The organism is Ancylobacter polymorphus, from assembly GCF_030813495.1.
Classification (GTDB): Bacteria; Pseudomonadota; Alphaproteobacteria; order Rhizobiales; family Xanthobacteraceae; genus Ancylobacter; species Ancylobacter polymorphus.
Genome location: NZ_JAUSUI010000002.1, coordinates 111,306 through 168,000, shown reverse-complemented (window position 1 = coordinate 168,000; position 56,695 = coordinate 111,306). Strand labels below are relative to the sequence as shown.

The following is a 56,695-nucleotide window of genomic DNA, read 5'->3' as shown; positions in this document are numbered from 1 at the left end:
GCCGGTCGCCTTCGGGGCGTTCGCGGCGGGCGGGGCGCTCCTGCCCTTCCGGACGCGGCCGGAAGGAGCGCGCGGGACGCTCACCCTCCGGGCGCGGGGCGCGCTCGCGGAAGGGACGGTCGCCTTCGGGACGCTCGCGGCGGGGCGGGCGTTCGTCACCCTCGGTGCGCGGGCGGAAGCTGCGCGTCTGCTCGGATTTGACCCGGCCGCTATAGGGCCGGTCGCTGCCGGCGCCGCGGAAGGGACGCTCCCCCCGCTCCGAACCTTCGCTGCGCTGCGGACGCTCGCCGCGCTCGCGGAAAGGGCGCGCGGGGCGCTCGCCGCGCGGGGCGCGGTCGCCGCCCTCGTCGCGGCTGCGGAAAGGACGCTCGGAACGTTCGCCCGCCTCGCCCTCGCGCTCGACACGCGGACGGGCGGGACGCGGGCCGCCGACCTTGCGGTCGCGGCTCTTGGCGCCGGCGCGGGCGGGACGCTCGCGGAAGGGACGCTCCTCGCGCTCGACGGCGCCGTCCGCCTCCCCGGCCCGCTCCGGGCGCTTGCGGAAGGTGCGCTCGCCGCCACGCTCGCCGACAGCGGCGCCGGGACGCGTTCCGGTGCGCACGCTGGCGCGCTCCTCGTCGCGGCGGGCGCGGGCCGGGGCGGGCTCGGGCACCGGTTCGGTGGAGCGCACGCGCTGCACGAGCACCTTGCGGCCCTTGCGGTCGGCAACGACACCGGCGGTCACGCTCTTGCCCTCGCCCGGCTCGGTGTCGATGGGCAGGCGGCGGTGGCGGTCCTCCGCCCCTTCCGGCTTGGCGTAGCGCGCCTTGCCGGGCTTCGCCGGGCGCTTGGGCGCCTCGTCCTCGGCATGGTTGAACAGCGGCCCCTCGAAATCCGCGCCCGCCTGCTTGGCCAGCGCCTCGCCGAGCTGGTCGGCCAGCACGCGGGTGCGCACCTCCTCCGCCTCGCCCTGCGCCAGCTCGCCGAGCTGGAACGGGCCATAGGAGAGGCGGATCAGACGGTTCACGTCGAGCCCGAGCGAGCCCAGCACATTGCGCACTTCGCGGTTCTTGCCCTCGCGCAGCGCCAGGGTCAGCCACACATTGGCGCCCTGCACGCGGTCGAGCACCGCCTCGATCGGCCCATACTGCACCCCGTCGACGGTGACGCCGGCGATCAGCGCGTCGAGCTTGTCCTGGGTGATGTCGCCCTTGGCGCGCACGCGGTAGCGGCGCAGCCAGCCGGTTTCCGGCAGCTCCAGCACACGCGAGAGCCCGCCATCATTGGTGAGCAGGATCAGCCCCTCGGTGTTGAGGTCGAGCCGGCCGACGGAGACGAGGCGCGGCAGGCCGGGGGGCAGAATCTCGAACAGGGTCGGGCGCCCTTCCGGGTCGTAATTGGTCGTCACCACGCCCTTCGGCTTGTGGTAGAGAAAAAGCCGCGTGCGCTCGCGGTCGGGCAGCTTCACCCCGTCGACGGTGATCTCGTCCTCGGCGGTAACGGTGCGGGCGGGGCTTTCCAGCACCTCGCCATTCACCGCGACGCGCCCGGCGAGGATCCATTCCTCGATCTCGCGGCGCGAGCCGAGCCCGGCGCGGGCGACCACCTTGGCGACGCGCTCGGCCTCGCGCGGGCCGGCCTCCTCCGGCGCCGCCGGGCGGGCGGGGCGGGGGACGCGGTTGTGTTCCTTGCGGGGCGGCGTGTTTTTGGGCATGGGGATGATCCGGTCTCCGGGCGGCGGGTGCTAGCATGTCCTGCGGGGGGATGCGAGCTTTTGGCGAGATTTCAGGCGAGCAGGGCCTTGACGAGCGAGGATTCCGACGCGGCGGGCGCCGCCGGCGGCCGGGCACGCCGCGACTTCATGCAGCTTGCCCTCATTGAGGCGGCGCGTGCCGCCGCGCGCGGCGAGGTGCCGGTGGGCGCGGTGCTGGTGCGCGCCGGCGAGGTGCTGGCCGCCGACGGCAACCGCACGCGCGAGCTGGCCGACCCCACCGCCCACGCGGAAATACTGGTGCTGCGCGCCGGCGCCGCGCGCCTCGGCAATGACCGGCTCGGCGACTGCGATCTCTACGTCACGCTGGAGCCCTGCACCATGTGCGCGGCGGCGATTTCCTTCGCCCGGCTGCGGCGGGTCTATTATGGCGCCGCCGATCCCAAGGGCGGGGCGGTGGAAAGCGGCGTGCGCTTCTTCGCCCAGCCCACCTGCCACCACCGGCCGGAGGTCTATGGCGGCTTCCGCGAGCGCGAATCGGCACAGCTGCTGCGGGACTTCTTCGCCGGGCGACGGGGATAGACCTAGCCCAGCACCGCCTCCAGCCGGCGCTTCACCTCGTCCTTGACCGGCTCGGCGGCCTTTAGGATGGCGGCGGCGCGGAAGAAGTCGAGCACGCGGAAATCATGCACGTTGGGGCGGATGAGAATGTCCGGCGCGCCCGCCTTCAGCTTCTCGCCGACGATGGACGAGGCCATGATCTGCAGCGTGGCGAACATCGCCTCGAAGGGCGCGGGCACGCCGCGCGTCTCGGTGCCGTGGCCGCCGGTGATGTCGACCGCGATCACCACATCGGCGCGGCTGCGCAAAAGGTCGAAGGGCAGCGGGTTCACCGCCCCGCCATCCACCAGCGTGTGGCCATCATGCTGCACCGGGCGGATGAGGCCGGGAATGGCGAGCGAGGCCGCCAGCGCCGGACGGATCGGTCCCTCGGTAAAGGTGCGCTCGCAGCGCTCCCAGTAATCCGTGGCCACCACCCGCAGCGGGATGGACAGTTCCTCGAACGTGTCGGGCACCATCTTGGGCAGGAAGCCGCCGATGAAGCGCTCGGCGTCGATCAGCACCGGATTGCCCAGCCCGGCGCCGAACAGGTCGGCGATGCGCCCGACACGGGCGGCGAGCAGGCGCTTCATCACCTCGCCGCGATTCTTCAGCGTATGGGTGACGAGATGGCGGATGTCGCGCGCCGGCATGCCGGCGGCATAGACGCTGGCGAACAGCGCCCCGATGGAGGCCCCCGCCATGGCGGTCGGCCGCAGGCCGAGATCGTCCAGCGCTTCCAGAACCAGAATATGCGAGAGGCCGCGCGCCCCGCCCGAACCCAGCGCCACGCCCAGCGTCGGCCCGCCCGGCTTCGGCGCGCCCGGCACCGGGGCGGCGGAAAGGGGACTGCCGGGCGAGGACATCACCGCGCCGCCCGCCTCATCCTTCCCCGCCTTGCGGGCGGAGGGAGGCGGCGCCGCCGCCTCCGGGGCGGGATCGGCGGCCGGCATCCGCCGGCGCCGGCTGTGAGGGAAATCGTCCATCGTTCTGCCCATCTGCCGCGCACCGGGGAGGCGGTTCCTCCGCAAGACGCGCCCGTTCTGCCACGCAGGCGCGGCAATTCTTTGAACATGGGCACGCCGATGCGGGGCCGCCAGAGCGCGCGGCGGGCAAAATGCCCGGCGCGGGCCGCGCTCAGCCGGCCAGCGCCCGCCAGGCGATATCGTGGCGGCAGAAGCCTTCCGGCCAGTCGATGCGGGCGACGGCGTCATAGGCCCGCTCGCGCGCCTCGGCGACATTGGCGCCGACGGCGGTGACGTTCAGCACCCGGCCGCCATTGGCGACGATATCCTCGCCCGAACGACGCGTGCCGGCATGGAACACCTTCACGCCGGGAATGGCCTCGGCCGCCTCCAGCCCGCCAATGCGCGAGCCCTTGCCATAGGCGCCGGGATAGCCCTTCGTCGCCATGACCACGGAAATCGCCGCGTCTGGCTTCAGCGGCACCGGCTGGTCCTCCAGCCGTCCCGTCGCCACGGCGGCGAGCAGCGGCAGCAGGTCGCCCTCCATCCGCATCATCAGCACCTGGCATTCCGGGTCGCCGAAGCGGACATTGTATTCGATCAGCTTCGGCCCCTCGCTCGTGATCATCAGCCCCGCGAACAGCACGCCGCGATAGGGGCTCGCCGCATCCGCCAGCGCGCGGGCGGTGGGCTTGACGATCTCATGCAGCGTGCGTCGCTCCATCTCGGCGGTGAAGACCGGCGCGGGCGAATAGGCACCCATGCCGCCGGTGTTCGGCCCCTCATCGCCGTCGAAGGCGCGCTTGTGGTCCTGCGCCGAGCCGAAGGGCAGCACGGTCTCGCCGTCGACAAGGCAGAAGAACGAGACCTCTTCGCCGTCGAGGAATTCCTCGATGAGGATTTCCGTGCGGAAGCTGCCTTCTTGGCCGCCCATGGCGAACACCTCGTCAATGCCGGCGAGCGCCTCCTCCAGCGTCATCGCCACGATCACGCCCTTGCCGGCCATCAGCCCGTCGGCCTTGAGCACGATCGGCGCGCCATGGTGCTGGACGAAGGCGCGGGCGCCTTCCACATCGGTGAACCGGCCGAAGGCGGCGGTGGGGATGGCGTGCGCCTTGCATAATTCCTTGGTGAACAGCTTGGAGCCTTCCAGCTGCGCCGCCACGCGGCGCGGGCCGAACACGGCGATGCCCTCACTGATCAGCCGGTCGGCGATGCCGTCCACCAGCGGCGCCTCCGGCCCGACGACGACGAGGTCGATCTTCTCGGAAAGGCACAGGGTGACGATGGCGTCGTGGTCGTCCAGCGGCACGCCTTCAAAGCAGGTGGCGAATTCGGCGATGCCGGGATTGCCGGGCAGCGCGAAGAAAGCCCCCATGAGCGGGCTCTGCGCCAGCTTCCAGGCGAGGGCATGCTCGCGGCCCCCCGAGCCGAGCAGAAGAACGTTCATGCGGCAAACCTCCAGCGCCCCGACATGGCGTTTCGCCTAAACGTTCGAGCGGCGAGGGGCAAGGGGGAGGGCAAAAGGTGGCCCGGACCGACGCCGCCCCCATCCTTCGAGGCGCGGGCGTGCCCGCGCACCTCAGGATGACGTTCCACCAGGGCGGTTCGCCACGCCCGTCATGCTGAGATGCGAGCGAAGCGAGCCTCGAAGCACGCAGCCGGCGCGCAAAACCACTCGGCCTCACTCATAGGCCAGCGCCACCACCGGATCGAGCCCGGCGGCCTTGCGCGCCGGGAGATAGCCGAAGACGAGGCCGGTGAGGAAGGCGCAGCCGAAGGCCAGCAGCGGCGGCATGAGCGACAGCACGATGGTGGCACCCATCCACTCCACCCCCAGCGCGGCGGCGAGGCCGAGCCCGACGCCCACCGCCCCGCCGACCGAACACACCACCAGCGCCTCGGTGTTGAACTGCAGCATGATGTTGCTCATGCGCGCGCCGGTGGCCATGCGGATGCCGATCTCGCGGGTGCGCTCGGTCACGCTCACCAGCATGATGTTCATCACCCCGATGCCGGCCACCAGCAGCGAGATGGCGGCGACGCAGCCGAGCACGAGGGTGAGCGTGTTCTGCGTCTCCATCGCCGTTTCCAGGAACTGCGCAGTGTTGCGCACCTGGAAATCCTCCGCCTGATGGCGCTCGGTCAGAATGCGGGTGATCGCCGCCTCGACACGGGGAATGTCGTCGGCATTGCCCACCTTCACCGTGACCGAGTTGAGGAACTGCCGGCCGAACACCCGGACGAAGCCGGTGGAGAGCGGCACCAGCGCCACATCGTCCTGGTCCTGGCCGAAGGCATTGGCGCCGCGCGGGGCGAGCACGCCGATCACCTCATAGGGCACGTTCTTCACCAATATGTAGCGCCCGAGCGGATCGTCGGCGCCGAAGAGGTTCTGTGCCACGGTCTGGCCCAGCACCACGACCGGCGCATAGGCGCGCACATCGGCTTGGGTGAACATCACCCCGCGGCTGAGCGTCCAGTCGCGCGCGGCGAGATAGTCGGGCGAGGTCCCGGTCACCGTGGTGAAATAGTCGAGCGAGCCGTAGCGCAGCGTGTAGCGGCCGGAACGGTCGGGGGCGATGGCGTCGATGCCGGAGATGCTCCTCAGCGCCTCGGCATCGTCCGGCAGCAGCGTGGCGTTGTCGCCGGCGGTGCGGATGCCCGGCGCGCCGGGGCGGACGATGAGCAGATTGGTGCCGATCTGCGAGATGCGCTCCAGCACGCTCTGCTTGCCGCCATCGCCCACCGCCAGCATGGTGATGACCGAGGCGACGCCGATGACGATGCCGAGCAGCGTCAGCGCGGTGCGGAACAGGTTCGCCGTCATCGAGGCAATCGCCATGCGCACCGCTTCCGCCAGATCCGGCACGAAGCGCGCCAGCCCGCCGCGCCGGGCCGGGCCCGTGCCGGGCAGCGGGGTGCGGGGAGGTTCGCCCTCCCGCCGCTCGTCGGAAACGATCCGCCCATCCTGGAAGCGCACCACGCGGCGGGCATGGGCGGCGACATCGGGATCATGGGTGATGAGAATGACCGTATGGCCCTCGGCGTTCAATTCGCCGAGCAGCGCCAGCACCTCCTCGCCCGAGCGCGAATCGAGCGCGCCGGTCGGCTCGTCGGCGAGAATCACCGGCGCGGCGTTCATCAGCGCGCGGGCGATGGAAACCCGCTGCTGCTGGCCGCCGGAAAGCTGGTTCGGCCGGTGCTCGCTGCGCGTGCCGAGGCCAAGCCGGGCGAGCAGCGCATGCGCCCTCTCCTCGCGCGCCTCGCGCCCCATCCCGGCATAGATGGCGGGAATGGCGACATTCTCCGCCGCCGTCAGGCTGGGCAGGAGATTGTAGCGCTGGAACACGAAGCCGAAGGTGGAACAGCGCAGCTCCGCCAGTTCGTCCGGCCCGAGATCCTCCACATCGACGCCATTGACCCGGTAGAGGCCGGCGGAGGGGCGGTCGAGGCAGCCGACAATGTTCATCAGCGTCGATTTGCCGGAGCCCGACTGGCCCATGATGGCGACGAACTCGCCGGGCTGGATCGCCAGCGACACCTTGTCGAGCGCCCGCACCACGCTCTCGCCATTGGGGTAGATGCGGCTGACATCGACCAGTTCGATGATCGGCGTCTCCGGCGGCGCCGGCCGCGCGGGGACGGCGCCGGGCGCGCTGCGGGTGGCGCTCGTGCTCATCGCCTCAGCCCAGGCGCGGCGGCATGGGAGGCCGCCCGCCGCCGGGCCGCGCGGCCGCCGGCGGCGCGTTGGTGCCGGTTATCACCGTCTCGCCGGGCTGGAGCCCTTCGGTGATCTCGGTCTGGCTGCGGTTGGACAGGCCGGTCTTCACCGCCCGCTCCTGCGGCCCCTCAGGGGTGAGCACGCGCACGCTCTGGCTGCCGTCGCGGGCGGTGCGGATCGCCGGCGTCGGCACCAGGGGCACGCCCTTGGCTTCGCCGAGGCGGAAGAACACCTGCGCCGTCATGTCGGTCATCAGCATCAGGTCTTCGTTGGGCACGTCGATCAGCACATTGTAGAGCACCACGTCGTTGACGATGGTGGGCGTCGGCTCGATCTGCCGCACCGTGCCGCGCCAGCGCCGGTCCGGCAGGCCGAGCGTGGAGAAGGAGGCCGGCGTGCCGACGCTGATGCGGGGAATGTCGCCCTCCGCCACCTGCGCCGTCACCGTCATGGTCTGCAGGTCGGCGATGCGCAGCACGATGGGCGCGGACTGGTTGGCGTTCAGCGTGCCGCCCTCGCGGGCGGTGATGGAGACGACGGTGCCGTCCATCGGCGCGTAGATCTTGGTATAGCCGAGATTGGCGAGATCGCCGTCCAGCGTCGCCTGCATCTGGGCGATCTGCGCCTTCAACGCGTCGATCTTGGCCTCGCTGATCCGCTCGGTCGCCATGGCGGCGTCGGCGGCGTCCTTGCTGCCGGACTGGTTCTTGAGCAATTGCTGGGCGCGCTCGTTGCGCAGCCGGTCGAGGGTCAGCTGCGCCTGCGCCTGCGCCAGCTGGGCGCGCAGATTGTCGAGACTGGCGCGGTCGCCGGCGACGCGGGTCTGGTAGACGGTCGGGTCGATCTCGGCGAGCAGGTCGCCTTTACGGACGATATCGCCGACATCGGGGTGGATGGTGCGCAGCTGGCCGGAAACCTGCGTGCCGACATCGACATAGGTCTTGGGCTGCATCTTGGCGATGGCGTTGACGCTGGTTTCGATGTCGCCCAGCGCGACCACCGCCGTCTGGAAGGCGGGCGCCGCTTCCGGGGTTTCGACGCGTGTATAGGCGGCATAGCCAGCGCCGGCCAGCAGCAGGGCGGCGAGCAGCCACGGCCAGCGGCGACGGCGACGGCGGCGCGTCGTCCTCTCTCCCGTCCAGCCTGTTTCCGCCTTCTGCAGCATAGCGCCTGGCCCTCTTCGGCCCTTCAAGGGGTAAGGCCCGAAGGGGTAAGCCCTAAGTCCCGGCGATCAAAGTGAATTCGCGGTAATAATGGGGGTGGCGGGCTGGCGGGCCGGGTCAGGAATCGATCGGCCGGTACTCGCCGGTGGCGGGGTCGCGGCGCAGCGTCGCACGTGGATCGAGCGTGCCGGCCTTCTCCGCCCGGCGCTGGGCGTCGAGCTCGGCATTCACCCGGCGCGATTCACGCGCCAGCACCTTTGCGAGGGCAGCGGTGCCGAGCGCACCGAGGGCGAGAACGAACAAAGGCGGCATCGTTGTTTTCCGCGCGTCTACCGGGCGTCAGAGCCCGAAACGGGCCCATAATGCCCGTTCCTCTGCGGCGGAAATGAGGGCCTGCGCCGCCCCCGCGCCGATCTCCGCCGCCGGTCCCTGACCGGCCGCCGCCGCCGCACTGACGCCGGGGGAGCGGCGGCCGAACAGGCCCGGCTTCACCTCGATCAGCGGCGTGCGGACGCTCTCGCCATAGCGGGCGCGCAGAAAGCCCCGGAGATCGCCGAGCGCGTCGACCAGGCCCAGCTCCTGCGCCTGCGGCGCCGCCCAGAACTCGCCGGAGAACAGCGTGTCGTCGTCGCCCGAGAGCACATCGCCGCGCCGTGCCTTCACCAGTGCGACGAAGGCGGCATGGATTTCCTGCTGCAGGGCTTTCAGCCGCTCGACATCCTCGGGCTTTTCCGGCTGGAACGGGTCGAGCATCACCTTGCGGGTGCCGGCGGTGTAGACGCGGCGCTCGATGCCGAGCTTTTCCAGCGCGGCGGGAAAGCCGAAGCCGGCGCTGACCACACCGATGGAGCCGACAATGGAGAAATCGTCGGCGACAATCTCGTCCGCCGCGCAGGCCAGCATATAGCCGCCCGAGGCCGCGACATCCTCGACGAAGGCGATGACCGGCAGCTGCTTCTCCGCCGCCAGCGCACGGATGCGCTTGTAGACGAGATGCGACTGGGTCGGCGCGCCGCCGGGCGAATTGATCACCAGCGCCACCGCTTTCGCTCCCTTCACCGCGAAGGCGCGCTCCAGCGCCCGCGCCGTGTTGGCGAAGGTGATGCCGGGCCGGAACGGGCTCGCCATGCCGATCGCCCCGGTGAGCCGCACCACCGGCACCACGGGCGTCCCGCCACGCAGCCTGGCGGGCAGGAAGGGATCGAGGCGGCGGCGAAGGTCGGAAAGGAAGGATGAACTGGCCATAGGGTACAGATAGGGTGCGTTCGCGATTTGCTCAATGACCGCGCGCAGGCTTGTGACGCAGCGTCAATCGGGGCCGATCGCACGCCCCTCGCGCAGCACCTGTTCCGCCGCCGCGCTCGGCCGGCCGGCATCCTCCGCCAGCACGAAGCCCGGCAGGACGGCGGGGGGCGTGCGCCGGCCCTTCACCGCCCCGATCAGCAGCCGGTGCGCCGGCGCGCCGGGCCCGGGGTGCACCGGGCGGATCGTCACGGCTCCGAAACGGCCCTTCAGCCCCTCCAGCAGCGCCTCGATCGCCTCCGGCCGGTGGATCAGCGCCAGCCGCCCGCCGGGGGCGAGCAGCCGCTCCGCCGCGCGCAGCCAGGTCGCCACATCGGCATCGGCGATGGCATGGGCGAGCGCACGGCCCGCATGCGGCGAGAGGCGGTGGCGGGCGGGGTCGTTGAAGGGCGGGTTCATCAGCACGAGATCGGCGGCGCGGGCGGGCGGCTCCGGCGGCCCGGAGGGGCGGCCGAGCGTGGCGACATCGGCCTCGACCACCCGCACCCTCCCCGACAGGTCCGGCGACTGGCGGGCGGCGTTGCGGAGGGCGAGCCCGGCAAGTTCCGGCACGATCTCGACCAGCGTCACCTGCGCCGCCGGCACCCGCACGGCATAGGCGAGGCCGGCCGCGCCGACCCCGGCGCCGAGATCGACCACGCGCGCCGCCTCCGGCGCGCTCGCCGCCAGCAGCATGGCGTCATGCCCGGCGCGGTGCCCGCGCGGCGGTTGCAGCAGCTGAAGCCGCCCGCCGAGAAAGGCGTCGTCGGTCAGGGCGTCCTCGGCCGGCACCTCCTCCGTCCCGGCGCTCATGGCGCGACGAGCGCAGCGCCGAAGCCGGCGCCGTCCAGCAGCGCCCGCGCCTCGCCTTCGCGGTCTTTCTCCACCAGCAGCCGGCGCGGCAGCAGGCCGATCGAGCCTTCCATCACGCTCATATGCTGGTCGAGCACGAGATGACCGATGCCGGCGCTGTCGAGCAGGGCGGCGATGGCGGAGAGGAGGACGATGTCGTTGGTCCGCAGGATTTCACGCATCGCCTATATGAGGCCGCGTGCCGGCCGGCTGGCAAGCGCCGCGTCCGGCCGTCTGCCGGCCGCCTCACCGGCGCATCTCGGCGCGCACGGCGGGGTCGAAATCCTTGTCGAGGCCAAGGCGCACAATTTCGCGATACTGCATGGTCAGCTTGCGCTTCAGCACGGGGAAGCCGAGTTCCAGCACGAATTCCGGGTGCATCATCGGGAAGGAGGCGAAGAGCCGCTTGCGGCGGATTGAGCGCGCCAGCGCGTCGCGGATGCGCAGCGGCGACCATCCCTTGGCGATCAGCGGCTTGAGCTGGGCCGCGTCCTTCGGGTTGAGCTGGCACTGATAGGCGAAGATTCGGGCAAGCTTGTCAGGGTCGTCCAGCGCCATCAGCCGGTCGATCACCGTCCGCCAGTGGACGAGCGCTCCCAGCGTATAGCCCCGGCGGGCGAAATGGCGCGACAGGCCGCGCTCCAGCCGCCGCACCACCAGATGCTTGTTGTCGATCAGCGGCATGTCGCGCCAGAAGGCGAGAAACTCCGCGCTCGCCAGCAGGCGCGGCGAGAAGCGCAGGAAATAGGACTGCACATAGTCCCGGCTCACGCCGAAGCGCGGCACGCCATTGAGCAGGAAGCCGAACACGTCTTCCGGTGCCTGCCGGCAGCGCGCCAGCGCATCGCAATCCGTGCGCAACGGGAACCACAGGCTGTCATTCATCACCACCAGAAGGCGAGGGCGCACGCCGCGCTCGAACAGGGTGAGAATGCCCTCGCGGAACCCGCCGAAATCATAGCCGATATTGGGCCGTTCGATCACCAGATGCGTATCAAGCGCCAGCCGCGCCCGGTCCTCGTCGCGCAGCGGCGCGTTGGACACGACGACGCAGGCAAGCCCGTTGCGGGCGAAATGGGCGAGCGTGGCCAGGGTAGAGGCGGGGATGCCGTCACGCGGAAAGATCACCAGAATGGCGACCTCGTCGGCGATCGGCTGCCGTCCTTGCGTAACCCTCACGCGTTCATGGCGGCTCGCATCATATTCGCGCCGCCGCACGGCGCCGAGAAACAAATACGGGGTGCTGCGCAGCTTGGCGCGCCAGCGTCCAAGCTCCTTGCGGACTTTCGAAACCAAGGCCAAGCCCGAGACCCCAAGCAAAACGACGGATGGCGATTACTGGCAAATCGGCGTTATCTCCGCAACAGCGGGTTTCGATGCCGGTACGGCACGGCGCACCGCCGCGCAACCTCGGCCGCGCGGGCCGGAAAAGGTCGCTCCACGAAAACTTTCACCTTCCGGCCGGGTAAGCTATGAGAACCCGTCGGGTTGCGTGTGCACCGGCGCTCGCCGTCGCCATTGCTGAGGGAGCCCCCTTTGTCCGTCGCCTACTCCTTCGCTACCGCCGCGACCCCGACCGAAGCCTCGCTGGAGGGCATCGTCGGCCTCGTGCGCGCCGACATGGACCGCGTCAACGCGCTGATCCTGTCGCGCACCGGCTCCGAGGTGACGATGATACCGGAGGTGGCGCAGCACCTGATTTCGTCCGGCGGCAAGCGCCTGCGCCCCATGCTCACCCTCGCGACCGGGGCGCTCTCCGGCTATGAGGGCGACGGCACGGTGAAGCTCGCCGCCTCGGTCGAGTTCATGCACACGGCCACGCTGCTGCATGACGACGTGGTGGACGACAGCGAGATGCGCCGCGGCAAGCTCGCCGCCCGCATGCTGTGGGGCAATGAGGCGAGCGTGCTGGTGGGCGATTTCCTGCTCGGCCAGGCCTTCCGCATGATGATCGAGGTCGGCAATATGCGGGCGCTCGACATTCTCTCCACCGCCGCCGTCGTCATCGCCGAGGGCGAGGTCGCCCAGCTCGCCGCCGCCAAGAATATCGGCACGGATGAGGAAGCCTATCTCGCGGTGATTCGCGGCAAGACGGCGGAACTCTTCGCCGCCGCCTGCGAGGTCGGGCCGGTGCTGGCCGGGCGCACCAAAGAAGAGCAGGCCGCCTGCCGCGCCTATGGCATGAATCTCGGCATCGCCTTCCAGCTCGTCGACGACGCGCTCGACTATGGCGGCTCGCAGGCCGATCTCGGCAAGAATGTCGGCGACGATTTCCGTGAGGGCAAGATCACGCTGCCCATCGTGCTGGCGGTGCGCCAGGGCGACGAGACGGAGCGCGACTTCTGGCGCCGCTGCCTGGAGCGCGGCGAGATCGGCGAGGGCGACCTCGAACAGGCCATGGGCCTGCTCGTGCGCCACGGCGCCATCGCCCAGACGGTGGAGCGCGCCCGCGCCTATGGCGCCGCCGCCAAGCAGGCGCTCGATGTCTTCCCCGCCAGCCCGGCGCGCGAGGCGCTGCTCGACGTGGTGGATTTCTGCGTCGCCCGCGTGCGCTGAGCCCGCCCTTGCGCGCGGCCTCTAGAGCGTTTTCGAGCGAAATGGATACCGGTTCGCGTGAAGAAAACGCGAAAAAACAATGAACTAGATCATTTCACTGTTTCCGAGAAACAGTGAAATGATCTAGCCGCGCGGTGCGTAGAGCATGAGCGCCGCGCCGGTGAGGCAGATCGCCCCGCCCAACAGGTCCCAGCGGTCGGGGCGGAAGCCTTCCACCGCCCACAGCCAGACCAGCGACGCCGCGACATAGACCCCGCCATAGGCGGCGAAGGCGCGCCCGGCGGCGGCGGCGTCGACCTGGGTGAGCGCGGCGCCGAAGGCGAGGAGGCTGAGCCCGCCCGGCACCAGCCACAGCGCGCTCGCCCCGTTGCGAATCACCGCCCAGAAAGCGAAGCAGCCGGCGATTTCAAGAAAGGCCGCGAGGGCGAAGAACAGGGCGGTGTGCATGAGTTGCTCCGCGCCCTCCCGCTCAGCCCAGCACGGTGGATTTCACCCACCAGCCCGGATGCGCGCCCGTCACCTGCCGCGCGGCGGCGGCGGCGGCGCGGCAATCGTCATAGAGCGCGAACATCGTCGCCCCGGAGCCGGACATGCGCACCAGCCGCGCGCCCGCCGTCGCGACCAGCGCCCGCTCGACATCCCCCAGCACCGGGGCCAGCAGGCGGGCCGGCGGCTCAAGGTCGTTCGGCTCCACGGCGAGCCAGTCCAGCAGCGCCGCCCGCGACGGCGACGGCGGAAAGGCCGCGCCGCCCGTGGCAAACGACATGCCCGGCGCCAGCGCCAGGGCGCGGAACACCTCGGCGGTGGCGACGGCGACGCGCGGATTGACCAGCACCGCGCCGAAGCGCGGCAAGGCGAGCGGGGTAATGGCCTCGCCGCGCCCGGCCATCAGGCAGGAGCGGCCATAGAGGCAGGCCGGCACGTCGGAGCCGGTGGCGAGCGCGGCCTGAAACAGCCTTTCATCGTCCACGACGAGCCCATTGGCCCGCGCCAGCAGCCGCAGCGCCGCTGCCGCATCGGCCGAGCCGCCGCCGAGCCCCGCCGCCACCGGCAGCCTCTTGGCGAGGGTGAAGCGGCCGAGCACCAGCCCCGGCACACGCGCCGCCAGCGCCCGCGCCGCCTTCAGCACCAGATTGTCCGCCTCCCCCGCCAGCACCGGCGCGCCGGGCCCTTCCAGCGCGAGGCTCAGTTCGGCGCCCGGCCGCAGCGACAGGCGGTCGCCGGCACCGGCAAAAGCGACCACGCTCGACAAATCGTGATAGCCATCCGCGCGCCGGCCCAGCACCCGCAAGGAGAGGTTCACCTTGGCGGGCGCGCGTTCATGCAGCAGGGCGGAGGGCGGCAGAGCGGAGGGCATGGCCCCGCTTATGCGACGCGCGCCGGCCGCCGGCAAGCGAGGGCTGCTCCGGGGAAGCGACGGCGGCGCGCCACCGTCGCCGGAGGCCGCCGCAAGCGTCCGACTTGCGCAAGACCGCCTTTTGGCTGTATAAGCAGCGCATTCAACGATCTCACAAACGATCATATGGTCGGTTGAGAGTGGGTTCCGCCGGCGGAGCCCGCTCTTTTTGCATTGCGGATCGTCAGGCGATCCGACGAGGACGATGAGCGACACCGAAGCCCACGCCATAGACGCGACCACCCCGCCCGAGGGCCGGCTCGACGAGCCGCGTCTCGTCATCGAGGCCGGCCCCGCCGCCCGTGTCGCCGCCATTGTCGGCCCGGTGCTGCAAGGGCTCGGCTTCCGTCTGGTGCGCGCCAAGATTTCCGGCGGCAGCCCGCCGACCCTGCAGATCATGGCCGAGCGCCCGGACGGTTCCTTCGGCATTGACGAGTGCGAGGCGGCGAGCCGCGCCATCTCGCCCGTGCTCGATGTCGAAGACCCGATTTCCGGCGCCTACAACCTCGAAATGTCCTCGCCCGGCATCGACCGGCCGCTGGTGCGGCTGTCCGATTTCCAGCGCTGGGCCGGCCATGACGTGAAGATCGAGATGGCCGTGCCGCATGAGGGGCGCAAGCGCTTCCGCGGCATCCTCGCCGGCGCCGAAGGCACGAATGCGCTGGTGCGCCTGCCGGACGCCCCGGCCGATGCGCCCGGCACCGTCGCTTTGCCCATCACGGACATCGGCGACGCCCGGCTCGTTATGACCGAGGCGCTGATCCGCGACGCGCTGCGCCGCGACAAGGCGCTGCGCGAGGGCGCGGGCATCGAGGAAGACGACATCGACACCGCCGATATCGGCGACGTGCCGCTCGACGGCGATGACGACGAGAACGGCGACGACGACATGTTCGTCGGCGGCGAGGGCGTCGCCCCGCGCGTCATTCCGCCGAAGAAGATGCCGGTGAAGCAGAAATCCAAGCCGATGCTGAAGCCCAAGGGCGCGGCCAAGCCCGGCAAGAAATCCAACGCCAAACGCAAATCCTATGCGAAGGAGACGCACTGATGGCCGTCGTCAGCGCCAACCGGCTTGAACTCCTGCAGATCGCCGACGCGGTCGCGCGGGAAAAGACGATCGACCGGGGCATCGTGATCGCCGCGATGGAAGATGCGATCGCCAAGGCCGCGCGCTCGCGCTACGGCGCCGAGACCGACATCCATGCCGAGATCAACCCGCGCACCGGCGAGCTGCGCCTCGCCCGCCACCTGCTGGTGGTCGAGCAGGTCGACAACCCGGCGGTGGAGATCGACCTCATCGGCGCGCGCCGGCTGAACCCGGCGGCGCAGATCGGCGATTCCATCGCCGACACCCTGCCGCCCTTCGATTTCGGTCGCATCGCTGCCCAGTCGGCCAAGCAGGTGATCGTGCAGAAGGTGCGCGAGGCCGAGCGCGACCGTCAGTATGACGAGTTCAAGGACCGCATCGGCGAAATCGTCAACGGCGCGGTCAAGCGCGTCGAATACGGCAATGTCGTCGTCGATCTCGGCCGCGGCGAAGCCTCGCTGCGCCGCGACGAATTGCTGCCGCGCGAAGTGTTCAAGACCGGCGACCGCATCCGCGCCTATGTCTATGACGTGCGCCGCGAGCAGCGCGGGCCGCAGATCTTCCTCTCGCGCACCCATCCGCAGTTCATGGCCAAGCTGTTCGCGCAGGAAGTGCCGGAGATCTATGACGGCATCGTCGAGATCAAGTCGGTGGCCCGCGATCCCGGCTCGCGCGCCAAGATCGCCGTCACCTCGCGCGATTCCTCGGTCGATCCGGTCGGCGCCTGCGTCGGCATGCGCGGCTCGCGCGTGCAGGCGGTGGTGAACGAGCTGCAGGGCGAGAAGATCGACATCATTCCGTGGTCGCCGGATGTCGCGACCTTCATCGTCAACGCCCTCGCCCCGGCCGAAGTGGTCAAGGTGGTGCTGGACGAGGACCGCGAGCGTATTGAAGTTGTGGTCCCGGATGCCCAACTAAGCCTCGCCATCGGCCGCCGCGGCCAGAATGTGCGCCTCGCCTCCCAGCTCACCGGCTGGGACATCGACATCATGACCGAGGCGGAAGAGAGCGAGCGGCGGCAGAAGGACTTCGCCGAGCGCACCACCATGTTCGCCGAGGCGCTCGACCTCGACGAGATGATGGGCCAGCTGCTGGCCTCCGAAGGTTTCGCCTCGGTCGAGGAAATCGCCTATGTGCCGCTGAACGAACTGGCGAGCATCGAGGGCTTCGACGAGGACACGGCGCAGGAACTGCAGAACCGCGCCCTCGCCCATCTGGCGCAGGTGGAAGCCGCCTTCGACGCCCGCCGCCGCGAACTCGGGGTCGAGGACGCGCTGCGCGACGTGCCGGGCGTCACTTCACCCATGCTGGTGGCGTTCGGCGAGAACGACATCAAGACGGTCGAGGACCTCGCCGGCTGCGCCACCGACGACCTCACCGGCTGGACCGAGCGCAAGGACGGCGAAACCGTCCGCGTCGCCGGCGCGCTGGAAGGTTTCGAACTGTCGCGCGAGGACGCCGAGCAGCTGATCATGCAGGCCCGCGTCAAGGCCGGCTGGATCACCGCTGAGGAACTTGCCGGCCCGGCCGAGGACGAAATCGACGCCGAGGCGGACGAGGCCGGCGAGGCCGAGGCCTGAGCGGCCGGGCCGAGGGCGGCGCGACCGAAGGGAAGACGACGGTGACGGACGAGACGGCCCCGCAGGAGACGGCCCCTCACGGGGCGGCACCGGCGGACACCGGCCCCGAAGCGGGCTTCACGGACGCCGATCAGGCGGATGTGGGGCTCACCGATGCCGGCCTGCCGGATGCGGGCCGCGCCCCGACACGGCTGTGCATCGCCAGCCGGACGGTGCGGCCGGTCGAGGATCTGCTGCGCTTCGTCGTGGCGCCGGACGGCACGGTGGTGCCGGACATCCACGCCCGGCTGCCCGGGCGTGGCGCCTGGCTCACCGCACGGCGCGCCGTGCTGGCCGAGGCGCTGAAGCGGAAGGCATTTTCCCGCGCCTTCAAGGGCAAGGGACGTGCCGGCCCGGAACTGTCCGATCTCGTCGGCCAGCTCCTGGAAAAGGATGCGCTCGCCTCCCTCGGCATCGCCAAGAAGGCGGGGCAGGTGGTGACGGGCAACGCCAAGGTGATCGAGGCGCTGCAGAGCGGGAAGGTCGCGGTGCTTGTGCATGCGAGCGAAGCCGCCCCGGACGGGGTGGGAAAGCTCGACGCGCTGGCGCGGCGGATCGGCGAGGCTGACGGACGGGAAATTGCCCGCATCGGCAGCCTGCCGGGAACACAATTGGACTTGGCGCTTGGGCGGGCAAATGTGGTACATGCTGCGCTGCTCGCGCATCCGACGAGCGCGGGGTTCCTCGCGCGAATGAAACGGCTCGAAGGCTGGCGCGCGGAATAAGCAGGCTGGCCGACGATAGTGGGGCCTTCCCGCATGAGGCGGGAAGGTACAGGAACGGATACCGAATGACCGATACGAAGAACCCGGGCGAGAAGACGATGGGCGTCGGACAGGGCGGCAAGACCACCCTCACGCTCAAGCGACCTGTCGAGCAGGGCGTCGTCCGCCAGAGCTTCAGCCATGGGCGGTCCAAGTCCGTCGTGGTGGAGAAGGTGAAGCGCCGTGTGCTCGGCCCGGGCGACAAGCCCGAGGCCCCGACCCCGGCCGCGCCCGCTTCGCCGCCGGCATCCGCTCCGCCCGCCGCGCAGGCCGCCCGTCCGGCTCCGGCCGCTCCGGCCGCGCCCGCACGTCCGGCTCCCAGCGCCCCGGCGGCTGCCGCCGCTCCGGCACGCCCGGCGGTGAGCGCACCGGCACCGGCACCGGCGGCCCCCGCGCCGGCCCGTCCGGCCGCGAGCGCACCGGCACGCCCGGCCGCGAGCGCGGGCGCCCCCGCCCGCCCGGCGGCCAGCGCCCCCGCGGCGTCGAGCACGCCGGCAGGTTCGTCTTCCGGCCGGCCGCCGCTGCGCACCCAGCCTTCCCCGGGCGCCAATCTGTCGAGCCCCCGTCCGGCGCCGCAGGGCAGCCGCCCCGGCGGCGTGGTGCTTCGCACCCTGACGGAAGAGGAGGCCCGCGCCCGCGCCGCCGCCCTGCAGGATGCCCGCATCCGCGAGGTCGAGGAACGCAAGCGCGCCGAAATCGAGGCCGTCCGCCGCGCCGAGCGCGAGGCGCGCGAGAAGATCGAGCGTGAGGCCGCCGAGGCCCGCAAGCGCGAGGAAGAAGCGCGCCGCGCCTTCGACGAGGAAGCCAAGCGCAAATCCGAGCAGGAGGCGCGCAAGCGCTTCGGCGAGGACCAGCCTGCCGCTGCGGCGGCGAGCCCGGCCCCGCGCGCCGCCACGCCCGCCAGCCCGTCGCAGACCCCGGCCGCCGCTCCCGGCGCACCGCGTGTCGCAACGCCGCGCGGCCCGATGGATGCCGAGGAGGACGACCGCCGTCCGGCCCGTCGCGGCCCCGGTGGCGCCCCGGCGCGTCCCGCCGTTCCGGCCAAGCCGACCCGCACCGCCGGCCCGGAAAAGAGCCGCGGCCGCCTGACCGTCGTCAACGCCCAGTCGGCCGATGACGAGCGCCAGCGCTCCGTCGCCTCGTTCCGCCGCCGCACCCAGCGCATGAGCGGCCATCGCCATGTCGAGGCGAAGGAAAAGATCGCCCGCGAAGTGACCATCCCGGAAACCATCTCCATTCAGGAGCTGGCCAACCGCATGGCCGAGCGCGCGGTCGACGTGATCCGCCTGCTGATGAAGCAGGGCCAGATGGTGAAGATCACCGACGTGATCGACGCCGACACCGCCCAGCTCATCGCCGAGGAACTCGGCCACAGCGTGCGCCGCGTCGCCGAATCGGACGTGGAAGAAGGCCTGTTCGACACGGCGGACACCGAGGAGAACCTCGAGACCCGTCCGCCGGTCGTCACCATCATGGGCCATGTCGACCACGGCAAGACCTCGCTGCTCGACGCCATCCGCAAGGCCAATGTCGTCTCCGGCGAGGCCGGCGGCATCACCCAGCACATCGGCGCCTATCAGGTGACCTCGCCGCTCGGCGGCAAGATCACCTTCATCGACACGCCCGGCCACGCCGCCTTCACGGCGATGCGTGCGCGCGGCGCCAAGGTGACGGACATCGTGGTGCTGGTGGTGGCGGCCGATGACGGCGTCATGCCGCAGACGGTCGAGGCCATCAATCACGCGCGCGCCGCCAAGGTGCCGCTGATCGTGGCGATCAACAAGATCGACAAGCCGGACGCCAAGCCCGAGCGCGTGCGCAGCGAGCTGCTGCAGTACGAGGTTCAGGTCGAAAGCCTCGGCGGCGACACGCTGGAAGTCGAGGTCTCCGCCAAGGCCCAGACCAATCTCGACAAGCTGCTGGAGCTCATCAGCCTGCAGGCGGAAGTGCTCGACCTCAAGGCGAACCCCAACCGCGACGCGGAAGGCACCGTCATCGAGGCCAAGCTGGACCGCGGCCGCGGTCCTGTCGCCACCGTGCTGGTGCAGCGCGGCACGCTGCATGTCGGCGACATCGTCGTCGCCGGCGCCGAGATGGGCCGCGTGCGCGCGCTCATCGACGACAAGGGCAACAATGTCAGCGATGCCGGGCCGTCCTTCCCGGTGGAAGTGCTCGGCTTCAACGGCACGCCGGAGGCGGGCGACCGCCTCGCCGTGGTCGAGAACGAGGCCCGCGCCCGCGAGATCACCGACTATCGCCAGCGCCAGAAGCGCGAGAAGGCGGCGGCCCGTTCCGCCACCGTCCGCGGCTCGCTGGAGCAGATGATGAGCCAGGCCAAGACCACCGGCCGGAAGGAATTCCCGCTCATCATCAAGGGCGACGTGTCCGGCTCGGTCGAGGCGATCATCTCCTCGCTGGAAAAGCTCGGCACCGACGAGGTGCAGGCCCGCATCATCCACTCCGGTGCCGGCGGCGTGAACGAGAGCGACGTGACGCTGGCCGAGACGGCCGGCGCGGCGATCATTGCGTTCAATGTCCGCGCCAACAAGGAAGCGCGTGACGCGGCCGAGCGTGCCGGCATCGAGATCCGCTACTACAACATCATCTACGACCTCGTGGATGACGTGAAGGCGGCGATGGGTGGCCTGCTCGCCCCGGTCAACCGCGAGACCATGCTCGGCAACGCCCTCATCAAGGAGATCTTCGCGGTCTCCAAGGTGGGCAAGGTCGCCGGCTGCCTGGTCACCGACGGCATCGTCGAGCGCGGCCAGCATGTCCGCCTCATCCGCGACAACGTGGTCATCCACGAAGGCAAGCTGGCGACGCTCAACCGCTTCAAGGATGCGGTCAACACGGTGCATTCCGGCCAGGAATGCGGCATGTCCTTCGAGAACTACCAGGACATGCGCGCCGGCGACGTCATCGAGTGCTACCGCGTCGAGGTGGTGCAGCGCACCCTCTGAGCGGGCCCCCTCTGAGCCGGGCGGCCGACGCCGCCGCTCACGGCACATTCAGGCCGCTCCCGCACGCGGGCGCGGCCTTTCCACGGGAGCGCGCGGTCCAAGCCCGTTCGCTCCGGTCACGGTCGGCCCCTTGCTGCCTTATGCGGGCGGGGCCCTGAAGGTTTGATGACATGAAGAACAAAGCGAGTTCGGGCGCCGGCCCGAGCCAGCGCCAGCTGCGCGTGGGCGAGTTGGTGCGCCACGCCCTCTCCGACATTCTCGCCCGCGGCGACCTGCCCGATCCGGCTCTGGCCAAGGTGCTGATCACCGTGCCGGAAGTGCGGATGAGCCCGGACCTCAAGATCGCCACCTGCTATGTCATGCCGCTCGGCGGCAAAGACCCGAAGGCGGCGATCGAGGCGCTGGCGACCAATGCCAAGCCGCTGCGCGGCGAGATCGCCCGCCGGGTCGAGCTGAAATTCGTCCCCGAGCTGCGCTTCCGCATCGACACCTCCTTCGAGGAGGGCGCGCGCATCGACGCGCTGCTGCGCCTGCCGCAGGTGCAGCGCGACCTCGACGGCCCCGACACCGACACTCCTGACAGCCGAGAGGACGAGGCATGAGCGCCCCGCTCGATTCCGCCCACCCGACCGAGGACGCCGGGTTGCCGCCGGCCGCGCCGGTGGAGACCGGCCGCGAGGCCCCGCGCAAGCGCCGGCCCAAGCGCGATGTCGATGGCTGGGTGCTGCTCGACAAGCCGGTCGGCATGACCTCGACCCAGGCGGTCGGCGCGGTGAAATGGCTGTTCCAGGCCAAGAAGGCCGGCCATGCCGGCACGCTCGACCCGCTCGCTTCCGGCTGCCTGCCGATTGCGCTCGGCGAAGCGACCAAGACCGTTCCCTTCGTTATGGACGGGCGCAAGGTCTACCGCTTCACCGTGCGCTGGGGCATCGAGACCGACACCGACGACAGCGAGGGCCAGCCGGTCGAGACCTCCGAGGCGCGCCCGACGCGCGAGGCGATCCTCGACCTGCTGCCGAGCTTCCGTGGCGAGATCGAGCAGGTGCCGCCGGCCTATTCGGCGCTGAAGATCAATGGCGAGCGCGCCTATGATCTCGCCCGCGACGGCATCGAGGTGCAGCTCGCCGCCCGCACCGTGGTCATCCATTCGCTGGAGCTGGTCGAGCAGCCCGACGCCGACCACGCCGTGTTCGAGGCGGAATGCGGCAAGGGCACCTATGTGCGCTCGCTGGCCCGCGATTTCGGCCGGGCGCTCGGCGCGCGCGGCCACATCTCCGCCCTGCGCCGCACCCGCGTCGGCACCTTCGCGGAAGAGGATCTGGTGCCGCTGGCGAAGCTGCGCGAGGTCTCCGAATCCATGGACGACGCCCCGCCGCTGTTCGCGCTGCGCCCGGTGGAAATCGGTCTCGACAGCCTGCCGGCGCTGCGTGTGTCCTCGTCCGATGCCGCCCGCCTCGCCCATGGCCAGCCGATCATCCTGCGCGGGCGCGACGCGCCGGTGCTGGAAGGCCCGGTCGCCATCACCGCCGGCGGCCGCCTCATCGCCCTCGGCGAGGCCGAAGCCGGGGAGATCCACCCCAAGCGGATCTTCCATTCCGCGAAATAGGCGGACCGCCTCACGAGAAAGGCAGGCGCGGGTGGTTCATTCCGCCGGCCGCGCCGCCGCCCAGGCGAGCAGCGCGTCGAGGGCCGGGCACAGCGCCTGCCCCCACTCGGTGAGCGCATATTCCACCTTGGGCGGCACCTGCGGATAGACGACGCGCCGGACGATGCCGTCGCCCTCCATCTGCCGCAGCTGCTGCGCCAGCATCTTCTGCGAAATCGCCGGAATGGCCCGTTCCAGATCGGAAAAGCGCAGCACCCGTCCGCCGAACAGGTGGAACAGGATCACCAGCTTCCAGCGCCCTTCCAGCAGCTTCAGCGCCTGTTCGACGCCGGAGGCCGCCGACTCGCGCGTATAGGCGGCAGCCTTACTCTGGGGTAATGGGCTTACTTTTTCGTGCGTACTTGTCATTTGGTTAGCCTAAGCTCATCTCGGAGGCCCCGCAACCGCGCGGCGCGCGCCCGCCGCCGCCATCGGAGCCCGCCCGGATGAGTGTCGAACTTCCCCCCGCCATCGCCGCCTATTTCCGCGCCGACCGCGACGAACCCGCCGCCGTCGCCCGCTGCTTCACGCCGGAGGGCGTGGTGAAGGACGAAGGCCGGCTTCACCGCGGCCCGGAAGCCATCGCGGCCTGGAAGCGGCAGGCTTCCGCCGCCTATGAGTACACGAGTGAACCGATAAGCGTGGAGCCGGATGGCGAGCGCCTCATCGTGACGGCGCATGTCGTCGGCAATTTTCCCGGCAGCCCGGTGACTCTGCGCTATGGCTTCACGCTGGAGGGCGCGCATATCGCCCTTCTGGAGATCGCGCCCTGAGGAGCGCGGGGCGGCGCCGGCGCAGCTTCCACTAGCACCTGCGCCGTTTTCGTGTATGGTGCCGGCGCGTCGCGGACCCCCTGTCCGCGCGACCGTAGTTCTTTGACCGCGCTGGACGACATCCCGGCCCGGCCAATCTGCGGACCCGGCGCGCCCTTCCGGCCTTCCCGGCCCGGCGCCGCCTTTCACCTAAAGTCACGAAAGGACTTGCCCGATGTCGATCACTCCCGAGCGCAAGCAGGAGCTCATCAAGGAATACGCCACCAAGCCGGGCGATACCGGTTCGGCGGAAGTGCAGGTGGCGATCCTCACCGAGCGGATCACCAACCTCACCGGCCACTTCAAGGGCCACGCGAAGGACAACCACTCCCGTCGCGGCCTGCTCAAGATGGTGTCGGCGCGCCGTGGTCTTCTCGACTACCTCAAGAAGACCGAGGAAGCCCGCTACAAGGCGCTGATCCAGCGCCTGGGCATCCGCCGCTGAGGCACGACGCGAGGCTCGCGCCCCACAGGCGCGGGCCTCGTGCGCATTGACGACGGCGCGGGCGGAGGACCCGCCGCGCTGAAGACGCATGATGCGGCGGGCATGGGGCTCGCCGCGACCGACAGTGAAGCGGCGCGCCATGGCAGGATCGCCGGAGACTCGCGGGTCCGCGGCCCCGCCGCGCCGGCACCCGCCGCCCCGAGTCTCTCGCCGTCTTGCCCATGGCCCCGCTTCGGAAAGCCAGAGACAGACATGTTCGATATTCACCGCGAGGAACTCGACTGGGGCGGGCGCACGCTGACCCTCGAGACCGGCCGCATGGCGCGCCAGGCTGATGGCGCCGTGCTCGCGACCTATGGCGACACCACGGTGCTCGCCACCGCCGTTTCCGCCAAGGCGCCGAAGCCCGGCCAGGACTTCTTCCCGCTCACCGTCAACTACCAGGAAAAGACCTACGCCGCCGGCCGCATTCCCGGCGGCTATTTCAAGCGCGAAGGCCGCCCGAGCGAGAAGGAGACCCTCGTCTCCCGCCTGATCGACCGTCCGATCCGCCCGCTCTTCGCCGAAGGCTACAAGAACGACACCCAGGTCGTCGTCACCGTGCTCTCGCACGACCTCGAAAACGACCCGGACATCGTGGCCATGGTCGCCGCCTCGGCCGCCCTCACCCTCTCCGGCGTGCCGTTCATGGGCCCGATCGGCGGCGCCCGCGTCGGCTTCATCGACAATGAATATGTGCTGAACCCGACGCTCGACGAGCTGAAGGAATCGGCGCTCGACCTCGTGGTCGCCGGCACCGCCGACGCCGTGCTGATGGTCGAATCCGAAGCCAAGGAGCTCTCCGAAGAGGTGATGCTCGGCGCGGTCATGTTCGGCCACCGCCACTTCCAGCCGGTCATCGACGCCATCATCCGCCTCGCGGAGAAGGCCGCCAAGGAGCCGCGCGAGTTCAGCGCTCCCGACCATTCGGCGCTGGAAGCCGAGCTGCGCGCCCTGATCGACGCCGATCTGCGCGCCGCCTACAAGATCGTCCGCAAGCAGGACCGCTACGAGGCGGTCGCCAATGCCAAGGCGAAGGCCAAGGCGCATTACGCCGCCCTCGCCGCCGAAGGCAAGGACGTGCCGGACTCCCAGACCCTCTCCGAGGTGCTGAAGGAGCTCGAGGCCAAGATCGTGCGCTGGAACATCCTCGACGAGGGGATCCGCATCGACGGCCGCGACACCAAGACCGTCCGCCAGATCGTCGCCGAGGCGAGCGTTCTGCCGCGCGCCCACGGCTCCGCCCTGTTCACCCGCGGCGAGACGCAGGCCCTGGTGGTCGCCACGCTCGGCACCGGCGAGGACGAGCAGTTCATCGACAGCCTGGAAGGCACCTACAAGGAGCGCTTCCTGCTGCACTACAACTTCCCCCCCTTCTCGGTGGGTGAGACCGGCCGCATGGGCTCGCCCGGCCGCCGCGAAATCGGCCATGGCAAGCTCGCCTGGCGCGCCATCCGCCCGCTGCTGCCGCCCGCGCATGAATTCCCCTACACGCTGCGCGCCGTCTCGGAGATCCTGGAGTCGAACGGCTCCTCCTCCATGGCGACCGTCTGCGGCACCTCGCTCGCTCTGATGGACGCCGGCGTGCCGATGCGCCGCCCGGTGGCCGGCATCGCCATGGGCCTCATCCTTGAGGGCGAGAAGTTCGCCGTGCTCTCCGACATCCTCGGCGACGAGGACCATCTCGGCGACATGGACTTCAAGGTCGCCGGCACCGACAAGGGCGTCACCGCCCTGCAGATGGACATCAAGATCGCCGGCATCACCGAGGAGATCATGAAGGTCGCCCTCGCCCAGGCGAAGGATGGCCGTCACCACATTCTCGGCGAGATGAGCAAGGCGCTGACCGGCGCCCGCTCCGAGCTTGGCGAGCATGCCCCGCGCATCGAGGTGATCCAGATCCCGGTCGACAAGATCCGCGAAGTGATCGGTTCGGGCGGCAAGGTGATCCGCGAGATCGTCGAGAAGACCGGCGCCAAGATCAACATCGAGGACGACGGCACGGTGAAGGTCGCCTCCGCCTCGGGCGAGTCGATCAAGGCGGCGCTGAACTGGATCAAGTCCATCGCCTCCGAGCCGGAGATCGGCCACATCTATGAGGGCACGGTGGTCAAGGTCGTCGATTTCGGCGCCTTCGTGAACTTCTTCGGCGCCAAGGACGGCCTCGTGCACGTCTCGCAGCTCGCCAAGGAGCGCGTGGCCAAGCCCTCCGATGTCGTCAAGGAAGGCGACAAGGTGAAGGTGAAGCTGCTCGGCTTCGACGAGCGCGGCAAGACCCGCCTGTCGATGAAGGTCGTCGACCAGGCGACCGGCGAGGACCTCGAAGCCAAGGCCAAGGCCGAGGATGGCGAGGCCGCCACGGCGGAGTGATCCGCCGCCTTCGGGCGTTTGAGGATTGTGAGCGGGGCGCCCTTGGCGCCAGCTGCGAGAAGGAACGGGGCGCCCTGGGCGCCCCGTTTTCATTCGGGCGCCGCTGCGCGCGCACCTCAGGATGACGTGCCTCCCGGCTTCGCGGTTTTCGTGTCCCCGTTCACGGCATTCACCGTCAGGCTGAGGTGCCGGCCGCAGGCCGGCCTCGAAGCATCCTGCCGCAGGACGACGCAACCATTTCTCCGGGCGCCGCGGACAACGGAGCGCCGGCCCCCGCGTCCCGCACAAGCCTGCCCTGCCTGTCAGGCAATCGACACCGCCGGCGTATCAAGATTAGAATACTTCCAATCTTTATGGGGCCCGGCCATGAAACGCTTCTCCGACCTCAGCGAGGCGGAAATCCTCGCCCTCGCCATTTCCAATGAGGAGGAGGATGCCCGCATCTACCTCCAGTTCGCCAGCCGGCTGAAGGCGGACTATCCCGCCACGGCGGCGATGTTCGAGCGCATGGCGCAGGAGGAGCACGGCCACCGCCACGCGCTGCACCAGCTCTATGTCGCCCGTTTCGGCGAGGCCCTGCCCTACATCACCCGGCAGGATGTGAAGGGCTTTCTCAAGCGCAACCCGCTCTGGCTGATGGACACGCTGCGCATCGACGCGGTGCGCCGGCAGGCAGAGGTGATGGAATACGAGGCGCAGCAATTCTACATCAAGGCCGCCGCCCGCGCCCACGACGCCGCCACCCGCCAGCTTCTCGCCGACCTCGCCGAGGCGGAAAGCGCGCATGAGACGCTGGCGCACGAACTCGGCGGGCAGATCGAGACCAGCGGCGCCCGCGTGCATGAGGACGAAGCCGCTCACCGCGTCTTCGTGCTGCAGATCGTCCAGCCGGGCCTGGCGGGTCTGATCGACGGTTCGATCTCCACCCTGGCGCCGATCTTCGCCGCCGCCTTCGCCACCCAGGATTCCTGGGCCGCCTTCCTCGTCGGGCTCGCCGCCTCCATCGGCGCCGGCATCTCCATGGGCCTCACCGAGGGCCTGTCGGATGATGGCGCCATCACCGGGCGCGGCAGTCCGTGGCCGCGCGGCCTCGCTTGTGGGGTGATGACGATGCTGGGCGGGCTCGGCCACACCCTGCCCTATCTCATCCCGGACTTCTGGACCGCCACGGCGGTCGCCGGCGTCGTCGTCGCCGTCGAGCTCGCCGCCATCGCCTATGTGCGCACCCACTATATGGAAACGCCCTTCGGCTCGGCGCTGGTGCAGGTGGTGCTCGGCGGCCTGTTGGTGCTGGCCGCCGGCATCCTCATCGGCAGTTCGTGAAGGGGCGCTCGCGGGCGGGTCTCAGCCCGCCCGCACCATGTCGACGAAGCTGTGCACCTCGCGGCGCAGCGTCACCGCCTGCAGCGACAGGTCGCGCGCCGAGGTCAGCACGCGGTGCGCCGCGGCGGCGGAGGCCTGCGCCGTGCGCTGGACGGCGGAGATGTTGGTGGTCACTTCCTGCGTCCCGCTCGCCGCCTGCTGGATCGAGCGGGCGACTTCCGAGGTGGTGGCGTGCTGCTCGGTCATGGCGGCGGAAATCGCCGCCGCGGCGTTGCGCAACTCGGTGATGGTGTGGCTGAAGCCGGCAATGGCCCCCTGCACGCCCCCGGTCGATTCCTGAATGCCGGAAATGCGCTCGGAAATGCCGGCGGTCGCCTGCGCGGTCTGGCTGGCCAGCGCCTTCACCTCCTGCGCCACCACGGCGAAGCCGCGCCCGGCCTCGCCGGCGCGGGCGGATTCGATGGTGGCATTGAGCGCCAGAAGGTTGGTCTGGCCGGCAATGGAGTCGATCAGGCCGGTGATGGTGCCGATCTGCTCGGCCGAGGCTTTCAGCTCGTTCATCTGGCCGCTGGTGGCGGCGACCTCGCCGACCGCCCGCTCGGTCATGACGGTGGAATGCTGCAGCCGGTCGCCGATTTCCTGCGCGGCGGCGGAAAGCTCCTCCATCGCCGACGCCACGGTCTGCACATTAGAGGTGGCGAGCTGCGCGGCGGCCGCCACCGCCCCGGCCTGGTTGGTCGCCTCCTCCGCCGTGGCGTTGAGCGCCTCGGACGCCGCCTGCAGGTCGTTGGCGGCGGTCGCGACCATGTCGACCACCGCGCCCACCGCCGCCTCGAACTGGTCGGCGAGCTGGCGCATCTCGGCATGGCGGTTTTCGGCGGCGCGCTTGGCGAGAAGGCGCGCCTCCTCACGGGCCGCCTCCGCCTCGCGCAGCCCATCGCGGAACACGGTGAGCGCGCGCGCCTGCTCGCCGATCTCGTCGGTGCGCCCGGCATGGGGGATGGCGGCTTCCAGATCGCCGGCGGACACCTGCTCCATGGCCGCGCTCACTTCCCGCACCGGGCGGGCGATGCCGAGGAAGGAATAGGCGCCGGCCAGCACCGCCGCCAGGATGGCGATGGCGGAGAAGACCAGAATGCGGGTCATGCCGTCGGTAAGTGCCTGGTCGGCCAGCGCCCGCGCCTCGTCGGCCTGCGCGGCCGTCTCCGCCACCACGCGGTCGAGCACCTGGTTGGCCTCGCGCATGACAGGCTCGCTGCGGTCATTGACGAGGGCGGTACGGCTGGAGAGCTGGGCGAGATTGGCGTCGATCAGCTGCCTGTAGGCGTCGAAATCCTTCAGCGCCGTCTCTACCGTCTGCGCCACCTGAGCGTTGTCGCCCATCTGCGTGCGCACATCGGTGAGGATGGTGACGACGCGGTTCTGCATCGAGGTGAGGCGCTTGAGCTGCTTGGCGTCGCCTTCCAGCATATAGGTGGAGGCGGCGAGATTGATGTTGTCCACCAGCTGTTCCAGCGGCTGGAGATTGCTGGCCATGTCGGTCTGGCCGAGTTCGAGCATCTGTCCGGCGAGCGTGGAGAAGTGCGTGCGCGCCCGCATGGCGAGGGCCGGGCGGGCCTCGACGAGCTGCTGCTGCGTCTTCTCCGAATCATGCACCTGCGCCGTGACGGCGCCGAACGCGCCGAGCAGCTGCTTGAGCTTCACGAAATCCGCGCGATCATCGTCATGGGTTTCCAGCGCCATCAGCCGGTCGAGCCGGCCCTGCGCCGCCGCGATGTCGGCGTTCACCGCGCCGAGCAGCGCCTCATTATTGGGATTGGCGAAGGACAGCCGCATCTCCGTGGCGTTGAGCTGAATGCGGGTCAGCAGATCGGCCACTTCCTCGCTCTCGTTCAGGATCGTCGCCTGCCGCTCCGCGGCTTCGTTCGCCTCCTCGATGCTCGCCATGGCGAAATGCCGGCTCACCAGCACGCCGCAGGAGAGAAGAACGAGCAGCACGGACGCAATGCCGAGCTTCATCGCGATGCCGAGACGCATCGTGCCCACGAGATACCTCCACTTGTCCTTTTACCTCGCGGCACAAAAGGACATGTGGCTTGCGCCAGTCTTGCCGGTGGTTGTGGGCAGCGGGCTCAGCGCCGCCGGCCGGCGGGCTTACTCATAGGCGGCCAGAGCCTGCGCCAGCGCCGCCCGGTCGGCGCCGGCGGCCAGCGCCAGCGTGAGCAGCAGCCGCGCCTTCACCCCGGTGAGCAGCCCCGCGGAAAGCACGCCGCGCGCCAGCAGGTCGATCTCCGAGCCGGGATAGCCATAGGTGCGGGCGAAGACCGGCCCCGCCAGCGTCCGGCTGGCCAGCGCCACCGGCAGGCGCGCCGCCACCTCGCCGACCAGCGGCGCCAGCGCGCCCGGCACATGGCCCGCCCCCGCCCCCTCGATGACGAGGCCGGCATAGCCGAGATCGGGCACGGCGCGCAGCAGCCTGCCATCGTCGCCCATGGCGATCTTGATGAGCGCCACCGGCGGCAGCGGCGCCGTGCCGGGGTCGAAGGCCAGCGCCGGGCGCGCCAGGCGGGTCAGCAGCCGCACCCTCCCCTCCGCCACCAGACCGAGCGGGCCGGCCATGTCGGAGACGAAGGCGGAGGTGAGCGCGGTGTGCGCCTTGCGCACGAAGCGGGCAGCGTGGATCTCGTCATTCAGCACCACCAGCGTGCCGAGCCCGCGCGCCGCGTCGCTGGCGGCGACGAGGGCGGCGGCGAGAAGATTGGCCGGGCCGTCGGCGCCCGGCTGCTGCGGGCCGCGCATGGCACCGACCACCACCACCGGCCGCTCGCCCGGCACCAGCAGGTCGAGCGCGAAAGCGGTTTCCTCGATGGTGTCGGTGCCCTGAATGACCACCGCGCCATCCATGCCGGCGGCGAAGCCGGCGCGGATCTCGCCCGCCACGGCGGCGATGTTCTCCAGCGTCAGCGAGGCACTGCCGACCTTCATGGGCGAGCGCGCCTCGATGTCCGCCACCTCGGCGAGGCCGGGCACCGCCGCCACCAGCTCGGCCGCGCCCAGTGTCGGCGCGATGCCGCCATCGGGCGCCGTGGTCATGGTGATGGTGCCGCCGAGGGAGAGGACGAGAAGACGGGGACGCGGAAGGAGAGAGGACATGGAAGACCTGACGACGCAGCGGGGAAATCCCACCCTAACCGCCCGCCGCCGCGCCGTCAGCCCGTCACGCCGCCGCGCGCAGCCCCGCCAGCTCGGCCGGCATCGGCCCGCCGGTCGCCCAGTCCAACAGTTCCACCGTGTGGACGACCGGCACGCGCGTGCCGCCGCCGATCTGCGTCATGCAGCCAATATTGCCGGCGGCAATCACCTGCGGATCGGTGCGCTCGATATTCGCGACCTTGCGCGCGCGCAGCCGGCCGGCGATCTCCGGCTGGAGGATGTTGTAGGTGCCGGCCGAACCGCAGCACAAATGCCCTTCGGCCGGCTCCAGCACGGTGAAGCCGGCGCTAGCCAGCAGCGCCTTCGGCGCGGTGCGCACGCGCTGGCCGTGCTGCAGCGAGCAGGCGGAGTGATAGGCGACGCGAATGCCCGGTGCGATCACCGGCGCGGGAAGCTCCTGCGCGGCGAGAAACTCGCTCACATCCTTTGCCAGCGCCGACACCTTCGCCGCGCGCTCGGCATAGGCCGGGTCGGTACGCAGCATGTGGCCGTAATCCTTGATTGTCGTGCCGCAGCCCGAGGTGGTGACGAGAATCGCATCCAGCCCCTCGCCCTCGATCTCGCGCATCCAGGCGTCGACATTGGCGCGGGCATTGGCGAGCGCCAGCTCCTCCTTGCCCATATGGTGGGTGAGCGAGCCGCAGCAGCCCCCGCCGACGGGGCGGACGATCTCCACCCCCAAGCGGGTGAGCAGGCGGATCGCCGCCGCGTCGATCTCCGGCCGCAGTACCGGCTGGGCGCAGCCATCGAGCAGGGCGACGCGGGCGCGGCGGGTGCCTTGGGCGGCGAAGCGGCGCACGCCCTCATCCGCCGACCGCGTCGCCGGCCGGGCGGGGGCGAGGCGCAGCATGGCGGCCACCGGCGCGAGGCCGGGGATGGACGCGAACAGGCCGGCGAAGGGCTTGGCCACCATCGCGCCGCCAATGGCGAGGCGGAACAGCGTGCGGCTCGGCAGCACCCGCGCCAGCAGCGCCCGCGTCAGCCGGTCCATCAGCGGCCGGTCATAGGTCGCCTCCACATGGTCGCGCGCATGGTCGATCAGATGCATGTAATGCACGCCCGAGGGGCAGGTGGTCATGCAGGAGAGGCAGGAAAGGCAGCGGTCGATATGCTTGGCGACTTCCTGTGTCGCCGGCCGGTCGTTCTCCAGCATGCCCTTGATGAGGTAGATTCGTCCGCGCGGGGAATCCAGTTCATCCCCCAGCAGCACATAGGTCGGGCAGGTGGCGGTGCAGAAGCCGCAATGGACGCACGCGCGGAGCACCTGCTCGGAACGTGCGGTCTGCGGATCGGCCAGCTGGGCGAGGGAGAAGTTCGTCTGCATGGCTCACACTCCCGCATAGATGCGCCCGGGGCTCAGCACGCGCCCGGGGTCGAAGCCGTTCTTCATCCGGGCGATCAGCGCGCCGGTGATGGGGTCGAGCGGCTGGAACACCTCTTCCGCCGCCCGCGCCGCCGCCGAGGCGCGGATCAGCGTCGCATGCCCGCCGCCGGCCGCCGCCACCGCCGCGCGCACCGCCGCGGTCTGCGGCTCGGCGCCGGGCATCTCCGCCCAGACCAGGCCGCCGGCCCAGTCATAAAGGCAGCGCGCGCCGATCTCGCGCAGCGCCGCGCCGACGGACGGCCCCGCCATCGGCGCCACCGAGATGCGCCAGAGGGCGGGGTGATTTTCCAAATGTGCTCCCTCATCCCCGGGCTTGACCCGGGGACCCAGGCCTTGAGGCCGGAGCACGGCTTCACTCTGGGTGGCGGGGTCAAGCCCGGCCATGAGGGCAGGATCGGGCAGAGCGGGGGGCAACGGCACCGCAAACGGCGTCACGTCGCGCACCGCCTGCCAGAAGCCGCGCGACGCGTCGGCGTCGAGGAAGGACAGCGTGCCATGGGTGCGCAGCATCGCCTCCAGCTTGCCGCGGCGGTGGCGAATCGAGGGCTGCACCCCCTCCAGCCGCAGGGCGGTCACGGCCGTCCCCGCCCCGGCGACGGCGGCAATCGCGGCCGCCACCGCTTCCGGCACATGCGCGGCGCCGGACACGTCGTAATAGGAGCCGACCGCCGCGCTCATGGCCGCCGCCGCCGCGGCCGGGTCGAGGCCGAGCAGCAGCAGCGTCTCCACCGTCTCCGGGCGCGGCAGCACCTTGATGGTGAGTTCGGTGAAGGCGGCGAGCGTGCCATAGGAGCCCGCCAGCCCGCGCGGCAGGTCATAGCCGGTGACGTTCTTCACCACCCGCCCACCGGCCTTGAACGCTTCCGCCCGGCCGGAGACGGCGCGGATGCCGAGCGCATGGTCGCGCGCCGCCCCGGCGCTCGGCCGGCGCGGGCCGGCGAGGTTGCAGGCCATCAGCCCGCCCAGCGTGCCGCCGCCCGGCGCCAGGCCGAGCAGTGGGCCGAAATCCATCGGCTCGAAGGCCAGCATCTGCTTGGACGCGGCGACCAGCGCCTCGATCTCCGCCACTTGCGTCCCCGCCTTGGCGCTCAGCACCAGCTCCTCCGGCTCATAGAGGGTGACACCGGAAAGGCCGCTGAGCTCCAGCGTGGCGTCGGTCTGGATGTGGCGGCCAAGCCCGGCCTTGGAACCGGACCCGGCGACATCGAGGGTCCGCCCGTTCGACACCGCCCAGCGCACGGCCTCCACCACGTCGGCCTCATCGCGCGGACACAGCCTCTCGCTCATCTCAAGCCACTCCCGAAAGCGCGGCGAGCCGCGCGGCATGCGTGTTGTGTTCCGCCACGACGGAGGGCAGGTCGATGGTCACCACCTCGCCATGGGCCACCACCGGCCGACCGTGGACATAAGTGAAGGCGGCGCGCCCCGGCGTGCAGAACAGGGCGGCGGCGACCGGGTCGGCAAGGCCGCCGGCAAAGGCGACATCGTCGAGCCGCAGGGCGAAGAAGTCCGCGCACATGCCGGGCGCCAGCGCGCCGATATCCCTGCGCCCGAGCACCGCAGCCCCGCCCAGCGTGGCGAGTTCCAGCGCCTCGCGCGCGCTCATCCACTCCGCGTCGCGCGAGGGGTCCGAGGTCGAGAGCGTGGTGTCCGGCCCCTCGGGCGGGCGCAGGCTAATCTGCAGCCGCGCCAGCAGCATGGCCTGCCGTGCCTCGGTGAGCAGGTTGTTGCCGTCATTGGAGGCCGAGCCGTCGACGCCGAGCCCGACCTGGACCCCTGCCGCCCGATAGGCCCGCACCGGGGCGATGCCGGAGGCGAGGCGCATGTTCGAGGAGGGGCAATGGCACACACCGACCCCGGCGCCTCTGAAGCAGCCGATCTCATGCGCGTTCACATGCACCGCATGGGCGAACCAGACGTCGCTCCCCAGCCAGCCCAGTTCCTCCATATAGGCGACGGGGCGCTTGCCGAAGCGTTCCAGGGTGAAGCGTTCCTCGTCGATGGTCTCGGCGAGATGGGTGTGCAGCCGCACGCCCTTGTCCCGCGCCAGCGCCGCGCTCGCCCGCATCAGTTCCGGCGTCACCGAGAAGGGCGAGCAGGGGGCGAGGGCGATCTGCAGCAGCGAACCCGGCGCGGCGTCGTGATAGCGGGCGATCGCCCGCTCACAATCGGCGAGGATGGCGTCCTCGTCCTCCACGCAGTCATCCGGCGGCAGGCCGCCCCGGGACTGGCCGAGCGACATGGAGCCGCGCGAGACCATGAAGCGCAACCCGATCTCGCGGGCGGCGGCGATCTGGTCGTCCACCGCGCAGCCATTGCGAAAGACATAGGCGTGGTCGAAGCAGGTGGTGCAGCCCGACAGCGCGAGTTCCGCCAGCCCCACCAGCGTCGCTGTGCGCGAGGCCTCCGGCGTGCGCGCCGCCCACAGCCGGTAATGCGCGCCAAGCCAGCGGAACAGATTGACGTTCTGTGCGGCGGGCAAAGCGCGGGTCAGCGTCTGGTCGAGATGGTGGTGGGCGTTCACCAGACCGGGCAGCAGCACATGGCCGGAGAGGTCGAGCACCGCGTCGGCGCTGGCCGGCAGGCTCTCGCTCGGCCCCACCTCGACGATCATCCCGTCGCGCGCGAACAGGCCGCCGCCGGATATCTCGCGGCGGGCGTCATCCATGGTGACGAGCACCGTGGCGTTGCGGACGAGGAGCGTCGCCATCAGAAGCGCGGCAGGTCGGGGAAGGGCAGCTTGCCGCCCGAGACATGCATGCGGCCCAGTTCGGCGCAGCGGTGCAGCACCGGGAACACCTTGCCGGGGTTGAGCAGCGCGTCGGGATCGAAGGCGCATTTCAGCCGCTGCTGATGGGCGAGGTCGATCTCATTGAACATGGACGGCATGAGGTCGCGCTTTTCCACCCCCACGCCGTGCTCGCCGGTGAGCACGCCGCCGACCTCGACGCAGAGCAGCAGGATGTCGGCGCCGAAGGCTTCCGCCTTTTCCAGCTGGCCGGGCTGGTTGGCGTCGTAGCAGATCAGCGGGTGGAGATTGCCGTCGCCGGCATGGAAGACATTGCCGCAGCGCAGCCCGTATTTCTCCGACATCTCCTCCATCCGCTTCAGCACCAGCGGCAGCGCCTTGCGCGGAATCGTGCCGTCCATGCAGAGATAATCCGGCGAAATCCGTCCCACGGCGGGGAAGGCGGCCTTGCGCCCGGCCCAGAAGGCGACGCGCTCCTCCTCGCTGGTGGAGGCGCGCAGCGTCAGGCAGCCGAGCGTGCCGGCGATCTCGGCCACGCGCTCGATGAGGTGGTTCACCTCCGCCTCCGGCCCGTCCAGCTCGACGATCAGCAGCGCCTCGACATCGAGCGGGTAGCCGGCGCCGAGAAACGCCTCGGCGGCGTGGACCATCATCTTGTCCATCATCTCCATGCCGCCGGGAATGATGCCGGCGGCGATGATGGCGGCGACGCAGGCGCCCGCCGCTTCCGATGAGGGGAAGCCGACCAGCACGGCGCGCGCCGTCTCCGGCTTCTTGAGGATGCGCACCGTGACTTCCGTCACCACGCCGAGCAGACCTTCCGAGCCGACGATGAGGCCGAGCAGGTCCAGCCCGCCGGAATCGAGATGCTTGCCACCGAGGCGGATGACCTCGCCTGATATGAGCACCATCTCGACGCCGAGCACATTGTTCGTCGTCAGCCCGTATTTCAGGCAGTGCACCCCGCCGGAATTCTCGCCGACATTGCCGCCAATGGTGCAGGCGATCTGCGAGGACGGGTCGGGCGCGTAATAGAAGCCCTCATGCGCCACCGCCGTGGTGATGCCGAGATTGGTCACGCCCGGCTGGGCGACCACGGTGCGGTTCTCGAAGTCGATGTCGAGAATGCGGTTGAACTTGCCCATGCCGAGCAGGATGCCGTCTTCCAGCGGCAGCGCCCCGCCGGACAGCGAGGTGCCCGCCCCGCGCGGCACCACGGGAATGCCGTTGGCATGGGCATAGGCCAGCACCTTCGACACCTGCTCGGTGGTGGAGGGCAGCACCACGACGAGCGGGAGCTGGCGATAGGCCGTCACCCCGTCGCTCTCGAAGGGGCGCATCTCCGCCTCGGCATCGATCACCCCCTCGCCGGGGACGATGGCGCGCAGATCGGCGACGATGCGGGCGCGGCGGGCCAGCACATCCGCCTTCGGCGCCGGCATGACGAGACCGGACATGGCACTCCTCCCTGATGCGTCTTGTGCGGCCCGGGCGGCCGCAGGACCGCGCAAAGCCTTTTCGCTTTCGAGCCATTCTAGGGAAAAGCGCGTCAGCTTCCTATGGTAAAAAAACTAGACCAAGGATGAATATGTCGTGTCCGACCCTCGGCTTCGGTATCGGCGCACGCCCCCTTGCGCGCGATCAAGGCGCTGCGCACCTCCACTGGGTAAGGCCAGTGCCCAAGGATACCATCGGCCGGCCGCGCCCCATGCCGGCCGCCGCACAAAGGGAGACGCGCATGAACGAGCTCACCGCCCGCCCGGAGGACGCCGACGCCGGAGCGCTCAGCCGCATCCGCCTGCATCTCGCCCGCTCGAAAGAGTTTCCCGAGGGCAGCGCCCGCCATGGCTACGAATTCGTTGCGCCGTTGGACGGCACGGGCCGCATCGACGCCGAGGCCTGGAAGGGCCAGCGCGCCGCCTGCACCGTCACCCGCTTCTGGGCGAATGAGGCGCCGGAACATGGGCGGCTGGTGCATCGCGCCGGCGGCGCGGGAGGATCGAGCTGGGTGTTCGACTATGAGGCGGATGCCAGCGAGGATGACGAGACCGGCTATCGCTTCGGCGACCACGCCTTCGTGCCGGGCGAATATGTCTCGCTGCGCGACGAGGAGGGCGAGTTGCACACCTTCGTCGTGTTCTCGGTGGAGCCGGCCTGAGATCGCCTCATGAACGACAACGGCGCGGACGGCCTTGCGGGCCCGCGCCGTCTTGATGCGTACAGAACCTGCGTGCGACCGCTGTCAGTTCGACGTGCCGGTCCCGGCCGGCGCCGTCGGCACGGCGCTGGGGGCGGAGGCGGTCTCGGCGCCCGCCAGCGGGGCGGCGGCGCCGCTCTGGGTCGCGGGCGTGGCGGCCGGCGGCGTCGCCGGCGCCACGGCGGGGGTCGCCGCCGGGGTGGCGGACGGGCTCGCGGCCGGGAGAGCGGCGGGCGTCGCCGCTGGCGTGGCGGCGGCATCGGCCGGCGCGTCGACCGGCTTCGGCTTCGGCGTGGCGGCCACGGCGCGCGGGCGGGCCGGGCGCTGGATCATGCCCATGACCTTGTTGTGCAGCTCCGGCGCCTTCTCGATGTTGAAATGGCTCAGCGCGCCGGCGCCGGTGAGGTCGATGTTCTCGACCTGGCGCCCGGCCACCGGCTTGCCCGAGCCACCGGCCTGGTAATAATTCACCACCTTGCCGATCTTGGGCGAGGCGGTCATCGGCGTCACCGGATCGAAGGTGACCACCAGCGGCACCGGCACGCCGGCCTCGCTCACCCGGTTGCCCATGGTGACGGCGGCATCGGCGCCGAGCGAATGGCCGATGATGATGACCGGCGTCGGCCGGCGCTTGCCCACCGTCGCCTGCTCGATGGCGTAACGGGTCAGCGTGTCGAGATCGGCATAGGAATGCACGCTGGCGTCGATCCCGCGCGCCCGCATCTTGGCGGCGAGGTCGTCCATGCCGAGCGAGAAGATATTGGCGAGCCCGCGCAGCAGATAGACCCGGGGCTGGTTCGTGTTGGGCTTGGACTGCGCCTGGGCCGGGGCCGGAACGGCCAGGGCGACGGCAAGAACGGCAACGATGGCGAGCCAGCCGGCCCAGACCCGCGAGAACTTCATGTCACACATCCCGAAAACACCGTCTGTCTTCATGCTCTGGGGCCCTGACCCTTGCAAATGGATTCTAGAACCGCCCCGCTTTGCCGCAAGCCTGATGCAGGGACGCAACAGTACCTCCCGCTTGGGCAAGGGGCGCGCCGCGGCGCGGCGCGGCACCGCATCCGCCATGGCCCCCTTGCCAGCGCGCCGCGAGCATGCAACCCACTGGAATGCGCGGAGTTCCCCGGCGCGACGGTACGAGGCTGGGGAGGTGAAGGAGCGAGCTTCGGTGACGACGAACGCGACGGCCCGGGCGGCCGGCAAGGCCTTTTACGACCATCCGCTGCGCGCGCCCGTGATGGCGGAACTGCACGCCCGCCCCTTCGTGGCGGTATCGACGCCCGCGCGCATCCTGCACGTCGCCTTTCTCGTCGACCGCGCCCAGGCGGTGGCCGACCGCGCCGCCTTCGCCGGCCTGTGCATGGCGCGCGGGCAGCCGGCGCCGGACCGCGAGGCCAAGCAGCACCGCGTCGCCTTTGGCCGCTTCGTCGTGCGCTGGGAGCGCCACGCCGAATTCACCACCTATACCTGGGAACTGCCGGCCGAGGATGTGGTCGAGGGCGGCCTGCCCTTCCAGCCCTCCGCCGCCAGCCTCACCGACGTGCTCACCCAGCTGCCGCAGCCGGGGCCGCTGCTGGTGGCGGTGGACCTCCACCTCGTCACCGACACGGCGGACGCGCTGCCGCTCGACCGGCTGTTCGACCGCACCAGCCTCGCCCGCTCGGATGTCGAGGACGGCTTCGCCGAGATCGCCACCGATTTCCAGCCCGACCCGTCCGGCTTCGTGCGCATTCTGGTGCGCGATCGCGGCATGACCGACGACGCCGCCGGCGCGCTGGTGCAGCGCGTGCTGGAAATCGAGACCTACCGCACGCTGGCCCTGCTCGGCCTGCCGGAGGCGCAGCGCCTCGCCCCTACCGTGGCGCATAGCGAGCAGGAGCTTTCCAGCCTCACCGAGCAGATGCGCCAGAGCGAGGGTCTCGCCGCCAATCACAAGCTGCTCGACGCGCTGACCGGCCTCGCCGCCCAATTGGAAGCGGACGCCGCCGCCTCGCTGTTCCGCTTCGGTGCCACCCGCGCCTATGAGGAAATCGTCAATTCGCGCCTGCGCACCATCGGCGAGCGGCCGATTTCCGGCTATCCCACCTGGCAGCAATTCCTGCTGCGCCGGCTGCAGCCGGCCATGCGCACCTGCCAGGCGATCGAGCAGCGCCAGGCGAACCTGTCGGTCAAGCTCACCAGCGCCGCCAATCTGCTGCGCACCCGCGTCGATGTCGAGCTGGAACAGCAGAACCGCAACCTGCTGCAGAGCATGAACAAGCGCGCGCGCATGCAGCTGCGCCTGCAGCAGACGGTCGAAGGGCTGTCCGTCGCCGCCATCTCCTATTACGTCATCAGCCTGCTGCACTACGCGCTGGAAGGGCTGCACGCCCGCGCCGAGGAAGCCGGGCTGCATTACGATGTCGGCACCGCCACCGCCATCGCCGTGCCCATCGTGGTGCTGGTGATCTGGACGGTGGTCCGCCGCATCCGTCGCGGCCATGCCGAGTAGGCCAAGGGGGCGCCTCCCTGCCCCCGGCTCATCCGCCGTTTCTCACGAAAAAGCCCCGGTCTCCCGGGGCTTTTTGCTGTCGGCCGGGGCGGGCTTCTATTGCGAGAAGCCGCCGGTCGAAGGCGCGGGCGCGCCGATCCACTGGGTCTGGCTGTTGTCCGGGGCGGGCGCGGGGGCCGTGGCCGCTGGTGCGGTCGCGGCGGGTGCGGTGGCGGCCGGTGCCGGCGTGGCGGGCGCGCTCTGCACCGCGGTGCTCGGGGCCGCCGGGGCGGTGCGCGGCGCGGCGCTGGCCGCCGGCACCACGGCCGGGGAGGTCTGGCGCGGCGTCGCGGTAGGCGCGGGCGTCACCACCGGGGCGGGACGGGCCGCCGCCGGGGTCTGGCGCGGCGCCTGCTGCGCCTGCGGCTGGGTGCGCGGCGCTGCCGGGCGGGCGCGGGTCGGCTTCTCCTCCTTGCCCTGCGGGTCGAAGCCGACATAGACGACATAACTCTCGGACGCGCCGGGCGACGGGCGGGGGAAGGTCACGTCGTCGGCGACGAGGCCGAAATCGACCTGCATCACGCCCGCGCCGACTTCCACCGGCACCGAATAGAACTTGGTCCACACCGATTTCGGCGCCGGGCCTTCTTCCACCACGGCGAGGCGGATCGGCACGGTGAGCTTGCCCGGCCCGCCCTTGGGGCCGAGCAGGACGCGGCCCTGAATGCCGATGCGCATGGTCATGTCGGGGGCGGAGAAACGGCATTCGCGGGAGAACTGGCCGAGCGTCGCCTGATAGCGCACGCCGCCATCGGAAGGCTCCGTCACCTGCCAGGCCGCCGCGCCGGTCCGCACCTGGATCGGCGGGCAGGTGAACTCGGACGCATCCGGCGCGCCGGGGGTCACCGCGGCCGTGCCCGCGCCGCTGGTGCCGCCACCGGCGGCGGTGGGCGAGACGGTGGTGGTCTGCATGCTGGAGCCGAGGAAACCCTGGTCGCCGGCATCTCCGGCGCCCATCGGCCCTTCATTGCCGTTGCCGCCGCCAATGCCGGCGCCGGCGCAGCCCGCCAGCAGCAAGGCGAGCGCGGGAACGGCCAGCCATGCCGGCGCGCGCCCCCTCAGCATTCCTCTGCGTCCCGCCTGGCCGAACGGCCGGTTTCGCACGTCCCCGATACCCATACGCATACTCCCCGCCGTCCCGGGCTGGATGAGCCGTGGCGCCTTCCCCCGAAGCGCCGGCCGGCCGGTGATCCTGGATCCGCTTTACTGGACGCTCTTATAGCAGGCCACCGCGCACAGGAAACCTGTCCTGTGGCGGTGGCGTCAAGCCTTCGCTTCCGCCTGTCGCCCGTGGGGCGCGGCGGGTTCAGCCGCCATTGCCGGCGGCGGGCGTGGCGGTGAGGCCCGTCGGCTCGCCCACCAGGCTGAACAGCAGCGCGGGATGGGCGTTCAGCCGCGCGGCCACGCGCTTCACATCCTCCAGCGTCACCTTCGCCACCAGCTCGTTGCGGATGTCGATATAGTCGATGCCGAGATTGTCGATCTGGATCTGCAGCAGCTGCGAGGCGACCTTGGCGGAGCTGTCGAAGCGCAACGCGAAGGAGCCGATGAGGTAGCTCTTGGCGTCCGCCAGCTCCTCCTCGCTCGGCCCCACGGTGAGCAGGCGCTCATATTCCGCCCGGATCAGCGCCGCGCTTTCGGCCGCCCGGTCGTTCTTGGTGGCGGTGCCGCCGAGGATCAGCGCCGTATGGTCGAGCGGGGCGAGGTGGCTGTAGACGGAATAGGCGAGGCCGCGCTTTTCCCGCACTTCCTTGAACAGGCGGGAGGAAAAGGCCGAGCCGCCGAAAATATGGTTGAGCACGAAGGCGGGGATGAAATCCGGGTCGTCGCGCTTGAGGCCGATGCCGCCGAAGACGATGGAGGTCTGCGGCACCGCCAGCGTCTTCACCACATCGGTGCCGAGGCCCTTCGGCTCCACATCCGGCACCGGGGTCAGCTGGGCCTTGGCCGGCAGCGCGCCGAACATGGCGTCGAGCGCCGGGCCGAGCTTCTCCGCCGTGATGTCGCCGACCACCGCGATCTTGAGATTGTCGCGGGCGAGGTTGCGGGCGACGAAGCTCTTGAGGTCGTCGCGGCTGATGGTGGGCACGCTCGCCAGCGTGCCGGCCACCGGACGGCCATAGGGATGGTTCGGGAAAGCCGCGGCCGACCAGCCGAGACTCGCCAGCGAGGAGGGATCGTTCAGCCGCCGGCGCAGCTGCGCCAGCTGGCCCTGGCGGATGCGCTCCACCGCCTCGTCGTCGAAGCGCGGGGCGTTGACCGCCAGCGCCATCAGCGCGAAAGCGTCGTCGACATTCTCCGACAGCGTGCGCAGCGAGCCGCCGAGGCTGTCGCGCGAGGCGTCGAAGCGCAGTTCGATCGCCTTTTCCGCCAGCCGGTCCTGGAAGGCGCGGGAATCGAGATCGCCCGCGCCCTCGTCGAGCAGCGAGGAGGTGAGGCTGGCGACGCCGGGCTTTGAAGCCGGGTCCTGCGCCGCGCCGCCGAGAAAGGCGATTTCCATCGCCACCAGCGGCAGGGTGGTGTCGTGCACCAGCCACGCCTCGATGCCGCCCGGGCTGATCACCCGCTGGATGCGCGTCGTTTCGGACTGGGCGGGTGAGGCGGGGACGAGGGCGATGGTCATGAGCGTGGCCGCGGCAAGCGAGAAAAAGGAACGGAGAAGGCGGGAGCGCCGGCCTGCGGCGCGGCCGGTCACGAACGGTCCTCCCCGGGGCTCGCCCGTTCGGCGCCCGGCTCGGGCAGGGCGGCGGCGGGGGCGGGCTTGGCCTGCAGCAGCTGGCTGGTCACGGCGCGGGCGGGCACCAGCCAGCGCCGGGCGGCGTCGCGCACCTGTTCGGCGGTGACGGACTTCACCAGTTCCGGCCAGATCTTCACATCCTGCGCGGTGGAACCGGTGGCCAGCGCGGCGCCATAGATGCGCGCCAGCGTCGCCTGATTGTCCTGGGCATAGATCGCCTCGGCCACCAGCCGGGTCTTCGCCCGCTCCAGCTCGGCCGCGTCCGGCCCGTCCTTGGCCAGCGCGGCGATGGTCTCGTCGAGCGCGGTTTCCACCGCCTCCATCGTCACTTCGGGGCGCGGCGTCACCGAGAGGCCGAAACGCGTATCGTCGAGCGCGGTCGACTGGTACCAGGCGCCGGCACTGGCGGCGACGCCCTTGTCGACCACGAGCGAGCGGTAGAGCCGTCCGGTGGAGCCGCCGCCCAGCACCTGGGCGAGCACGTCGAGCGTGACGCTCTCATCGCGGTCGCCGCGATAGGAGGGCACGAGATAGCTGCGCGAGAGGCTCGGCTGGCCGACACGGCCATCCGCCAGCACCAGCCGGCGTTCGGCGCGCGGCGGCGGTTCCTGCGGGCGGATACGCGCCGCCGTCTCGGCGCGCGGGGCGACCTTGCCATAGGTCTCCTCGGCCAGCTTCTTCACCTCCTCCGGCTCGACATCGCCCGCCACCACGAGGATGGCGTTGTTGGGGGTGTAGAAGCGGCGGTAGAAATCCAGCGCGTCCTGCCGGTTCAGCTGCTTGATCTCGTCTTCCCAGCCGATGATCGGGTGGCCATAGGGGTGGTTGACGAACATCGCCGCCTGCGCCGCCTCGGAAAGCTGCGAGGCGGGGTCGTTGTCGGTGCGCATGCGCCGCTCTTCCAGCACCACGTCGCGTTCGGGCAGCACCACCTCGTCGGTCAGCACCAGCCCGGTCATGCGGTCGGCCTCGAAGCCCATCACGGTGGCGAGGTTCTGCTTGGCGACTCGCTGGAAATAGGCGGTGTAGTCCTGGGAGGTGAAGGCGTTTTCCTGCCCGCCGAGCTTGGCCACCACCTGCGAGAACTCGCCCGCCGGGTGCTTGTCCGTGCCCTTGAACATCAGATGTTCGAGGAAATGGGCGATGCCGGACTTGCCCGGCTGCTCGTCGGCCGAGCCGACCCGGTACCACACCATATGGGTGACGACCGGGGCGCGATGGTCGGGCACCACCACCACCTGCATGCCGTTGCCGAGGGTGAACTCCGCCACCTCGGCGGCGTCCGCGCGCGCGGGAGCGGTGGCAAGGCCGGCGGCGGCGCCGGCGAGCAGCATCAGAGCGGGCATGAGTCTTCCAGTCACAGCTTCATCCGTTTCGGCGGGCCGCCCGGAGGAGACGGGCGCGCCACCCGTTCTCGGGCGGCGCAGGGCGGAGGCGCAGGCAATGTAGCGATGAAGCGGGCGCGGCGCGATGCGCCGCCGGCGGGCTTCACCGCGAAGTGAGGAACCGGTCCGCGCGCGGCACGCCGCGAACGCGCTCTCCGGACGCGCCGGCAGGCGCGGGAAGGGCACGCCACGCCGGCAGGCGGGCGTGATCGGTCAGTTGCCGTTCTTCTGGGTACGGTCGAACCAGTTCGGCATCTTCCACGCCTTGTCTTCCGGACGGTCGGCGACGACGCCATATTTGGCGCCGGGCGCGGGGGTCTGGTAGCCGGGCGGCGGCTCGGTGAGCGTTACACGCTCCGGCTCGCCCTCGAAGCGGATCGTGTCGTCCTTCTTGTTGCCCCAGCCGAGGAAGCCCATCTCGTTCACCGAGAGACGGTTGTCCTGGTTGGCGCGGCCATTATTGGCGAAGCCGCTGCCGGTGGCCTTGCCGGGACGATAGCCCTTGTTGAGTTCAGCCGGGGTGAGCGAGCGCGCCTCGCCGACGCGGCTTGAGGTGTCGCGCGTATCCACCCAGTTCGCCTTCGCTTCCGCCTCGCGGACAACCTGGTCATGGTCCTTCGGCCAGGCCGGATTCTGCGAAATCTCGGAGGCGTCGCGCGGCGGGGGCAGAATGTCGCCCGTCGGCGGCACCACCAGCGGCGGGCGCTCGCGATACTCGATATCGGGCGGGGGAGGCGGCACCAGGCCGAGGCCGGTGAGAAGCCGGCCGGTCAAGTTCATCTCCGGCGGCTCGTCGTCGGCGAAAGCCGGCGCGGTGCCGAAAGCACCGGCGGCGGCGCAGGTCAGGACGCCGGCGAACAGCGCGGCGCGGGCGGCATGAACTCGTGTCGTCATCCGGTCGTCTCCTGCCGGTCCGTGGGGGGGCGAGAACGCCTCGCCCACGCGACCGCTCAAGCGTGCGGAAGGTCCGATCTCACTTCAGGGCGGCGATTTTGCGGCGCTCCCGAAAAAGGAAGCATACAAAAGCAACCCGACCCCGGCAACAATGGCCACGTCGGAGAGGTTGAACACATACCAGTAGAAGCCGAAAGCGTGCAGCGAGACGAAGTCGAACACGGCGCCATAGGCGGCGCGGTCGATGGCGTTGCCGAGCGCGCCGCCGATCAGCAGCCCCAGCGCGGCCGCCTCCAGCCGGTTGTCGGTGCGCGCCAGCCAGAACCAGAACAGCACCGCCGCCGCCAGCTTCACCCCGCCGAGCACCCACCAGCCCTCGGCGCCCAGCGAGAACAGCCCGTAGCTGATGCCGGTGTTCCACGCCCAGACGATATCGAGGAAGGGCGCCACCTTCACGATGCCGTCCGGGCCGAAATCCACCCCGTGCAGCACGGCGAGCTTGGAGCCCTGGTCGATCGCCAGCGCGGCGAGCGCGAACAGCGCGCCGGTCAGCGTGTGGGGGCCGGCGAGGCGAAGCGTCATGAGAATTCTGCCCGAGCCGTCATCCCGGACGCGCGGCACGCGCGCGCCGGGATCGCCTTGAGTTGGAAAGGGTGACCACCGCCGTCACGCGATCCCGGATACGGCCTCGCGGCCGTTCCGGGATGACGCAGAATCGTCTCGCTCACTCCGCCGCCCGGCGGGCATGGGCCAGTTCGCGCAGCGCCTGCGCGTCGCGCGGGGTCACGTCGGGATAGTCCGCCTCCGTGCCGACCAGCGGCGAGATCTTCCACGAGCGGGCGCATTTGTGGCCCACCGCCCGGTTCGGCACCACCGCCACGCCCGGCACCTCGGGCAGGCGGAACGCGTCGGCCGGGCCTTCGTCCGGCATCAGATGCGCGTCGGAGGTGATGCACACTTCCGCGAGATCGACCGCGCTCACCGCCGCGAACAAAGCGGGGTCGCTCACATGCACCACCGGCGCCGCTTCCAGCGAGGAGCCGATGCGCTTGGCCGCGCGCTCCACTTCCAGCGCGCCGAGCACGACGCGCCGCACCAGGCGGATCTTGCGCCACTCATCGGCCAGCACCGGGTCGCGCCATTTGGCCGGCGTGTCGGGGAAGGTCTGAAGATGCACCGAGCCGGTCTCGGAAGGGAAGCGCGCCAGCCAGGTCTCCTCCGCCGTGAAGGGCAGGATCGGCGCCAGCCAGACGACGAGCCGGTTGAACACCTCGTCGAGCACGGTGAGGCACGCCCGCCGCGTCACCGAGGAGATCGGGTCGCAATAGAGCGCGTCCTTGCGCACGTCGAAATAGAAGGCCGAGAGTTCGCTGGTCATGAAGGCGGTCAGCGCCGCGTTCACCCGCTTGAAGTCGAAGCCGGCATAGGCCTCGCGCACCACGCCGTCGAGCTCGGCGAGGCGGTGCAGCACCATCTTTTCCAGCGCCGGCATGTCGGCGAAGGCGACGCGCTCGGCCTCGCGGTAGTGATGCAGCGAGCCGAGCAGCCAGCGCAGCGTGTTGCGCAGCTTGCGATAGGTCTCGACCGTGGTCTTCAGGATTTCCGGCCCGATGCGCAGATCGTCGGAATAGTCGGAGGCGCACACCCACAGGCGCAGAATGTCGGCGCCGGAGTTCTTGATCACTTCCTGCGGGGCGACGACATTGCCGACCGATTTCGACATTTTGCGGCCCTGCTCGTCGAGCACGAAGCCATGGGTCAGCACCACGTCATAAGGCGGGCGCCCGCGCGTGCCGCAGCTCTCCAGCAGCGAGGAATGGAACCAGCCGCGGTGCTGGTCCGAGCCTTCGAGATACATCACCCGGTCCGGCCCGCCATTGAAGGCGCGGTTCGCCTTCAGGTCGGGGCGCACTTCCAGCGTGAAGGCGTGGGTGGAGCCTGAATCGAACCACACGTCGAGAATGTCGTCGACCTTGGTCCATTCATTGGAACTGTAATCGGTGCCGAGGAAGCGCTGGGCGGCGCCTTCCTTGTACCAGGCGTCCGCCCCCTCCGTGGCGAAGGCCTCGGCAATGCGGGCGTTCACCTTCTCGTCGCGCAGGATCTCGACCGTGCCGTCGCCCCTGTCCTTGACGAAGACAGCGATCGGCACGCCCCAGGCGCGCTGGCGCGAGACCACCCAGTCCGGCCGGTTCTCGATCATGCCGGTGATGCGGTTCTGGCCGGAGGCCGGCACCCATTGCACCTGCTGAATGCCACCGAGCGCGCGGGCGCGCAGCGTGTCGCCACTGGCGCTGGAGCCGTCCGCCGCCGCGATGTCCTTGTCCATCGCGATGAACCATTGCGGCGTGTTGCGGAAGATGATCGGCGCCTTGGAGCGCCAGCTATGCGGGTACTGGTGCTTCAGCCGCCCGCGCGCCAGCAGCTTTTCGGCGCCCATCAGCGCCTTGATCACCGCATCATTGGCGTCGCCGTCCTTGCCCTTGTCGTCCATGACGCGGGCGCCGGCGAACAGCGGCACATGGTCATAATAGCGCCCGTCCGGGCCGACCGTGTGCGGCACCTCGCCCAGATGCGCGGACATGAACAGGTTGAAGTCGTCGGCGCCGTGGCCGGGGGCGATGTGGACGAAGCCGGTGCCGGCCTCATCCGTGACGAAATCGCCGGGCACCACGGGCACGCGGAAATCGAAATAGCCCTGCGCGCCCTCGACGCCGTTCAGAGGGTGGGCGCAGACGAGATGGGTCGGGTCCACCTCTTTATGGCGTTCGTAAGCCGTGACGCGGGCGGCCTTGAACACCTCTTCCGCCAGCTTGTCGGCGAGGATGAAGTGCTCGCCCACCTTGGCCCAGTTGTCGTGCGGCGCCTCGGTCACCTCATAGACGGCATAGGTCACGTTCGGCGAGAAGGCGATGGCGCGGTTGCCGGGAATGGTCCAGGGCGTGGTGGTCCAGATCACCACGCTGGCGCCCTCATAGGAGGGAAACAGGTGGATGTCGGCGGCATCCTCCGGCGGCTCCAGCCCCTTGGGCAGGCCGCCGGCGGTGGCGGCGCTCTTGCGATAGCCGGTGACGGGGAACTTGACGAAGATCGTGGTGGACTGGTGGTCGTGATACTCGACCTCGGCCTCAGCCAGCGCGGTGCGCTCCACCACCGACCACATGACCGGCTTGGAGCCGCGATAGAGCAGCCCGTTGCCGGCGAACTTCATGATCTCGCGGGCGATCTGCGCTTCCGCGTCATAGCTCATTGTCACATAGGGGTGCGACCAGTCGCCCTCGACGCCGAGCCGCTTGAACTCGGCGCGCTGCACGTCGATCCAGCCCTCGGCGAAGGCGCGGCATTCCTGGCGGAACTCGACGACCGGCACCTCGTCCTTATTCTTGCCCTTGGCGCGGTACTGTTCCTCGATCTTCCATTCGATCGGCAGGCCGTGGCAGTCCCAGCCCGGCACATAGTTGGAATCATGGCCGAGCGCGCCCTGAGAGCGCACCACCACGTCCTTCAGGATCTTGTTGAGCGCGTGGCCGATATGGATGTTGCCATTGGCATAGGGCGGGCCGTCATGCAGCACGAAGCGCGGGCGGCCTTCGCCGGCCTTGCGCTGCTGGCCATAGAGGTCGATCCGCTCCCAGCGCGCCAGCAGTTCCGGCTCGCGCTGCGGCAGGCCGGCGCGCATGGGAAAATCGGTCTGCGGCAGGAACAGGGTCGCGGAATAGTCGTGCGCCGTGCCCTCGCCTTCCGGCTCAACCGACGCTTCGTTCCCGTTGCGACCATCGCTGTTGCGGCTCGTCATGACGCGCTCCTTGCCTTCGCGCCCGGTTTAAGCGCAGCGGCAGGCGCGTGCAAGGGAGGGAGGCCACACCGTCATCCCGGACGGTCCGCAGGACCGATCCGGGATCGCTCGCCGACGGATAAGGGGACGACGATCCCGGCTCTGCGCTTCGCCTCGGCCGGGATGACGGCAAAGAGGCTCAGTCGAGCGCCGCCCGCGCCCGCGCGCTGTCGATGTCCATCTGCGCGATCAGCGCGTCGATGCCGTCGAATTTCAGCTCCGGCCGCAGCCAGGCGTGGAAGGCGACGGTGAGCACGCGGCCATAGAGGTCGCCGGCGAAGTCGAAGATGAAGGTCTCCAGCCGCGGCGCGCCATCGTCGAAGGTCGGGCGGCGGCCGAAGCTCGCCACGCCCTTGTGCCGCGCCCCGTCGATCTCCACCGTCACCGCGTAGATGCCGTGCGCCAGCGTCACCGCCGGGTCGAGCCGCATATTGGCGGTGGGGTAGCCGAGTTCGCGCCCGCGTTTGTCGCCATGCACCACCTCCGCCTCCACCGCGAAGGGCGCGCCCAGCATATGGGCGGCCTGTTCGACGCGGCCCTGCGCCAGCGCGGCGCGGATGACGCTGGAGGAAATCTGCGCGCCCTCATCGAGCAGCGGCGGCACGATCTCCACCCCGAAGCCGTGGCGCTTGCCGGCCTCGCGCAGGAACAGCGGCGAGCCGCCCCGGCCCTTGCCGAAATGGAAATCATAGCCCGCCACCACCATGGCGACGCCGAGCCGGCCGACGAGAATGGCGGCGACGAAATCCTCGGCGTCGCGCCCGGCCATGGCGGCGTCGAAGGCGAGCACGACCGCGCCGTCGAGCCCGGTCTCGCTCAGGCGCTTGAGCTTCATCGGCTCCGGCGTCAGCCGGAAGATCGGCTCGGCCGGGCGGAAATAGGCGCGCGGATGCGGCTCGAAGGTCAGCGCCAGCGCCGGCCGCCCGAGCGAGCGCGCCTGATCGATGGCGGTGCCGATCACCGCCCGGTGACCGCGATGCACGCCGTCGAAATTGCCGATGGCGACCACCGGCCGGGCGAGGGCGGGGGGCAGCGCGTCACCCTCGCGCAGCACGAGGAAAGGGTGCGGGGAAGCGGCGGCGTGGGTCATGTCAGCGCAACGCAACGGGAGGGGCGCCCATGGAAGGCGTCGGGAGAGCGGCTGCTTAAGTGGCCCCGTCCCGCGCCGCCGTCAATCCGGGCGCCTACCAGGCCAGCCGCGTGGTGACCGCCGCCGGGCGGCCCGGCCCGTCGGCGAGCAGGCGGGCCAGCGCCCGCTCATCCACCTCGGCGCCCTGTTCGAGGCCGAGTTCGCCGGCATGGATGCCGGCCGCCACGAACAGGCAGTCAATGCCATGGCCCAGCGCCCCGGCGAGATCCGTGCGCAGCGCGTCGCCAATGGCGATGGCGCGCGCCTTCTCCACCGGCGTGCCGCGCAGCCTCGCCGCCGTGGCGAAAGCGGTCTCGTAAATCGGGCGGTGCGGCTTGCCGCAGAACACCACCTCGCCGCCGAGTTCCGCATAGGCCTCGGCGATGGCACCGGCGCACCAGATCAGGTCGCCGCCGCGCTCGACCACGATATCGGGATTGGCGCAGATGAAGGGCAGGCCCCGCGCCTTCGCCGCCGCCAGCGTGTCGGCATAATCGTCCGGCGTCTCCACCGTGTCGTCGAACAGGCCGGTGCAGACGATCAGCTCCGCCTCGTCGAAGGAGGCGAGGGTGAGGTCGAGCCCCTTATAGATGCCGAGATCGCGCTCCGGCCCGAGATGCCACATCTTCACTCCCGGCCGTCCGGCCAGCAGGGCGCTGGTGACCATCCCTGAGGTGACGATGGCGTCATAGGCGTCGCGCGGAATGCCGAAGCCGTCGAGAATGCGGGCGACGCCCTCCGGCTCGCGCGGGGCGTTGGAGACGAGGATCACCGTCGTTCCGCCCGCCCGCGCCCGCCGCAGCGCATCCGCCGCCGCCGGGGAACCGGCGACGCCATTGTGCAGCACGCCCCACACGTCGCACAGGACGAGATCGTAGCGGGGCGCCAGCGTGGCGAAGGAGGGGACGAGGGGCGGGGAGTTATCGTGTTCCATGGCGGGGCGCATGCCATTTCCGCGCGCCGCGCACAAGGCCCGCGCCGGCAGGGCAGGGCTGCGGGAACCATCCCGCTTCCCGCTCACGGGCGGAAGGAGGGTCCGTTGGTGATGACCATGCCGTGGCCCGCCACCTCATTGGCGCGGGGATAGACGCCGCTCAGCACCTCGTCGAAATGCCGCTTCACCGCCGCGTGGCAGCCGCAGCCCAGGCTGCGCAGCCGCTCCGCATCGGTGATGCGGATGCGCCCGCGGCGCGGCTCGACGGCGCCGGCCGCCTTCATCTCCCCCAGCACCCGGCTGATATAGGGCCGCCCCACCGCCAGCATGGCGGCGAGCTGTTCCTGGGTGAGGCGCAGCGTGTCGTCGCCGGTGCGGTCATGGGCGGCGAGCAGCCATTTCGCCGTGCGCTGGTCGATGGAATGGGTGGCGTTGCAGGCGACCGACTGAAAAACCTGCGCCAGCAGGCAGTCGGCATAGCGGGCGAACAGGTTGCGCAGCGGCGGGGAAATCTCCTTGGCCCGCTCCAGCTCGGCACCGTCGAGCCGCAGCAGCGGCCCCTCCATCTGCACCACCGCGCGGGCGAAGGCCGGCAGCCTTCCCTGGCTGACAATGCCGCCCACCGCGCCCTCGCGGCCGATGCTGGTGATTTCCACCTGCCTGCCGTCCTCCAAAAGCACCATGAAGGAGACGAGCGCCTGCCCGCAGGGAAAATAGACATGGCGCACATCGTCGCCAGGCTCGTAGAGCACACCGCCGGCCGGCCGGTCGATCCGCTTGAGATGGGCCCGCAGCAGGCCGAAATCAGCCGGCCGCAGCGCGCCCAGAAGGTTGTTGCCGCCAGACGAGGCCACCGCCCCGCTGCCATTGCCGCCGCTTTCCTCGCCATCGTTGAGGCGCATGGTTCCGACCCTCGTTTCCCTATCAACGCACCACAGGCGAAAATGTTCACAAACGGACAGAACCGAGGTGACGAGTTGGGTACAAACAGGCACACTCGCGCACCAGTGGGTGGCGGCGCACCAGGGGCTCCTTTTCAATGCATGCGACTTCCAAGGCGCCACGGCGCGCGGCCTTTCCCGCATTGCCGGCGACTTCCCGCCCATGAGCGACGGCACGGCCCGTCAGCGGGTGTCCGAGACCCCGGGCGACCCGGTCGCGCCCGAGGGCGTGGACCGTTCGTTCTTCTGGTCACTGGTGCGCACCGCCCAGCCCCTGCGCCGCCACCCCTGGCTGGCGGATGCGGTGGGGGTGGCGATGTTCGGCCTCGCTTTGGCGCTGCGCTTCGCGGTGGACAGCGTGCTGCCGCCGGGCTTTCCCTTCCTCACCTTCTTCCCGGCGGTGATTCTCACCACCTTCTTCTGCGGGCTGCGGCCGGGCATCACCTGCGCGGTGCTGTCCACCTTCGCCGCCTGGCTGTTCTTCATCGGCCCGGCCAACGGCATGCGGATCGACGGCCAGAGCCTGCTGGCGCTCGGCTTCTTCGTCGTCATCGCCGCCATCGACATCGCGCTGATTCACTTCACCTTCAGCGCCGCCGACCGGCTGCGGCGCGAGAAGGAAACCACCGCCCGGCTCTATGAGACGCAGCGCACCATGTTTCAGGAGCTGCAGCACCGGGTCGCCAACAATATGCAGTTCGTCGCCGCGCTGCTGTCGCTGCAGAAGCGCAAGGTGGGGCAGGATGCGCGCCAGGCGATCACCGCGCTGGACGAGGCGCGCTCGCGGCTCGACACCATCGCCCGCATCCACCGCCAGCTCTACGCGCCGGAGCGGCTGGACCTGCCCACCGACCAGTATCTGAGCCAGCTCTGCTGCGATCTCGTCACCGCCTCCGGCACGCCCGGCATCGGCTGCACGGTGGACGCGCCGAATCTGCCGCTCAACGTGGCCCAGCTCACCACGCTCTCCATGCTGGTGGCCGAGATCGTCACCAATTCGCTCAAGCACGCCTTTGTCGGGGCCGAATCCGGCACGATCAGCATCAAGCTGCTGGCGAGCGGCGGCAAAGACTATGAGATGACCATCGCCGATAACGGGCGCGGCCTGCCGCCCGGTGCCGACCTGTCGCGCAGCGACGGGCTCGGCTGGCGCATCATCCAGAGCCTGGCCTCGCAGCTCGGCGGCAAGGTGGAACTCGCCAGCCGGGTGGAACCCAGCCGCGGCACGGCGGTGCGGGTGCAGTTCACCGTCACCTGAGCGCCCCCTATCCCGGACCCGCCGCGCATCGCGCGGCGCCCGGCCAGAGTCCCCCTTTCGGCGTTCACCTCCGCCGCGCTTTGGCGTAAGAGCGGACCGGCGCGGCACGGCTGCGGCAAGCTCTCATCACCGGCGGGGACAGCATGACTGAGACCTTCGATCTTCTCCTCAAGGGCGGCACGGTGGTGAATCAGGACGGCATCGCCGCCCGCGATATCGGCATCCGCGCCGGGCGCATCGCCGGCATCGGCTCGTTCGACCCCGCGCAGGCGGGCGAGACGGTCGACTGCACCGGCCTGCATCTGCTGCCCGGCGTCATCGACACCCAGGTGCATTTCCGCGAGCCCGGCCTCGACCACAAGGAAGACCTCGAATCCGGCTCGCGCGCCGCCGTCATGGGCGGGGTCACCGGCGTGTTCGAAATGCCCAACACCAACCCGCTGACCACCTCGGCCGAGGCGCTGGAAGACAAGCTCGCCCGCGCCCATCACCGCATGCATTGCGACTTCGCCTTCTTCGTCGGCGGCACGCATGACAATGTGAAGGACCTGCCCGAGCTGGAAATGCTGCCGGGCGTGCCGGGCGTGAAAGTGTTCATCGGCTCCTCCACCGGCTCGCTGCTGGTGGCGGACGATCCCGGCGTGCGCGCCATCCTCAAGGTGATCCGCCGCCGCGCCGCCTTCCATTGCGAGGACGAGCCGCGCCTCGAAGAACGCAAGGGCCTGCGCGTGCCGGGCGACGCCGCCTCGCATCCGGTCTGGCGCGACGAGATCGCCGCGCTGACCGCCACCATGCGGCTGGTCAATCTCGCCCGCTCCGAGGGCAAGCGCGTGCATGTGCTGCACATCACGTCGCAGGAGGAGATCGAGTATCTGCGTGGCCAGAAGGATGTCGCCACCGTCGAGGTGACGCCGCATCACCTCACCATGGACGCCTCCTGGTACGCCACGCATGGCACCATGGTGCAGATGAACCCGCCGGTGCGCGAGGCGCGCCACAAGGCGGCGCTGTGGCGCGGCCTGTCGGAGGGCGTGGTCGACGTGCTCGGCTCCGATCATGCCCCGCACACGCGGGAAGAGAAGGCCAAGCCCTACCCGTCGAGCCCCTCGGGCATGACCGGGGTGCAGACCTTCGTGCCGACCATGCTCGACCATGTGAATGCCGGCCGCCTGACGCTGGAGCGCTTCGTCGACCTTTCCAGCGCCGGCCCGGCGCGCATCTTCAACATCGCCACCAAGGGCCGCATCGCGGTGGGCTATGACGCCGATTTCACCATTGTCGACCTCAAGCGCCGCGAAACCATCCGCAATGAATGGATCGCCTCCAAGGCCGGCTGGACGCCCTATGACGGGGTGGAGGTGACGGGCTGGCCGGTCGGCACGCTCCTTCGCGGCAAGCGGGTGATGTGGGAGGGCGAGCTCGTCACCCCGGCGCAAGGCGAGGCCATCCGCTTCCTGGAAACGCTGGCGAAGGGGTAAGGCTCATCCGTCATCCCGGACGGCCGAAGGCCGATCCGGGATCGCAGGCCGGACCGCGATCCCGGCTCTCCGCTGCGCTTCGGCCGGGATGACGGTGCCGGCGGCGCGCAAACACCGGCACCCTCCCCGTCTCTCCCGACCCACACAGGCGCCCCATGCCCCGCCGCACCCTGCAGCCGCCGCAACTGTTCGACAGCCGCCCCTGGGGCTTCTCGCAGGTCAGCCTCTCCCCGCCCGGCACGCTGGTGCATGTCGCCGGGCAGGTGGCGTGGGATGCGCAAGGAAAGGTCAGCGCGGTGGGGCGCGAGGCGCAGCTGCGGCAGGTGCTGCGCCAGGTCATCCTGGCGGTGGAAGCCGCCGGCGGCAGCGCCGACGACATCCAGATGCTGCGCCTCTACATGCCCGGCTTCCAGTCCGGCCCGGAAGCGGAGCTCGTCGGCCGGGTGCTGGCGGAGACCTTCGGCAGGGAGAATCCGCCCGCCTCCACCTGGATCGGCGTCGACGCCCTCGCCCAGCCGGAATATCTGGTCGAGGTCGACGCGGTGGCGGTGATCCCCACGCCTTGAAGCGTCTGCGCCTTGAAACGCCACCCGCGAAGGCGCCCCCGCGCGGGGGGCGCCCCGCCGGCGCTCAGCGGGTGATGAGCGTGCCGGCGCCGTGGTCGGTCAGCAGTTCCAGCAGCACCGCATGCGGCACCTTGCCGTCGAGGATCACCACCCCTTCGACGCCCTGCTCCAGCGCGTAGATGCAGGTCTCGACCTTGGGGATCATGCCGCCGGAAATGGTGCCGTCGGCGATCAGCGCCCGCGCCTGGGCGATGGTCAGTTCCTTGATCAGCTGCTTGTCGGCGTCGAGCACGCCGGGCACGTCGGTCAGCAGCAGCAGCCGCTTGGCGCCGAGCGCGCCGGCAATGGCGCCGGCAAACGTGTCGGCATTGACGTTGAACGTGCCGCCATCCCGGCCGGTGGCGACGGGCGCCAGCACCGGGATCAGCTCGCGGCCGAGAATCTGGTCGAGCACGGTGGTGTCCACCGTCTCCGGCTCGCCGACGAAGCCGAGATCGATCACCTGTTCGAGATTCGAATCGGGGTCGCGCACCGAACGCGTCACCTTGGAGGCGACGACCATGTTGCCGTCCTTGCCGGACAGGCCCAGCGCCTTGCCGCCGGCCTCGTTGATGAAGCCGACGAGGGATTTGTTGATCGAGCCGGCCAGCACCATCTCGACGATCTCGACAGTGGCCTTGTCGGTGATGCGCAGCCCGGCGGCGAATTCCGACTTGATGCCGAGCTTGGCCAGCATGGCGCCGATCTGCGGCCCGCCGCCATGCACCACCACAGGGTTCACGCCGGACTGTTCGAGCAGGACGATGTCCTGCGCGAAATCCCGCGCCACCTGCTCGTCGCCCATGGCGTGGCCGCCATATTTCACCACGATGATGGCGTCGTCATAGCGCTGCATGTGCGGCAGCGCCTGCACCAGCACGCGGGCCTTGGTGTGGTCGTCGATGGGTTCGGCGGCGGGCGCGGGAGTTTCGGCGGTCATGACGGGTCCGTTCGCACGGGGCGTGGGGTGAGGCGGGCGCAGGCCCGGCGGGCTCGGCGGCAAGGAACGCCCTTCTAGCCGATTTCAATGACGCTTCTCAATCGCCGCAATGTGACGCGCAGCGCCGTCGTGGCGTGCCAGTCGTGGCATCGCCTTGTGGCGGGGCGGTGGCGGCCGGACCGCAAGAGAAGGGTGGGCGTGCATGCAAGCAACGGGTTGCGCGCGCGGGCCTGTGCGGCGGGCGGCGCGCATGCCATATGCCCCGCCATGGACACGACCGCCCCCCGCAAGCCGCTGAAGGCCCGCTTCGTCGAAGGCTCGACGATGCGCCATGTCGCCACCATGACCGCCGCCGGCTCGGTCGGGCTGATGGCGGTGTTCGTGGTCGATCTGCTCAACCTGTTCTACATCTCGCTGCTCGGCGAGGAGGAGCTGGCGGCGGCCATCGGCTATGCCGGCACGGTGATGTTCTTCACCACCTCGGTCGGCATCGGCGTGATGATCGCCGGCTCGGCGCTGGTGTCGCGGGCGATCGGCAGCGGGCGGATCGAGGACGGGCGGCGGCTCTCCACCTCCTCGCTCATCTATATGGCGCTCGCCACCGGGGCGATGACGCTGGCCCTGCTGCCCTTTCTCGGGCCGCTGCTGGCGCTGCTCGGTGCCACCGGCCGCACGCTGGAGCTGGCGCGCGACTTTCTGCTCATCGTGCTGCCCTCCACCCCGCTGCTCGGCCTCGGCATGGCGGCGTCGGGCACGCTGCGCGGCATTGGCGATGCGCGGCGCTCCATGTGGGTCACGCTGTCGGGCGGGCTCACCACCGCCGTGCTCGACCCGCTGCTCATCCTCGCCCTCGGCCTCGGCGTCGAAGGCGCGGCGATCGCCACCGTGCTCGCCCGAATGGTGATGGTGGCCTATGGGCTCAACGCGGTGATAAGGGTGCACAAGCTCGCCGCGCGCCCGCGCCTGCCGGATTTTCTCGCCGATGTCGGCCCGCTCTCGGCCATCGCCGTGCCGGCCATCCTCACCAATGTCGCGACGCCGGTGGGCAATGCCTACATCACCTTCGCCCTCGCCCCGCATGGCGATGCGGCGGTGGCGGCCTGGGCGGTGATCGGCCGGCTGATCCCGGTCGCCTTCGGCCCGCTCTTCGCGCTCACCGGCGCCATCGGCCCGGTGATCGGCCAGAATG

At 70.3% G+C, this 56,695-nt stretch carries 48 protein-coding genes (2 of these 48 only partly in view); 18 read left to right on the top strand and 30 right to left on the bottom strand.

Translation table 11 applies throughout. The features are described 5' to 3' along the window. A protein-coding gene (locus tag J2S75_RS05050; protein ID WP_307018736.1) for a pseudouridine synthase crosses the window boundary here: on the bottom strand, positions 1-1,693 show its 5' portion. It extends 413 nt beyond the left edge of the window; 1,693 of the gene's 2,106 nt are visible here — the first part of the coding sequence; it begins with the start codon at positions 1,691-1,693; its stop codon lies off the left edge, out of view. A gap of 147 nt (positions 1,694-1,840) precedes the next feature. Between J2S75_RS05050 and J2S75_RS05045 the strand changes: the two genes are divergently transcribed. Further along, the gene (locus J2S75_RS05045; RefSeq protein ID WP_307019149.1) at positions 1,841-2,272 is read left to right on the top strand and encodes a nucleoside deaminase; all 432 of its coding nucleotides are present in this window, start codon (positions 1,841-1,843) and stop codon (positions 2,270-2,272) included. Between the two features lie 2 nt (positions 2,273-2,274). Here J2S75_RS05045 and J2S75_RS05040 read toward each other — a convergent pair whose 3' ends face one another. The 9 genes from J2S75_RS05040 to J2S75_RS05000 all read right to left on the bottom strand — a co-directional run bounded on the left by J2S75_RS05040 (position 2,275) and on the right by J2S75_RS05000 (position 11,571). Further along, positions 2,275-3,276, bottom strand: a complete 1,002-nt coding sequence (locus tag J2S75_RS05040) for a patatin-like phospholipase family protein (protein ID WP_307018735.1) — start codon at positions 3,274-3,276, stop codon at positions 2,275-2,277. Positions 3,277-3,427: 151 nt separating this feature from the next. Further along, the gene (gene purD, locus J2S75_RS05035; protein ID WP_307018734.1) at positions 3,428-4,705 is read right to left on the bottom strand and encodes a phosphoribosylamine--glycine ligase; all 1,278 of its coding nucleotides are present in this window, start codon (positions 4,703-4,705) and stop codon (positions 3,428-3,430) included. Positions 4,706-4,939: 234 nt separating this feature from the next. Beyond that, positions 4,940-6,937, bottom strand: a complete 1,998-nt coding sequence (locus J2S75_RS05030) for a MacB family efflux pump subunit (protein WP_307018733.1) — start codon at positions 6,935-6,937, stop codon at positions 4,940-4,942. A gap of 4 nt (positions 6,938-6,941) precedes the next feature. Continuing rightward, the gene (locus tag J2S75_RS05025) at positions 6,942-8,144 is read right to left on the bottom strand and encodes an efflux RND transporter periplasmic adaptor subunit (RefSeq protein WP_307018732.1); all 1,203 of its coding nucleotides are present in this window, start codon (positions 8,142-8,144) and stop codon (positions 6,942-6,944) included. A 115-nt stretch (positions 8,145-8,259) separates the two neighbouring features. Further along, complete coding sequence (locus J2S75_RS05020; protein ID WP_307018731.1) at positions 8,260-8,454, bottom strand: hypothetical protein; 195 nt, start codon at positions 8,452-8,454, stop codon at positions 8,260-8,262. 27 nt (positions 8,455-8,481) lie between these two features. Beyond that, positions 8,482-9,387: a S49 family peptidase gene (locus tag J2S75_RS05015; RefSeq protein WP_307018730.1), complete on the bottom strand. Its 906-nt coding sequence runs from the start codon at positions 9,385-9,387 to the stop codon at positions 8,482-8,484. A 63-nt stretch (positions 9,388-9,450) separates the two neighbouring features. Beyond that, positions 9,451-10,236 carry a tRNA1(Val) (adenine(37)-N6)-methyltransferase gene (locus J2S75_RS05010; RefSeq protein ID WP_307018729.1) on the bottom strand — a complete coding sequence of 262 codons (786 nt, stop codon included), beginning with the start codon at positions 10,234-10,236 and terminating at the stop codon, positions 9,451-9,453. Continuing rightward, a complete protein-coding gene (locus tag J2S75_RS05005) occupies positions 10,233-10,457 on the bottom strand; it encodes a putative signal transducing protein (RefSeq protein ID WP_307018728.1) in 225 nt (74 codons plus the stop codon). The genes J2S75_RS05010 and J2S75_RS05005 overlap by 4 nt, the downstream gene beginning before the upstream one ends. 64 nt (positions 10,458-10,521) lie before the next feature. Next, positions 10,522-11,571, bottom strand: coding sequence for a rhamnan synthesis F family protein (locus J2S75_RS05000; protein WP_307018727.1), 1,050 nt, complete (start codon positions 11,569-11,571; stop codon positions 10,522-10,524). 240 nt (positions 11,572-11,811) lie between these two features. Here J2S75_RS05000 and J2S75_RS04995 point away from each other — a divergent pair, with 240 nt between their 5' ends. Further along, on the top strand, positions 11,812-12,831 hold the full coding sequence (locus tag J2S75_RS04995) for a polyprenyl synthetase family protein (protein ID WP_307018726.1): 1,020 nt from the start codon (positions 11,812-11,814) through the stop codon (positions 12,829-12,831). 123 nt (positions 12,832-12,954) lie between these two features. Here J2S75_RS04995 and J2S75_RS04990 read toward each other — a convergent pair whose 3' ends face one another. Both J2S75_RS04990 and J2S75_RS04985 read right to left on the bottom strand, forming a co-directional pair. Continuing rightward, on the bottom strand, positions 12,955-13,278 hold the full coding sequence (locus J2S75_RS04990) for a YnfA family protein (protein ID WP_307018725.1): 324 nt from the start codon (positions 13,276-13,278) through the stop codon (positions 12,955-12,957). A 22-nt stretch (positions 13,279-13,300) separates the two neighbouring features. Then, positions 13,301-14,188, bottom strand: coding sequence for a 4-(cytidine 5'-diphospho)-2-C-methyl-D-erythritol kinase (locus J2S75_RS04985; RefSeq protein ID WP_307018724.1), 888 nt, complete (start codon positions 14,186-14,188; stop codon positions 13,301-13,303). Between the two features lie 244 nt (positions 14,189-14,432). Between J2S75_RS04985 and rimP the strand changes: the two genes are divergently transcribed. The 6 genes from rimP to truB all read left to right on the top strand — a co-directional run bounded on the left by rimP (position 14,433) and on the right by truB (position 22,266). After that, positions 14,433-15,275 carry a ribosome maturation factor RimP gene (rimP, locus tag J2S75_RS04980; protein WP_307018723.1) on the top strand — a complete coding sequence of 281 codons (843 nt, stop codon included), beginning with the start codon at positions 14,433-14,435 and terminating at the stop codon, positions 15,273-15,275. Next, positions 15,275-16,894: a transcription termination factor NusA gene (gene nusA, locus J2S75_RS04975; protein ID WP_244379969.1), complete on the top strand. Its 1,620-nt coding sequence runs from the start codon at positions 15,275-15,277 to the stop codon at positions 16,892-16,894. The genes rimP and nusA overlap by 1 nt, the downstream gene beginning before the upstream one ends. A gap of 41 nt (positions 16,895-16,935) precedes the next feature. Next, positions 16,936-17,658 carry an RNA-binding protein gene (locus J2S75_RS04970; RefSeq protein ID WP_307018722.1) on the top strand — a complete coding sequence of 241 codons (723 nt, stop codon included), beginning with the start codon at positions 16,936-16,938 and terminating at the stop codon, positions 17,656-17,658. A 65-nt stretch (positions 17,659-17,723) separates the two neighbouring features. Continuing rightward, positions 17,724-20,660: a translation initiation factor IF-2 gene (gene infB / locus J2S75_RS04965; protein ID WP_307018721.1), complete on the top strand. Its 2,937-nt coding sequence runs from the start codon at positions 17,724-17,726 to the stop codon at positions 20,658-20,660. 170 nt (positions 20,661-20,830) lie between these two features. Next, positions 20,831-21,262, top strand: a complete 432-nt coding sequence (gene rbfA / locus J2S75_RS04960; RefSeq protein WP_244379980.1) for a 30S ribosome-binding factor RbfA — start codon at positions 20,831-20,833, stop codon at positions 21,260-21,262. Continuing rightward, positions 21,259-22,266, top strand: a complete 1,008-nt coding sequence (gene truB, locus J2S75_RS04955; protein ID WP_307018720.1) for a tRNA pseudouridine(55) synthase TruB — start codon at positions 21,259-21,261, stop codon at positions 22,264-22,266. Before rbfA ends, truB begins: the two co-directional genes overlap by 4 nt. A 36-nt stretch (positions 22,267-22,302) precedes the next feature. On the opposite strand, the gene J2S75_RS04950 is transcribed toward truB, so the two are convergent. Then, positions 22,303-22,674, bottom strand: coding sequence for a winged helix-turn-helix transcriptional regulator (locus J2S75_RS04950; RefSeq protein ID WP_307018719.1), 372 nt, complete (start codon positions 22,672-22,674; stop codon positions 22,303-22,305). A 77-nt stretch (positions 22,675-22,751) separates the two neighbouring features. Between J2S75_RS04950 and J2S75_RS04945 the strand changes: the two genes are divergently transcribed. The 4 genes from J2S75_RS04945 (at position 22,752) to mbfA (ending at position 27,294) form a co-directional block, all read left to right on the top strand. Next, positions 22,752-23,078, top strand: coding sequence for a nuclear transport factor 2 family protein (locus tag J2S75_RS04945; RefSeq protein WP_307018718.1), 327 nt, complete (start codon positions 22,752-22,754; stop codon positions 23,076-23,078). Between the two features lie 214 nt (positions 23,079-23,292). After that, a complete protein-coding gene (gene rpsO, locus J2S75_RS04940) occupies positions 23,293-23,562 on the top strand; it encodes a 30S ribosomal protein S15 (RefSeq protein WP_244379988.1) in 270 nt (89 codons plus the stop codon). 252 nt (positions 23,563-23,814) lie between these two features. Next, a complete protein-coding gene (gene pnp / locus J2S75_RS04935) occupies positions 23,815-25,971 on the top strand; it encodes a polyribonucleotide nucleotidyltransferase (protein WP_307018717.1) in 2,157 nt (718 codons plus the stop codon). 366 nt (positions 25,972-26,337) lie between these two features. Next, the gene (gene mbfA / locus J2S75_RS04930) at positions 26,338-27,294 is read left to right on the top strand and encodes an iron exporter MbfA (RefSeq protein WP_307018716.1); all 957 of its coding nucleotides are present in this window, start codon (positions 26,338-26,340) and stop codon (positions 27,292-27,294) included. Between the two features lie 21 nt (positions 27,295-27,315). On the opposite strand, the gene J2S75_RS04925 is transcribed toward mbfA, so the two are convergent. The 6 genes from J2S75_RS04925 to J2S75_RS04900 all read right to left on the bottom strand — a co-directional run bounded on the left by J2S75_RS04925 (position 27,316) and on the right by J2S75_RS04900 (position 36,097). Continuing rightward, entirely contained in the window at positions 27,316-29,331 is a 2,016-nt protein-coding gene (locus J2S75_RS04925) for a methyl-accepting chemotaxis protein (RefSeq protein ID WP_307019148.1), read from the bottom strand. A 117-nt stretch (positions 29,332-29,448) separates the two neighbouring features. Continuing rightward, positions 29,449-30,447 (bottom strand): asparaginase, encoded by a 999-nt coding sequence (locus J2S75_RS04920; RefSeq protein ID WP_307018715.1) that lies wholly within the window; start codon positions 30,445-30,447, stop codon positions 29,449-29,451. A gap of 64 nt (positions 30,448-30,511) precedes the next feature. Beyond that, on the bottom strand, positions 30,512-31,831 hold the full coding sequence (gene glcF, locus J2S75_RS04915) for a glycolate oxidase subunit GlcF (protein WP_307018714.1): 1,320 nt from the start codon (positions 31,829-31,831) through the stop codon (positions 30,512-30,514). Positions 31,832-31,834: 3 nt separating this feature from the next. Further along, the gene (locus J2S75_RS04910) at positions 31,835-33,217 is read right to left on the bottom strand and encodes an FAD-binding protein (protein ID WP_307018713.1); all 1,383 of its coding nucleotides are present in this window, start codon (positions 33,215-33,217) and stop codon (positions 31,835-31,837) included. Further along, positions 33,180-34,601, bottom strand: a complete 1,422-nt coding sequence (locus tag J2S75_RS04905; RefSeq protein ID WP_307018712.1) for an 8-oxoguanine deaminase — start codon at positions 34,599-34,601, stop codon at positions 33,180-33,182. The genes J2S75_RS04910 and J2S75_RS04905 overlap by 38 nt, the downstream gene beginning before the upstream one ends. Continuing rightward, entirely contained in the window at positions 34,601-36,097 is a 1,497-nt protein-coding gene (locus J2S75_RS04900) for an FAD-linked oxidase C-terminal domain-containing protein (protein WP_307018711.1), read from the bottom strand. The genes J2S75_RS04905 and J2S75_RS04900 overlap by 1 nt, the downstream gene beginning before the upstream one ends. Positions 36,098-36,378: 281 nt before the next feature. On the opposite strand from J2S75_RS04900, the gene J2S75_RS04895 reads away from it, so the two are divergent. After that, positions 36,379-36,798 (top strand): hypothetical protein, encoded by a 420-nt coding sequence (locus tag J2S75_RS04895; RefSeq protein WP_307018710.1) that lies wholly within the window; start codon positions 36,379-36,381, stop codon positions 36,796-36,798. Between the two features lie 84 nt (positions 36,799-36,882). Here J2S75_RS04895 and J2S75_RS04890 read toward each other — a convergent pair whose 3' ends face one another. Continuing rightward, positions 36,883-37,740 (bottom strand): alpha/beta hydrolase family protein, encoded by an 858-nt coding sequence (locus tag J2S75_RS04890; RefSeq protein ID WP_307018709.1) that lies wholly within the window; start codon positions 37,738-37,740, stop codon positions 36,883-36,885. A gap of 268 nt (positions 37,741-38,008) precedes the next feature. Here J2S75_RS04890 and J2S75_RS04885 point away from each other — a divergent pair, with 268 nt between their 5' ends. Then, positions 38,009-39,331: a DUF3422 family protein gene (locus J2S75_RS04885; RefSeq protein WP_307018708.1), complete on the top strand. Its 1,323-nt coding sequence runs from the start codon at positions 38,009-38,011 to the stop codon at positions 39,329-39,331. Between the two features lie 96 nt (positions 39,332-39,427). On the opposite strand, the gene J2S75_RS04880 is transcribed toward J2S75_RS04885, so the two are convergent. From J2S75_RS04880 to J2S75_RS04840, 9 genes are all read right to left on the bottom strand, one after another. Continuing rightward, complete coding sequence (locus J2S75_RS04880; RefSeq protein ID WP_307018707.1) at positions 39,428-40,435, bottom strand: hypothetical protein; 1,008 nt, start codon at positions 40,433-40,435, stop codon at positions 39,428-39,430. 241 nt (positions 40,436-40,676) lie between these two features. Further along, positions 40,677-42,065 (bottom strand): M16 family metallopeptidase, encoded by a 1,389-nt coding sequence (locus J2S75_RS04875; RefSeq protein ID WP_370874089.1) that lies wholly within the window; start codon positions 42,063-42,065, stop codon positions 40,677-40,679. Then, the gene (locus J2S75_RS04870; protein WP_307018705.1) at positions 42,062-43,453 is read right to left on the bottom strand and encodes a M16 family metallopeptidase; all 1,392 of its coding nucleotides are present in this window, start codon (positions 43,451-43,453) and stop codon (positions 42,062-42,064) included. The genes J2S75_RS04875 and J2S75_RS04870 overlap by 4 nt, the downstream gene beginning before the upstream one ends. A gap of 252 nt (positions 43,454-43,705) precedes the next feature. Then, positions 43,706-44,386 carry a hypothetical protein gene (locus tag J2S75_RS04865; protein ID WP_307018704.1) on the bottom strand — a complete coding sequence of 227 codons (681 nt, stop codon included), beginning with the start codon at positions 44,384-44,386 and terminating at the stop codon, positions 43,706-43,708. A gap of 84 nt (positions 44,387-44,470) precedes the next feature. Next, on the bottom strand, positions 44,471-44,968 hold the full coding sequence (gene lspA / locus J2S75_RS04860) for a signal peptidase II (RefSeq protein WP_307018703.1): 498 nt from the start codon (positions 44,966-44,968) through the stop codon (positions 44,471-44,473). A 142-nt stretch (positions 44,969-45,110) separates the two neighbouring features. Further along, positions 45,111-48,182, bottom strand: a complete 3,072-nt coding sequence (gene ileS / locus J2S75_RS04855; protein ID WP_307018702.1) for an isoleucine--tRNA ligase — start codon at positions 48,180-48,182, stop codon at positions 45,111-45,113. Between the two features lie 178 nt (positions 48,183-48,360). Next, entirely contained in the window at positions 48,361-49,311 is a 951-nt protein-coding gene (locus J2S75_RS04850) for a bifunctional riboflavin kinase/FAD synthetase (protein WP_307018701.1), read from the bottom strand. 94 nt (positions 49,312-49,405) lie between these two features. Further along, positions 49,406-50,284, bottom strand: a complete 879-nt coding sequence (locus J2S75_RS04845; protein ID WP_307018700.1) for a TIGR01459 family HAD-type hydrolase — start codon at positions 50,282-50,284, stop codon at positions 49,406-49,408. A gap of 83 nt (positions 50,285-50,367) precedes the next feature. After that, positions 50,368-51,186, bottom strand: coding sequence for a Crp/Fnr family transcriptional regulator (locus J2S75_RS04840; RefSeq protein WP_307018699.1), 819 nt, complete (start codon positions 51,184-51,186; stop codon positions 50,368-50,370). Between the two features lie 202 nt (positions 51,187-51,388). On the opposite strand from J2S75_RS04840, the gene J2S75_RS04835 reads away from it, so the two are divergent. From J2S75_RS04835 to J2S75_RS04825, 3 genes are all read left to right on the top strand, one after another. Continuing rightward, a complete protein-coding gene (locus J2S75_RS04835) occupies positions 51,389-52,483 on the top strand; it encodes a sensor histidine kinase (protein ID WP_307018698.1) in 1,095 nt (364 codons plus the stop codon). A gap of 143 nt (positions 52,484-52,626) precedes the next feature. Next, entirely contained in the window at positions 52,627-53,961 is a 1,335-nt protein-coding gene (locus J2S75_RS04830) for a dihydroorotase (protein WP_307018697.1), read from the top strand. Positions 53,962-54,116: 155 nt separating this feature from the next. After that, positions 54,117-54,527, top strand: coding sequence for a RidA family protein (locus tag J2S75_RS04825; protein ID WP_307018696.1), 411 nt, complete (start codon positions 54,117-54,119; stop codon positions 54,525-54,527). 64 nt (positions 54,528-54,591) lie between these two features. Here J2S75_RS04825 and argB read toward each other — a convergent pair whose 3' ends face one another. Then, complete coding sequence (gene argB / locus J2S75_RS04820) at positions 54,592-55,506, bottom strand: acetylglutamate kinase (RefSeq protein WP_307018695.1); 915 nt, start codon at positions 55,504-55,506, stop codon at positions 54,592-54,594. Positions 55,507-55,773: 267 nt separating this feature from the next. Here argB and J2S75_RS04815 point away from each other — a divergent pair, with 267 nt between their 5' ends. Then, positions 55,774-56,695, top strand: the 5' portion of a protein-coding gene (locus J2S75_RS04815; RefSeq protein ID WP_307018694.1) for an MATE family efflux transporter. Its footprint extends 551 nt past the window's final position; 922 of the gene's 1,473 nt are visible here — the first part of the coding sequence; its start codon is at positions 55,774-55,776; its stop codon lies off the right edge, out of view.

What these genes read in the sequence shown, in the direction of transcription:
- glcF (WP_307018714.1), bottom strand. Translation starts at nt 31,831, where the DNA reads ATGCAGACGAACTTCTCCCTCGCCCAGCTGGCCGATCCGCAGACCGCA.
- lspA (WP_307018703.1), bottom strand. Translation starts at nt 44,968, where the DNA reads ATGACGCTTCGCCTCGCCGGCCCCCACACGCTGACCGGCGCGCTGTTC.
- J2S75_RS04985 (WP_307018724.1), bottom strand. Translation starts at nt 14,188, where the DNA reads ATGCCCTCCGCTCTGCCGCCCTCCGCCCTGCTGCATGAACGCGCGCCC.
- J2S75_RS05005 (WP_307018728.1), bottom strand. Translation starts at nt 10,457, where the DNA reads ATGCGTGAAATCCTGCGGACCAACGACATCGTCCTCCTCTCCGCCATC.
- J2S75_RS04910 (WP_307018713.1), bottom strand. Translation starts at nt 33,217, where the DNA reads ATGCCGCGCGGCTCGCCGCGCTTTCGGGAGTGGCTTGAGATGAGCGAG.
- J2S75_RS04990 (WP_307018725.1), bottom strand. Translation starts at nt 13,278, where the DNA reads ATGCACACCGCCCTGTTCTTCGCCCTCGCGGCCTTTCTTGAAATCGCC.
- J2S75_RS04840 (WP_307018699.1), bottom strand. Translation starts at nt 51,186, where the DNA reads ATGCGCCTCAACGATGGCGAGGAAAGCGGCGGCAATGGCAGCGGGGCG.
- truB (WP_307018720.1), top strand. Translation starts at nt 21,259, where the DNA reads ATGAGCGCCCCGCTCGATTCCGCCCACCCGACCGAGGACGCCGGGTTG.
- ileS (WP_307018702.1), bottom strand. Translation starts at nt 48,182, where the DNA reads ATGACGAGCCGCAACAGCGATGGTCGCAACGGGAACGAAGCGTCGGTT.
- J2S75_RS04925 (WP_307019148.1), bottom strand. Translation starts at nt 29,331, where the DNA reads ATGCGTCTCGGCATCGCGATGAAGCTCGGCATTGCGTCCGTGCTGCTC.
- J2S75_RS04830 (WP_307018697.1), top strand. Translation starts at nt 52,627, where the DNA reads ATGACTGAGACCTTCGATCTTCTCCTCAAGGGCGGCACGGTGGTGAAT.
- rpsO (WP_244379988.1), top strand. Translation starts at nt 23,293, where the DNA reads ATGTCGATCACTCCCGAGCGCAAGCAGGAGCTCATCAAGGAATACGCC.
- J2S75_RS04880 (WP_307018707.1), bottom strand. Translation starts at nt 40,435, where the DNA reads ATGCTGAGGGGGCGCGCGCCGGCATGGCTGGCCGTTCCCGCGCTCGCC.
- J2S75_RS05025 (WP_307018732.1), bottom strand. Translation starts at nt 8,144, where the DNA reads ATGCTGCAGAAGGCGGAAACAGGCTGGACGGGAGAGAGGACGACGCGC.
- J2S75_RS05040 (WP_307018735.1), bottom strand. Translation starts at nt 3,276, where the DNA reads ATGGACGATTTCCCTCACAGCCGGCGCCGGCGGATGCCGGCCGCCGAT.
- J2S75_RS04895 (WP_307018710.1), top strand. Translation starts at nt 36,379, where the DNA reads ATGAACGAGCTCACCGCCCGCCCGGAGGACGCCGACGCCGGAGCGCTC.
- J2S75_RS04920 (WP_307018715.1), bottom strand. Translation starts at nt 30,447, where the DNA reads ATGTCCTCTCTCCTTCCGCGTCCCCGTCTTCTCGTCCTCTCCCTCGGC.
- nusA (WP_244379969.1), top strand. Translation starts at nt 15,275, where the DNA reads ATGGCCGTCGTCAGCGCCAACCGGCTTGAACTCCTGCAGATCGCCGAC.
- rbfA (WP_244379980.1), top strand. Translation starts at nt 20,831, where the DNA reads ATGAAGAACAAAGCGAGTTCGGGCGCCGGCCCGAGCCAGCGCCAGCTG.
- J2S75_RS05045 (WP_307019149.1), top strand. Translation starts at nt 1,841, where the DNA reads ATGCAGCTTGCCCTCATTGAGGCGGCGCGTGCCGCCGCGCGCGGCGAG.
- J2S75_RS04870 (WP_307018705.1), bottom strand. Translation starts at nt 43,453, where the DNA reads ATGCCCGCTCTGATGCTGCTCGCCGGCGCCGCCGCCGGCCTTGCCACC.
- rimP (WP_307018723.1), top strand. Translation starts at nt 14,433, where the DNA reads ATGAGCGACACCGAAGCCCACGCCATAGACGCGACCACCCCGCCCGAG.
- J2S75_RS04950 (WP_307018719.1), bottom strand. Translation starts at nt 22,674, where the DNA reads ATGACAAGTACGCACGAAAAAGTAAGCCCATTACCCCAGAGTAAGGCT.
- J2S75_RS04905 (WP_307018712.1), bottom strand. Translation starts at nt 34,601, where the DNA reads ATGGCGACGCTCCTCGTCCGCAACGCCACGGTGCTCGTCACCATGGAT.
- mbfA (WP_307018716.1), top strand. Translation starts at nt 26,338, where the DNA reads ATGAAACGCTTCTCCGACCTCAGCGAGGCGGAAATCCTCGCCCTCGCC.
- J2S75_RS05015 (WP_307018730.1), bottom strand. Translation starts at nt 9,387, where the DNA reads ATGGCCAGTTCATCCTTCCTTTCCGACCTTCGCCGCCGCCTCGATCCC.
- J2S75_RS05020 (WP_307018731.1), bottom strand. Translation starts at nt 8,454, where the DNA reads ATGCCGCCTTTGTTCGTTCTCGCCCTCGGTGCGCTCGGCACCGCTGCC.
- J2S75_RS04845 (WP_307018700.1), bottom strand. Translation starts at nt 50,284, where the DNA reads ATGGAACACGATAACTCCCCGCCCCTCGTCCCCTCCTTCGCCACGCTG.
- J2S75_RS05030 (WP_307018733.1), bottom strand. Translation starts at nt 6,937, where the DNA reads ATGAGCACGAGCGCCACCCGCAGCGCGCCCGGCGCCGTCCCCGCGCGG.
- J2S75_RS04865 (WP_307018704.1), bottom strand. Translation starts at nt 44,386, where the DNA reads ATGACGACACGAGTTCATGCCGCCCGCGCCGCGCTGTTCGCCGGCGTC.
- purD (WP_307018734.1), bottom strand. Translation starts at nt 4,705, where the DNA reads ATGAACGTTCTTCTGCTCGGCTCGGGGGGCCGCGAGCATGCCCTCGCC.
- J2S75_RS04825 (WP_307018696.1), top strand. Translation starts at nt 54,117, where the DNA reads ATGCCCCGCCGCACCCTGCAGCCGCCGCAACTGTTCGACAGCCGCCCC.
- argB (WP_307018695.1), bottom strand. Translation starts at nt 55,506, where the DNA reads ATGACCGCCGAAACTCCCGCGCCCGCCGCCGAACCCATCGACGACCAC.
- J2S75_RS05010 (WP_307018729.1), bottom strand. Translation starts at nt 10,236, where the DNA reads ATGAGCGCCGGGACGGAGGAGGTGCCGGCCGAGGACGCCCTGACCGAC.
- J2S75_RS04945 (WP_307018718.1), top strand. Translation starts at nt 22,752, where the DNA reads ATGAGTGTCGAACTTCCCCCCGCCATCGCCGCCTATTTCCGCGCCGAC.
- J2S75_RS04900 (WP_307018711.1), bottom strand. Translation starts at nt 36,097, where the DNA reads ATGTCCGGTCTCGTCATGCCGGCGCCGAAGGCGGATGTGCTGGCCCGC.
- infB (WP_307018721.1), top strand. Translation starts at nt 17,724, where the DNA reads ATGACCGATACGAAGAACCCGGGCGAGAAGACGATGGGCGTCGGACAG.
- pnp (WP_307018717.1), top strand. Translation starts at nt 23,815, where the DNA reads ATGTTCGATATTCACCGCGAGGAACTCGACTGGGGCGGGCGCACGCTG.
- J2S75_RS04835 (WP_307018698.1), top strand. Translation starts at nt 51,389, where the DNA reads ATGAGCGACGGCACGGCCCGTCAGCGGGTGTCCGAGACCCCGGGCGAC.
- J2S75_RS04890 (WP_307018709.1), bottom strand. Translation starts at nt 37,740, where the DNA reads ATGAAGTTCTCGCGGGTCTGGGCCGGCTGGCTCGCCATCGTTGCCGTT.
- J2S75_RS04850 (WP_307018701.1), bottom strand. Translation starts at nt 49,311, where the DNA reads ATGACCCACGCCGCCGCTTCCCCGCACCCTTTCCTCGTGCTGCGCGAG.